At 59.4% G+C, this 57,558-nt stretch carries 37 protein-coding genes and 9 pseudogenes; 11 read left to right on the forward strand and 35 right to left on the reverse strand.

The features are described from left to right. Positions 1–172: 172 nt before the first annotated feature. From GHK62_RS34570 to GHK62_RS33750, 5 genes and pseudogenes are all read right to left on the reverse strand, one after another. Positions 173–394 (reverse strand): annotated as a pseudogene (locus GHK62_RS34570) (PGN_0703 family putative restriction endonuclease); the annotation flags it as partial. Positions 395–537: 143 nt separating this feature from the next. Continuing rightward, on the reverse strand, positions 538–1,263 hold the full coding sequence (locus tag GHK62_RS26595) for a DUF2726 domain-containing protein (RefSeq protein ID WP_153442000.1): 726 nt from the start codon (positions 1,261–1,263) through the stop codon (positions 538–540). 252 nt (positions 1,264–1,515) lie between these two features. After that, complete coding sequence (locus GHK62_RS33745; RefSeq protein ID WP_167528371.1) at positions 1,516–3,273, reverse strand: class I SAM-dependent methyltransferase; 1,758 nt, start codon at positions 3,271–3,273, stop codon at positions 1,516–1,518. 289 nt (positions 3,274–3,562) lie between these two features. Next, positions 3,563–5,017, reverse strand: coding sequence for an ATP-binding protein (locus GHK62_RS26610; RefSeq protein ID WP_153442001.1), 1,455 nt, complete (start codon positions 5,015–5,017; stop codon positions 3,563–3,565). Positions 5,018–5,356: 339 nt separating this feature from the next. Then, positions 5,357–7,709: pseudogene (locus GHK62_RS33750) on the reverse strand (hypothetical protein). Between the two features lie 171 nt (positions 7,710–7,880). On the opposite strand from GHK62_RS33750, the gene GHK62_RS26635 reads away from it, so the two are divergent. Next, positions 7,881–8,795 (forward strand): HNH endonuclease, encoded by a 915-nt coding sequence (locus GHK62_RS26635; protein WP_153442033.1) that lies wholly within the window; start codon positions 7,881–7,883, stop codon positions 8,793–8,795. Between the two features lie 355 nt (positions 8,796–9,150). Here GHK62_RS26635 and GHK62_RS26640 read toward each other — a convergent pair. The 15 genes and pseudogenes from GHK62_RS26640 to GHK62_RS26710 form a co-directional block, all read right to left on the reverse strand. Continuing rightward, positions 9,151–10,316: pseudogene (locus GHK62_RS26640) on the reverse strand (IS110 family RNA-guided transposase). 262 nt (positions 10,317–10,578) lie between these two features. After that, positions 10,579–11,232 carry a thermonuclease family protein gene (locus GHK62_RS26645; RefSeq protein ID WP_380786183.1) on the reverse strand — a complete coding sequence of 218 codons (654 nt, stop codon included), beginning with the start codon at positions 11,230–11,232 and terminating at the stop codon, positions 10,579–10,581. 132 nt (positions 11,233–11,364) lie between these two features. After that, positions 11,365–12,189 (reverse strand): PAN domain-containing protein, encoded by an 825-nt coding sequence (locus GHK62_RS34575; RefSeq protein WP_234887074.1) that lies wholly within the window; start codon positions 12,187–12,189, stop codon positions 11,365–11,367. Between the two features lie 33 nt (positions 12,190–12,222). Continuing rightward, a complete protein-coding gene (locus GHK62_RS26655; protein ID WP_153442005.1) occupies positions 12,223–13,005 on the reverse strand; it encodes a PAN domain-containing protein in 783 nt (260 codons plus the stop codon). 36 nt (positions 13,006–13,041) lie between these two features. Continuing rightward, positions 13,042–13,959 carry a PAN domain-containing protein gene (locus GHK62_RS26660; protein WP_184109001.1) on the reverse strand — a complete coding sequence of 306 codons (918 nt, stop codon included), beginning with the start codon at positions 13,957–13,959 and terminating at the stop codon, positions 13,042–13,044. Positions 13,960–13,969: 10 nt separating this feature from the next. Beyond that, a complete protein-coding gene (locus tag GHK62_RS26665) occupies positions 13,970–14,617 on the reverse strand; it encodes a PAN domain-containing protein (RefSeq protein ID WP_167528372.1) in 648 nt (215 codons plus the stop codon). A gap of 171 nt (positions 14,618–14,788) precedes the next feature. Continuing rightward, positions 14,789–15,943: a glycoside hydrolase family 3 N-terminal domain-containing protein gene (locus tag GHK62_RS26670; protein ID WP_153442008.1), complete on the reverse strand. Its 1,155-nt coding sequence runs from the start codon at positions 15,941–15,943 to the stop codon at positions 14,789–14,791. Positions 15,944–15,953: 10 nt separating this feature from the next. Then, positions 15,954–16,853, reverse strand: a complete 900-nt coding sequence (locus GHK62_RS34580; RefSeq protein WP_153442009.1) for a PAN domain-containing protein — start codon at positions 16,851–16,853, stop codon at positions 15,954–15,956. 24 nt (positions 16,854–16,877) lie between these two features. Next, on the reverse strand, positions 16,878–17,672 hold the full coding sequence (locus GHK62_RS26680; RefSeq protein ID WP_153442010.1) for a PAN domain-containing protein: 795 nt from the start codon (positions 17,670–17,672) through the stop codon (positions 16,878–16,880). Further along, a complete protein-coding gene (locus tag GHK62_RS26685; protein ID WP_153442011.1) occupies positions 17,669–18,700 on the reverse strand; it encodes a hypothetical protein in 1,032 nt (343 codons plus the stop codon). Before GHK62_RS26685 ends, GHK62_RS26680 begins: the two co-directional genes overlap by 4 nt. Next, entirely contained in the window at positions 18,697–21,420 is a 2,724-nt protein-coding gene (locus GHK62_RS26690) for a virulence factor SrfC family protein (protein WP_153442012.1), read from the reverse strand. The genes GHK62_RS26685 and GHK62_RS26690 overlap by 4 nt, the downstream gene beginning before the upstream one ends. A 15-nt stretch (positions 21,421–21,435) precedes the next feature. Then, on the reverse strand, positions 21,436–24,561 hold the full coding sequence (locus tag GHK62_RS26695) for a virulence factor SrfB (protein WP_153442013.1): 3,126 nt from the start codon (positions 24,559–24,561) through the stop codon (positions 21,436–21,438). Between the two features lie 37 nt (positions 24,562–24,598). Continuing rightward, complete coding sequence (locus GHK62_RS26700; protein WP_153442014.1) at positions 24,599–25,867, reverse strand: hypothetical protein; 1,269 nt, start codon at positions 25,865–25,867, stop codon at positions 24,599–24,601. Continuing rightward, the gene (locus GHK62_RS26705; RefSeq protein WP_153442015.1) at positions 25,864–26,664 is read right to left on the reverse strand and encodes a hypothetical protein; all 801 of its coding nucleotides are present in this window, start codon (positions 26,662–26,664) and stop codon (positions 25,864–25,866) included. The genes GHK62_RS26700 and GHK62_RS26705 overlap by 4 nt, the downstream gene beginning before the upstream one ends. A 397-nt stretch (positions 26,665–27,061) precedes the next feature. Then, positions 27,062–27,388, reverse strand: a pseudogene (locus tag GHK62_RS26710) (hypothetical protein); the annotation flags it as partial. Between the two features lie 308 nt (positions 27,389–27,696). On the opposite strand from GHK62_RS26710, the gene GHK62_RS26715 reads away from it, so the two are divergent. The 4 genes from GHK62_RS26715 to GHK62_RS34590 all read left to right on the forward strand — a co-directional run bounded on the left by GHK62_RS26715 (position 27,697) and on the right by GHK62_RS34590 (position 32,983). Beyond that, entirely contained in the window at positions 27,697–32,028 is a 4,332-nt protein-coding gene (locus GHK62_RS26715; RefSeq protein WP_153442016.1) for an NACHT domain-containing protein, read from the forward strand. Then, a complete protein-coding gene (locus tag GHK62_RS26720; protein ID WP_153442017.1) occupies positions 32,025–32,525 on the forward strand; it encodes a hypothetical protein in 501 nt (166 codons plus the stop codon). The genes GHK62_RS26715 and GHK62_RS26720 overlap by 4 nt, the downstream gene beginning before the upstream one ends. Before the next feature lie 85 nt (positions 32,526–32,610). Continuing rightward, positions 32,611–32,766: a DUF2235 domain-containing protein gene (locus tag GHK62_RS34585; protein WP_167528373.1), complete on the forward strand. Its 156-nt coding sequence runs from the start codon at positions 32,611–32,613 to the stop codon at positions 32,764–32,766. 7 nt (positions 32,767–32,773) lie between these two features. Further along, positions 32,774–32,983: a phospholipase effector Tle1 domain-containing protein gene (locus GHK62_RS34590; protein ID WP_167528374.1), complete on the forward strand. Its 210-nt coding sequence runs from the start codon at positions 32,774–32,776 to the stop codon at positions 32,981–32,983. Positions 32,984–33,147: 164 nt separating this feature from the next. Here GHK62_RS34590 and GHK62_RS35300 read toward each other — a convergent pair whose 3' ends face one another. From GHK62_RS35300 to GHK62_RS26740, 3 genes are all read right to left on the reverse strand, one after another. Continuing rightward, positions 33,148–34,881 carry a glucosaminidase domain-containing protein gene (locus tag GHK62_RS35300; protein ID WP_167528375.1) on the reverse strand — a complete coding sequence of 578 codons (1,734 nt, stop codon included), beginning with the start codon at positions 34,879–34,881 and terminating at the stop codon, positions 33,148–33,150. Positions 34,882–35,231: 350 nt separating this feature from the next. Further along, the gene (locus GHK62_RS26735; RefSeq protein WP_153442020.1) at positions 35,232–37,421 is read right to left on the reverse strand and encodes a hypothetical protein; all 2,190 of its coding nucleotides are present in this window, start codon (positions 37,419–37,421) and stop codon (positions 35,232–35,234) included. Positions 37,422–37,579: 158 nt separating this feature from the next. After that, positions 37,580–38,164: a hypothetical protein gene (locus GHK62_RS26740; protein ID WP_153442021.1), complete on the reverse strand. Its 585-nt coding sequence runs from the start codon at positions 38,162–38,164 to the stop codon at positions 37,580–37,582. Positions 38,165–38,398: 234 nt separating this feature from the next. Here GHK62_RS26740 and GHK62_RS26745 point away from each other — a divergent pair, with 234 nt between their 5' ends. The 4 genes from GHK62_RS26745 (at position 38,399) to GHK62_RS26760 (ending at position 42,389) form a co-directional block, all read left to right on the forward strand. Next, the gene (locus tag GHK62_RS26745) at positions 38,399–39,946 is read left to right on the forward strand and encodes a DUF2235 domain-containing protein (protein ID WP_153442022.1); all 1,548 of its coding nucleotides are present in this window, start codon (positions 38,399–38,401) and stop codon (positions 39,944–39,946) included. Positions 39,947–40,117: 171 nt separating this feature from the next. Continuing rightward, a complete protein-coding gene (locus GHK62_RS26750) occupies positions 40,118–40,531 on the forward strand; it encodes a hypothetical protein (protein ID WP_153442023.1) in 414 nt (137 codons plus the stop codon). Between the two features lie 2 nt (positions 40,532–40,533). Next, the gene (locus GHK62_RS26755) at positions 40,534–40,968 is read left to right on the forward strand and encodes a hypothetical protein (RefSeq protein ID WP_153442024.1); all 435 of its coding nucleotides are present in this window, start codon (positions 40,534–40,536) and stop codon (positions 40,966–40,968) included. Next, positions 40,965–42,389: a caspase family protein gene (locus GHK62_RS26760; protein WP_153442025.1), complete on the forward strand. Its 1,425-nt coding sequence runs from the start codon at positions 40,965–40,967 to the stop codon at positions 42,387–42,389. Before GHK62_RS26755 ends, GHK62_RS26760 begins: the two co-directional genes overlap by 4 nt. Positions 42,390–42,720: 331 nt before the next feature. On the opposite strand, the pseudogene istB reads toward GHK62_RS26760, so the two are convergent. The 5 genes and pseudogenes from istB to GHK62_RS26785 form a co-directional block, all read right to left on the reverse strand. Further along, a pseudogene (gene istB, locus GHK62_RS26765) lies at positions 42,721–43,348 on the reverse strand (IS21-like element helper ATPase IstB); the annotation flags it as partial. Further along, positions 43,344–43,732, reverse strand: a pseudogene (locus GHK62_RS26770) (transposase); the annotation flags it as partial. The pseudogenes GHK62_RS26770 and istB, both read right to left, overlap by 5 nt. A gap of 984 nt (positions 43,733–44,716) precedes the next feature. Continuing rightward, positions 44,717–45,599, reverse strand: a protein-coding gene (locus tag GHK62_RS26775) for an IS630 family transposase (RefSeq protein WP_153442026.1) whose coding sequence is annotated in 2 segments (ribosomal slippage) — positions 44,717–45,323 and positions 45,322–45,599 — 885 coding nt in all. Because the reading frame shifts where the segments join, the coding sequence is not laid out codon by codon here. A gap of 26 nt (positions 45,600–45,625) precedes the next feature. After that, a pseudogene (locus tag GHK62_RS26780) lies at positions 45,626–46,068 on the reverse strand (DNA-binding domain-containing protein); the annotation flags it as partial. Beyond that, positions 46,020–46,751, reverse strand: coding sequence for a hypothetical protein (locus GHK62_RS26785; RefSeq protein ID WP_153442027.1), 732 nt, complete (start codon positions 46,749–46,751; stop codon positions 46,020–46,022). The gene GHK62_RS26785 and the pseudogene GHK62_RS26780, both read right to left, overlap by 49 nt. Positions 46,752–47,477: 726 nt before the next feature. Between GHK62_RS26785 and GHK62_RS26790 the strand changes: the two genes are divergently transcribed. Then, positions 47,478–48,011 carry a hypothetical protein gene (locus GHK62_RS26790; protein ID WP_153442028.1) on the forward strand — a complete coding sequence of 178 codons (534 nt, stop codon included), beginning with the start codon at positions 47,478–47,480 and terminating at the stop codon, positions 48,009–48,011. 170 nt (positions 48,012–48,181) lie between these two features. Here GHK62_RS26790 and GHK62_RS26795 read toward each other — a convergent pair. The 6 genes and pseudogenes from GHK62_RS26795 to GHK62_RS26825 all read right to left on the reverse strand — a co-directional run bounded on the left by GHK62_RS26795 (position 48,182) and on the right by GHK62_RS26825 (position 55,407). After that, positions 48,182–48,537, reverse strand: a pseudogene (locus tag GHK62_RS26795) (type II toxin-antitoxin system HicB family antitoxin). Further along, positions 48,534–48,788: a type II toxin-antitoxin system HicA family toxin gene (locus tag GHK62_RS26800; protein WP_153442029.1), complete on the reverse strand. Its 255-nt coding sequence runs from the start codon at positions 48,786–48,788 to the stop codon at positions 48,534–48,536. The pseudogene GHK62_RS26795 and the gene GHK62_RS26800 overlap by 4 nt, the downstream one beginning before the upstream one ends. Before the next feature lie 400 nt (positions 48,789–49,188). Next, positions 49,189–49,740 carry a hypothetical protein gene (locus GHK62_RS26805; RefSeq protein WP_234887075.1) on the reverse strand — a complete coding sequence of 184 codons (552 nt, stop codon included), beginning with the start codon at positions 49,738–49,740 and terminating at the stop codon, positions 49,189–49,191. 81 nt (positions 49,741–49,821) lie between these two features. After that, entirely contained in the window at positions 49,822–51,612 is a 1,791-nt protein-coding gene (locus GHK62_RS26810) for a di-heme-cytochrome C peroxidase (protein WP_153442030.1), read from the reverse strand. Between the two features lie 51 nt (positions 51,613–51,663). After that, positions 51,664–53,727 carry a catalase family protein gene (locus GHK62_RS26820; RefSeq protein WP_234887076.1) on the reverse strand — a complete coding sequence of 688 codons (2,064 nt, stop codon included), beginning with the start codon at positions 53,725–53,727 and terminating at the stop codon, positions 51,664–51,666. 45 nt (positions 53,728–53,772) lie between these two features. Further along, positions 53,773–55,407 carry a cytochrome c gene (locus GHK62_RS26825; protein ID WP_234887077.1) on the reverse strand — a complete coding sequence of 545 codons (1,635 nt, stop codon included), beginning with the start codon at positions 55,405–55,407 and terminating at the stop codon, positions 53,773–53,775. An 893-nt stretch (positions 55,408–56,300) separates the two neighbouring features. On the opposite strand from GHK62_RS26825, the gene GHK62_RS26835 reads away from it, so the two are divergent. Then, the gene (locus GHK62_RS26835) at positions 56,301–56,690 is read left to right on the forward strand and encodes a 3-hydroxyacyl-CoA dehydrogenase NAD-binding domain-containing protein (RefSeq protein WP_153442032.1); all 390 of its coding nucleotides are present in this window, start codon (positions 56,301–56,303) and stop codon (positions 56,688–56,690) included. A 559-nt stretch (positions 56,691–57,249) separates the two neighbouring features. Here GHK62_RS26835 and GHK62_RS26840 read toward each other — a convergent pair. Next, positions 57,250–57,558, reverse strand: a pseudogene (locus GHK62_RS26840) (isocitrate/isopropylmalate family dehydrogenase); the annotation flags it as partial.

Raw genomic sequence — 57,558 nt, forward strand, 5'->3', positions numbered from 1 at the left:
CAGCAAGGTCCCTTCGCCGGGACGATGGATGGGTTAGGCCGCTATGCGACGAGCAGCACCCGGTGACTGCGCCTCTAAAAGATTGGCCAACCGGTCCTCAGCAGACCCCATAGAGCAGCGGCAAAGCTCCGACTGCGGACAGAAGCAAGCACTCGGCGAGGGATTAAGCGCACACGCCCACGCGCCGGGCAATGGCATCGAGAACTCGATCGCGATCAATGCTCACCTTGGCGTGCCAAACACATCAATGGCAATGGCCTGTGACGAATGAACCTTGTGCGCCTGAATTCTGTTAGTTCGGTCACGATGCCAGGGGAATGCAAGCCAAGTCGCCGATCGCCCCGTGACTGGCTGGAAACAGGTTCTCCCGGAGGGCCGAGAAATCCAACTTCATGTCACGGACGACGGGCGATGGAGGCATCAATCAAGCCTCCAATTCGCGCTGGGGCAAGCGGCAGGGCGTCGACCGCGCACGCGTCCGTGGTTTTTTTCGCAGACAGACCAGCGGTGCGCCGGTCTGCATCGACGGAGCAGGGGCTAGGCGACATTCGGCTTGTCCACGAGCTTCTCGACCAACCGCCTGAGTTCAGACGGAGTAGTTTGGCCAGCCACCACTTCGTAATAGCCGATCCCGGCGCGTCGCAACGCCTCTTTCTTGACCGCGTCGCGCGCAGCCGCGGCGCCTTGATGATGCGCTCCACCCTGATATTCGATGACGTGCCGAGGCTGACAGCTGCCGTCCACCAGCAGTAGATCGACTCGCTTCGCGTTGATGCAACGATAAGCGTCCGCATCCTTGCTGCGAAGGATCTCGCCTAACGAAACCTGCGCCATGACCTGCCAAGAGGGATTGCATCCAATCACGATGCGGTCGAGTTCCCTTAAAACGCGCGCTTCGCTCTTGTTCAGGAGCGGCTGAATCGTGAAGTTCGAGCCCATAACAATTCGCAACTGATCCGCAGCATCAATTGGTTTCGGCGGCTCCGGAACAGGCGTCGGAAGCCAAGGTCCAGGGACAATGCTTGCTCTTGTGCCTGTTTTCTCCCAGCGTGATCGGTTCTTTGTGCGCCACCCCTGCCTTCGCATCGTGGATAGGAGCTCCTCAACGGCCATGCCGAAGATGAAGCCAACACACAGAGCGGCGATTAGAAGCTCTGGCTTCTCGATATCGCCCAGGGTCATGCCGCCGGAAGCAGCTAGCGCGACCGCTGCGATAACTAGTCCAGGTGCCGCGAAAAGCACCGACCTCTGGCGATAGTGCATGCCCCCTCTCCGCGATTTCGCGCGAAGATAGTAAAGCGCGTGGGAACATCGGCGAAAAGCTACACAAAAGAGTTAGACAGTACGGCACGCTCGGCGCTTACGTGACGACATTTTCAGAGCGGCGGCCGAGAAATCTGAGATGGCTTGAATGTGGCACCGGCCCGGAATCTTCATCCATCGCTTTCAGGCGCAGACTGTGGCCAGTCGAAATCTCTACTCAAGAGCGCGTCCCTGGCCTGCAGTCCATCCGGGTCAGAACGAATCCTCGACAGCCACTGTTCGAACGCCTACCCACTCTGGCACTTGCTGGTCATGCCGCAGGCGCAGACGCCTCCATTCAAGGGCGGCAAAAATGTCTTCGGTGGTGGCACCGGTGCCGACTGGGAGCGCCGCCGCGATTTCTCGCTCGAACCGGGGCTGAAGCGCCTGGTCAGGGAGCCAGGCTTGCTCCCACCAGGCGATAATACTCTCCCGCGCCGCTGCCAGAGCTGACGCCGAGGGCAGCCGATCACGCTTGAGGTGCTGATTGACCCGCGGTGAGGCTGGAAGCAGATTCCAGAGATCGCCACAAGGCCAGACCGACCAAGGCAGGCAGTGATCAATGTCCAGCATTCCTGGACCGAGCTTTACTCCAGTCCACACGCAAGTGACCGGTCGTCCTTGCTCGAGCATGCGCTTAGCCGTCGATCGTGCGAGAAGAGTGTCTCGGGCCGGGTCGAGCCAAGCGAGGGCAGCTTCGACTTCGCCATGCGATACGAGACGACCCATCCGTTCGCCGTAAGCGCGCACAAGGCGCGCCCACTCGTCAACCAGCACCGGCTCGACCCATGGGCCGAGTCGCTGGAGCGTCCGCCAGATATGGCCTGGAACCGTAAGGCTCCCATAGGCTGCGAGCATCTCGCGATCCAGCGTCAGGTCGCCCCTGATGCGCGGTGCGGTGGAGGGGGCCGCCCGAAAAACCCTGACCTCTGAGTTCGGGAACCGGGTGTAGTTGGCCGGCATGTCCGCAATGGTGCGTTGGGCTTCTGCCAATGCGCGCGCCACAGCGGCGGCTCGGTCGCCGATGAAACGCGCCCCGATACGCAGATCCTGGCCTACGACCTTGTAGGCTAACAACTCACGGAAGCCCGCCTTGGCGAAGCCCAAGCCGTCCGGGCCCGAGTTGCCGGGCATCTGCGGCAACCCGGCGCTGACGAGCGGCAGGTACGTGCGGATCCAATTCAGGGCGACCATTCCGAGGGGTATATCGACTACATCCTCGTCGGCGTGCTGAATGGCGAGCGCGGGCGTCGCGTCGGCGACTCGCGCCACCGCCCGGAGAAGGCCGAGCTTATAGGTGGAAGACTTCTCGTCATTAAGGATGACACCTCGCAGCAGTGGGAGAGCGCCGGCTCCGTCATCTGGCAGGCGCAGACATATTCCAGTCCATCGCACCTCGTTGCGGCCGAGCTGGTCCTCGCTGGTAACGGCTCGCAAGACAGCAAGGCCGTGAGTGCGGGCGAGCGCCTCCACCTCGCCAAGCGGTGTCGGCCACATCGGTCGGTCTGGCTCGGACGGACCCTCGCGCAGGCTGATAAGGACGATGCCGCCGGGTTTGAGCAGGGTCGCAAGCTTTCGAAAAGCGCGCGCCCGTGCAGGGGGTGGCACATGCATCCATACGGCGCTGAGCAGGATCAGGTCGAATGCCAGGCCGAGGCGATGCACAACGGCCAGATCCGGCAGGCGGTCATCGAGCCACCGAATCCGCGGGTGAGCGTTGCGTCGCTGCGCCTCGATGCGCATGCCGGTCGCCGGCTCGGCCGCGACCACTTCGTAGCCGAGAGAGGCAAGCCATGCCGCATCTCGGCCGGACCCTCCGCCTACATCCAGGGCGATCAGATTGGAATCACGGCGAATGTATTCGAGCAATGCAGAGTGAACTGTTTCGGCCGACACGCTCTCGTATTGGGCCGCGAAGGCGCCGGCGTGAGCGTCATATGCACCGACAGTGTCGCTTATATCTTTCTGCATCGATCGACATCAGCTCCGCTTCCACCATCGACATGTTCCCCACCATCGGATCTCACAGACATTATTGAGGCTTGGCCGCCACGAAGATCAGATTGCCGCACCAAAGCCTCTCAATGTCAGCTACCCTTTTCAAACGCAATGCTAGATGCCCCCATACTACCTTAACGGGTCCGGATTTGTCTCCTTATGTACGAGAGCTCTCGGGGGGCATCGTCGAACCGGGTCAATCTCTGCAAGCATGCCAATATAAGGAGCCGACGGTTTGAATCCCTTCACTCGTTGAAAAAGCTCAAGCAGCCCAGTAGGGCACATATCTTGCGTTCCGTTTTCCCTGGTCGGGATCGGCAGGTGCAATGCGGCCGAGCTTGATTGACTCGCCGATGACGGCGGACACAGCCTGATACTCTTCCGGTGCCAATGAGAACCGCTCTCTGAGCGTGGCGTTGCTCATGTAATCATGGGTGAGCCAGCGCAGGACGCAATGAAAGAAGCATGCTCGCAACTTCTCAGCCTTCGACATCTGGCCAAAGGGTTTCGGTGCGAACAGCACGACCCGCATCGAATTCTCAGATGAAATGAAGTCAGGAGCGGGCAGGTGCTGCGCTTCAATTTCGATCAGTGTTTTGTCAAGGCCACCCCCGCGCTCCTCGCAAAGCCCGAACGAACGCATCGTCGCAGCGAGCTTCTCGTTTCTCGAGCGGCGTTCATCGAGAATGCGGTCGGTGCTGATCAGGGAATTGCCGGGATTGGTGACTTCGATGCGGTTCTCATAAATCTCGACAACGGGGCCGACGCCAGTCGCCATGAAATCCTGATGTATGAGAGCGTTGGCGATGACTTCACGGACGGCCGTTTCCGGGAAATGCGGCACCATTCGCCGTACGCCATCAATGTATTTTTCCTCTTTAGGTAGTCGCTCCATCAGAAACCGCATCATTCCGGTAAAGCCAACGGCGTATCCCTTCTTGCCTTCCTGTTCGAAGTCGGAACGTGATTTGTCACGGCCCGAGTATTTGACGATGCGAACAGTCTTGCCAGCAATGGATGGGAAAGCCGTGACATCACGGGCCAACATGATTGCGCCGAGATTGGTGATGTCGAAACGTCCTTCCAGATTATCGAGAAGGAAGCCAGCATCGACCATCTTTCGAATGATTTCCTGAGGATTTTTCGGTTTGGGTTCAGCCGTCAGATCGTAGATGGGATCCGGGTCAAGCATAACGAGCACATCGTCCGCGGTGACGTTCGATGACGCAACTGCGGTTTCGAAACGCCGGCGACCGGTCGCTATCCAGAGAGCACGCTCGTGCTCGGCAAACTCAGCGAGCTTTTTCTTGTTTTCGCCGATCCGGACAAATTCCGTCCCGGCGAATTTTACAGGCCGCTCATAAGACGGTTCAATTGCAACGACGGAATAGGCTAAGCCATCGCAGACAAAGTCCAGAACCTCAATGAACACTCGCGGCTCGACCATTCGGGCCAGCCAGTTGGTGAAATCCTCATTGCCCTGTTTCTGTTGCTGCAGACGAAGCTCGGTACCAACTCGCCTCTTTGTGCGATCCTCCACTCCGAAGACGAGAAAAGCGCGATCTCTACCGGCGAGCATGGCCGAATTCGCAAGCGCCGAAACATATTCCCCGATCTCGCGTGGATCCTTGTTGTCGACCTTGAATTCCAACCATGTGCTTTCGGTGGGTTCTTCCAGCAGGCGGTTTAGAAGTGCGCAGGGGTCGTGGATCGGCATGATATGTCCCCGTTTTATCCCCCTTATATCAGATTCGAGTGTTTCAGACCCCTTACCCCGAGCGGAAGCCACAGAAATTTTCCATAAAAAACAATGCGATGCCGCTGAACATTCCGTGCGGATTTTTATCCGCGTTTTGAATGCTTGGTTAGCGGCTGTCGTTTCGCCGGAGCGCAAGTTCAGTCGCTAGTTTTTATCCTGGTTTTGTCAGAATCCGAAGCTTCTCTCTAACAGACAATAATGAAAACAATAGGATAGAGGCTTAGGTCGACGAGGCGTTATATCATTGCCGTGGACTGACGTGGTTCCTTTACTCGGCCCCTGGCGTCGAGCTCATCATTAAGCCGCGGCCTCCCACACCTGGTTCAGGATCTTGGCTGCAAGCGCGGCTTTGTCCTGGGGCAGAAAGCGGCCATAGTGACTGGCAATCATTTCGGGCGTGTCCTGGATGGCATAGCTCGCCTGCTCGTAGGAACCCGTCTGCTTAAGGATATGGGTGGCGAGCACGTCGCGGACGTTATGTGGCCCATGCGGCAGCAGCCCCTTGATCGCCCCGCGGCCGGTATAAGGGTTGTAGATGCCATAGCGCTGGATCGTCAGGCGCCAGGCTTCGTAGAAAGTCGTCGAGTTATAAGCGGCGTCCTTGCTGTTGGCCTTCACCGTCTTGACGAAAAGAGTGCCGGGATCATCAGCGCCAGCCAGGAGCACGCCGCAATGCCGCTCGATGTAGGCGTTGAGGTATTTGTAGAGATCGAGAAGGTCCGGCAGGATCAACCGGAAGGGTTTTGAGCCGAGGAAGGAGGAATTGGCATTCTTGAAGGCGTTCGCCGGGACCAGCACCTCCCAACCGCGGTCGCGATCGCTCCAGCGAAGTTCGCCGCGCTTCATGTCCTTGAGGCGGCGCTCCGGTGTCGGGAAATGCCCGCGCGGGCAGACGAGCAATTGCCGGAGGTTCTTTTGACGAAGGCCAAGGTGCAGGCCCAGGCGCAACATCAGGAACGACCGGACAGCCTCGGCGGCGGCCCGAGGATAGCGATCCTCGTCCGGCATGCGCTTAAGGATCTCATCTGTGATCTTGCGATATTCGGCGAGCGGGCTGTCGGCCTCGAGCACGCACATGATCGGCTCGAACGGATCCCGATGGACCCGCATCACCCGCTGAATCTCCTTCGAACGATGCGAAGCGTGTTTGAAGCAGGTTTCGCAGGCAGCGTGCCAATCTCGCGCCGCTGCTGCGATTTCCGCCGCGGAGATCAATCCGGGGACTGGCCTTACATTGCGGACGAGTTCGGGATGTTGCCAAGCCAGCCCGTTTCGGCACGCACCAGGTTGAGGAGAACGCTCAACATGTCCTCTTCCCATGTGGTGTAGAAGCCGCGCCGGCGCTCACGCCACTGCAGGTACCAGTCCCAGACACCCGGAAAGACCAGCAGACCGAAAGTCAACTGACCGAGCGGCACGCCAAAGCCCTTGACCGGGCCCTTCGGAGACGCAGCCAAGGCACCGAACATCAGGCCGAGATGCTCGATCTTCTGCGCGGCCGTTTCCTCTCCCCAGACGCCGTTTCGCTGGAACCCGAGTGCCGTCAGCGTCGCCGTCTTGAAGCGGATGAGGTTGGCCATTTCCGTGGCGAGCCGGGGAGGGGCGTCGACCACACCGGAGAGAAGGTCGGGATCCTCGATTAGCGCGTGATCGCCATGCTCCCAATCCAAGTTATCTCCCGACGCTCGTGATGAAGGAGTTCCGCCGTAGGAAATCGCCGGGAAGCGTATGGCGTATCGCTGCCTGGTCGCCATTGACTGGAAACGGCGATAGTCGGTGGACCCGGAAATGACCACCCGGCGAACCCATTCCAGGATTTCCTCGCGCTTGGCAAACGGCAGGCTGTTGAAGTTGTCCGGTAGATGCCAAGCGAGCCGGCGCCGCTCCGCAGCACCGATATCGCTTCCAACCTCGTGGCCCGACGCCGATCGCGCCTGGTGCGGCAGCTTGGCTTTGAAGTAGCCGTCGGGCAGTCTGTACCGCCACTCGATACGAGAGAGGATCTCGAAGCTCACGATCGACCGCGGCACCTTGGTGCCTTTCGTCCAACTTAGGAGCGTCTTGTGATCGAAGGCATCTTCTTCGCGCACAATGGCGCGATGCAAATGCCAGTAGCTGTCGCCGTGCCGGCGCATGTGATAGCTCAGCGCCTGTTGAAACCCTTCGGGCTCCTCGGTCCAGTCGAACAGCGGCGCCGGAAATTCCTCGATCGGCCTTGGCTGAACGCCCGGTTTCGTTCTTGCCTGCTCTCGTTCGACGGTGGCCGTGGCTGCCGAGGAACTCGGCTGAGTCGCCATTACTTTGGCCGAACCGCCAGCAGGCTTCATTTTTCTTCTGGGCTGCTCGACTGCCGGGCGGTCATCTTCCTCCGGTCGCTCCTTGTCCAACCACCGGATGATGGCTTCAAGGCCAGAGCGAAGGTTCTTTTTCAGCTCCGCCGTCACCTCATCTTCGACTCCGCAGGCCTCCGTGACCGCCTGCCAATGCGCCCGGTCCGCATGGGCGGCGTCTTTCGGTTGATGATCAGGCTGATGAGATAAGGCCCGATGTTCCCTAGCGCCCGCAGTGTGACGACCGGGGCGAAGCGGATATCGCAGAATTCGGAGATCTTGCGCTGGAAATGAGGGGATGAAGTAGACTGGTTTCTCATGGCGATAAGCAGTTCACGTGATCCTTGGCGGGTTGGTGCCGGGCGTGGCCTGCTAAGGCGATGATGTTAACGAATGCTGAATCTTCATGGCAGACGATGCACTGTGGCGCCCAATGGGTGCCTGGCGTACAACTCTGTCGAGTAGGCTCGGGAACATGCTATATCGGCATCATGGGATTCGGGGTTTTCATTCATCGCTCAGATTCGATCTACGACGACAGCCCGGCGGAACGGTACCAGTTTCCGAGCCAGTATTTGGGACGTGTCGAAGCCTGCATTGGCGATTGGATCGTCTACTACGAGCCGCGGAAGGTTGCGGCGACGCGCGGCTATTTCGCCATTGCCAAGGTGGGTGAGGTCATTCCGGATCGCAAAGCGTCAGGCATGTATCTCGCACTGATTGAGCCCGGGACCTATCTCGATTTCATTAACCCGGTTCCCTTCAGCAATGCCGAAGCGGTGATTGAACGCGGGGTGCTGAACGACGACGGCCGCATCTCCGGACGGGCGCAGTCCGCCGTAAGGCCGATCTCTCCGGGTGATTTCAATCGCATTCTCTCGCTGGGATTCGATGAACGGGAGCCGGAGTTGCCGCGAGTCGGTGAGCCGGAAATCGTCGATCCGGCGCCTGGCCCTGCGGACCAGCATCAGTCCCCCTTTATTATTCTTGAGCAGGAGCGTGATCGCGTCGCCCAGCTCACGTCTCGAATTGTCCGAAATCGCCTTTTCCGCCGCCTTGTCCTCAAAGCCTACGACAAGCGATGCGCGATCACCGGACTGAAGCTGATTAATGGCGGCGGTCGTGCCGAAGTCGATGCTGCGCATATCCGCCCGGTGGAAGCCAACGGTCCTGATATCCTGAGCAATGGCATCGCGCTTTCCGGAACCGCCCACTGGATGTTCGATCGGGGCCTAATCAGCCTTTCCGACGAGCTGGACATTCTCGTTTCGCGGCAGGTGAACGACCCGGACAGCATCCAGTCGCTCATCAACAAAACGGGACGCGCGATCGTTCCGCAGCGACTTTTCGAAAGACCTCATCCACACTTCCTGCGATGGCACCGCGATAACTGCTTTAAGCAGTGAGCGCGGCGGTAATTCCAAAACGCAGCATAGGGTCCGCGGTTCGATTCCCTTCACATCAGGATTTTTGTCAATGGTTTATTCAGGTGGCATTGAGTTCTCCTTGGTAGACGGATCCACGGTCTGAGCCCACAGCAATTACCGGCCCGTCCTCGGGCCTGTACAACCTCACATCCGGTCGCCGCTTTCAGGGGCTGCACCATTCTCCCGCTTTCGACGGGCACAGGCTCAGGAGAGCGGGACCAATCTCAAGGTCGGCGGTTAAAGCCAAAAGGAATCCCGGGCCGTTCACCTGGATCCGTCAGGGCTGATCGGGCCCTGAGGATTAGAATCTGCGTTCCGTAGCAGTTATTGTGCTTCAGGCATTTTTCATGGCCGCTCCTTCGATTACGACGCCGGAGCTCACGTACTTCCAGATTGCAACCAGCAACTTGCGAGCCAGAGCGACGATCATCGGCTTTTTGAGACGACCGCGGTTGCGCGCAATGCGTTCTTTGAACCATGACGTCAGCGCGGAGTTCGGTTGATGCCGCAGCCAAAGCCAGGCGAGCTCGATCATCGTCGCTCGCAGACGCGGATTACCCGCCTTCGAGACACCCTGCTCACGGTTGACGTTACCGCTTTGCCAAGGAGAAGGAGCAAGTCCTGCATAGGCCGCGACTTGCCGCCGGTTGTCGAAGTGTCGGAACAGACCCTCCGAGTAGAGTATCGTCGCGAATTCGGGACCGATTCCCCTAATTCTTAGAAGCGCGGCCGCTCTTGTCGGTGTGTCGGCTGTTTTGCAGGACAGCAACGCATCTCGTTCGCCTTCCACAGCCTTGATTTGTGTGAGCAACAATTCGAGGCGATCGAGTTCTCGGCAGATTTCGGCTTTGAGGTGCTTCGACAGCATCCTGCCGTCTGCAGTTCGAAGCTCCTCCAGGCGCTGGCGGCGATCACGACGCAAAGGCTCGTACTCTCGAACGCCTTGAGTGAAGAGCAGCCCCCTTATGCGATTGACGTGGAAAATACGCTCAGCAATCAGGGTCTTCCGCTCTCGCCCGAGCCGACGGATGTCTTCCTCTCGGCGGTAAGAAGTTTGACCATCGAGCAGGCACGCGGCTCACCACGTTTCCAAGCCACTAGAGCGCGTATCAATGTTTCGCCGTCGATGCGATCCGTCTTCGCGCGGCGATGCCGGCGCGGCATGGCAATGGATGCTGCCTCTACAATATGGCTCTCGATCCAGGCTTCCTTGCTGAGCACTCGCCCCAACCAGAAGCCATCGAGCCCAGCCTCTTGGATCACCACCAGCGGATAAAGCCTATCCCTACGCCGCTGCGCTTTCTGGCGAAGGGCGGCAAAACATGAGAACAAGCCGGCGATGTCGCCTCCGGTGACTGTATGGCGAGACATCTTTTCGCTTCCCGGCGAGAGAGCCGTTACGAGCCATGTCGATTTGCTCAATTCCAACGAAACGAAAATTGCTCCAAGATCGACGGGGGTAGCGGTCTGTGCTTGAGTTCGATCTGCTGTCATCGGCATGATTGGCCTCCAGAGAGTTTTCTAGCGACCTCACTCTGCCATGGTGCAGGCCGCTATCCACTCCTGATGGGATCTCAAGGCGAAGGATCTGAAATGGCGCCTTACGGCCACTTTCCCGATGATCCGATGTCCAACGAGTATCGACGTATTGATGTGAATGGTCGTCCTACGATTGGCACCACTGGAGAAGATAGGCACAACGGCATCGGAAGACGGGCGGTCGGCGGGTAGCGAAGGCGCATCCGTCGATGACGCTTCTGAATTACCGCCCCCAATAAGGTGCGCGCCAGCCGGCTTTAAGCGCCTGCGCTTCGTCGCAGAACCACCGTTCTCCTTCCTTGACGTCAATCTTGGTCTTCTTGTACCAAGGCGACCAAGGCGTATGGTATATCAGCCCGTTTTCAGAAATGTTACCCTTAATCGGGCATCCGTCAGGGGCCTCCTGCAGCCCGAGTTGCCATCGTTGGGCGCGGTAGTTCCATGGAGCCGTTTCGCCGTCGGTGATCCAAACTCCGATTCTATTTTGGTGGGCCCGATTTTCGACATCGATATAGTCATTGGAATATTTGCGAAACGCCCAAGCATGACCGCTCGCAACCATCGTTGCGTTGATGTCTTCGCCGCCGACCTTGCAGACCGCGATTGTCCTGCCGTAGCCATCTTGACCACGGTCATCGCAGTCGACGGTTTGACCAAAGACAAGCTCTTCGAGAGCTGAGATGGCGGCCTTCCCGCAATCCCATGATTTTCCGTTCGGCTTGCTGCATTTTTGACCGGCCTCTGGCGCGTCGATCCCATGCAGTCGATAAACAATGCCATTCAGCTCTATCGTGTCGCCGTCAATTACTCGCGCCGGAGATGTCGCCCAAGCGTGGTCTCCAACGGCCCCTGTGAGGCAAAAAAGTACTCCCACCACGATTTCAAATCGGTGTTGAAGGAATCTAAGAATAAGCAACAAAAATTCCCTTGGCTCTACTGAATTCTCGGTACAGGCCTCATACAAGGGTGAGTACCATTTGTTTGGAAACTGCGCTCGCGCACAATTTTTTTAGCCAGCGTGCAGTCTCACCCAGTTTCGGTGAACCCAGCCAGATTTGCACGGTCCGGTATAAGGTTGTGTCGAAATCCACCCTGTTGAGACATTACACTCTTGCCGCTGCTTTGAGTAGACGATACCCAGCCACTTGCCCTTCTCGTTGCAGAGATACACTCGTTCGCCGTTATAGAGGCGATCGAGTTCAGCATAGTTGGCACCCGGACCGCTTCTGACTGCGAGAAAGCCGTCGCCTGCTGGGTCGAGTCCCTCGATCACACCGTTTGCGCCGCACGCGTCGAAGTCGGGATCGGCTTCGATCACAATAGGAATTTCGGGCTTCCGGCCGGGTCCTTGGTTCAGAGAGGCCGCCTTCTCGACGGCCCTTTCTCGAGCTGCCTCCCGTTCCACATCCAAAGCGCTGGTTTGAACCTCTTCCTGGCCTGGCGGCGGGGTTGGAACCCTATACCCCGCGATCGGATTGCGCGCTCCCGCATTCGAAGCCTGGTCTGGACGTGCGGACTCTATCGCGGCAAAGAGGCGGCATTGGTTCGTGAAGGCCCTATGATCAAAGCCGGCGCAGCCCCGCCTATCGGTACACAGCTTTCGGCAGTCATCAAGGGACTTCTTAAGTTCTGCGGACGTCAACCCGTCCAATGACGTTCCGGAATAGGGGAGAAGTTCGCCAATAGTAGCCTGTTGGGCAAGGAGCGAATGGACTGGGACAGAAAACAACAGGATGCAACAAAGAACCGCTGTGGCGACAGTTGCCGCTATGCGTACCTTGAAGTGTCCAGACAGGCGCATGCTCCCTCCAATCCCAAAACCAAACACTTTCATGGGGCCTCACCAGCGGGAGGCGCAGTGCATAGATCAGCAACCATTGAGAGCCTTGATCTGGGAAATGAGCGTCTTCCCAAACGTGTAGACGGTAGTTACGTCTGCCCTGCCACGGCAGCGCCTGCCCTGATCCGTAACGTACTCGTAGCTGACCCGAACTTCGTCGCGACTTCGGAGAGCCGTGCCGGTCAGGGTCAGCGGCTGTGACATCGCTCCGAAGAAGGACCGAATCGATACTACGTTGAACGGCCCTCTGCCGCGTTTCTCTGGAACAACATGAGCCGAAGCGCTTTCACCATCTGCCGCGGCAAGCGCGGAGTAGAAGGCGGTGACGGTTCTCATCGGATCGTAAGACGCTGCCAGCTCTTGAGCTCCGACTGCGGTCTTCTCGACCGCTCCTGCCTGATCTACCTCTCGTTCAACATCTAATGTGCTGGTTTGAGCCCCTTCTTGATTCGGTGGCATGGTTGGGGCCCGATAACCCGCGATGGTGTTGCGCGTACCCGCATTCGAGGCCGGGTCGGGACGTGCGGACCCTATAGCGGCGAAGAGGCGGCATTGGTTCGTGGAGGTCTGATGATCAAATCCGACGCAACCCTGCCTGTCGACACACAGCTTGCGGCAATCATCGAGGGACATCGGAGCTGCCGCCGTCGTCAAGCCGCCGAGCGACGTTCCGGGATAGCTGAGGAGTTCAATGTCGGTCGTGGCTTCTTGGGCAAGGAGCACTCTGACCGGGATGGAAGACAAAAGGGTGCAACAAAGGAGTGCTGTGGCGACCTTTGCCGTTGTGCGTACCTTCCCAGACTGGCGCATTCTCTCTCCTTTATTGTTCGCGCTCCGCGTCCGACATCACGGCCGTGGTTGAATCTTCGCACCGCTTTCCATCCCGCCTCTCGGGAACCGGTTGTCGGCGTGATCAAACAACCGACACTCGCGCTGCCTTCTCGAAAAGCTGAAGGCTATGCACTGTTCTCGATCCCAGCACATGCTCTCACATTGATCCCGTGAATTCACGACGCGTGAATTGCCGATTTGGCTGCCGCTGATGACGTAGTCGCGATAGTATTCCATGACGACCGATGCGTTCCTGTAGCCGGGATGGGCCGTTCCGGCCAACACGCCCGTCGTCGCCCTCGGCTCGAGCCTGAGCTCGGCGGTCCCGCTCTTCAGGAAGCACTTCTGGTTCCATTCGTTGAACGTAAAGGCCCGGCATTCCTCGTTGCCGCGGCAGTAATCCTCGCACTCGGTCAGGGACGTGGCGGCCGCCTGGTCCAGATCAAACCCGAACAGGTCATAGTTCGCGTAGTGATCGAAGGTACGGGGCGGTCGCGCGGCTGGCGTCGGCTCCCTGTATCCGGTTATTGGGTAACGCGTTCCCGCGGTTGATGCCGTATCCTCGCGGGCCGAAGCTATGCCTCCAAAGAGCCGGCATTGGTTCGTCGAAGAAGAATGGTCGAAGCCCACGCAACCTGACCTGTCGGTGCATAGCTTTCGGCATTTGTCGGGCGTCATCAGGACTTCCGCGGTCACCAGTCCGTTCAAAAAAGTTCCGGGATAATCGAGGAGTTCTCCGGCGTTCCCTGCTTCCTGGGCGGAGAGCGTTTGGGCCGATACGACCGTTATCACCGCGGCGACCACGGTGCGCACTATATTCGTCCAATCCAAGAAGACTACTTTGAACATGCTTTTACTTTCACAAGACTCGACGGTTACGTTGGCAAGAGATCGACGATGGTTGATGTCGGCTGATTTTCCGGTGCGCCTCAATCTCCGTGGCCTATTGCGGGTCGAAACGCAGGTTGGCGTTCTCTCCGGTGGTGCTCCAGCTTTCGATATTGCAGTCCCTTCCTCGTTTGGGCGCGGCCCCGCGAAGGAAGAACGGAACCAACGACAACGGGTCGAACACCCCCTGCACCTCGTATTGGATGATGCCGCAGCGACTGCTGGTCAGCCGCGCGTTGCCAAAGAGGCTGCCGTCCGCGAGGGTACCCTTGAACAGGGTCGACCCGGGTCGGATGCCGACCTTCAGGAGCTGGTTCTTGGGGACGTCGTAGACGATCTCGATCTCGCTGCTGCCGTCCTCCTTGGGTTTCTGATGCAGGACCATGACGCTACCGTTGTGGAGCCATGCAGATTGGCTCGGCTGGGGCAGGAGAGGCGGCGGCAGATTCACAGGAGCGTGGTACCCGGAGACCGCTTGCCGCGTCGACGCGAACGAACCGCGCGACAGCCGCGCCGACGTGACGCTCGTGAACATCCGGCAGGTATTGGTGGCCGAGGCATGGTCGAAGCCGGCGCAACCCGAACGTTCGTAGCAAAGCCTTCTGCATCGCTCGAGCGGGTTGGGCAGTTCCGCCGATAAATCTCCGCTCAGGACCGTCTCAGGATACTCCAACAACTGCTGGGCAGATGCGGTACCGGACATTGGGAGCGAGGCTGCCACAAAAAGCAGCCACGTCAGCACGCGAAGCATAGCGCGGAAAGCGGCCCCGCATCGCGGCCGGGTATCAGCTGACTTGCGTGAAGCGGCGCTGTCTCCTGTCATCTGCGGTCCCCCTTACGTTGGATGCGGCTGATTCATACCCCCATCGGCTTCCTACTCGGCTTTGGCTGACGAAGAACTTGGGTACAGGCTGTTCTTGAGGCGCGTAATCCTTCCGTAGGATTCCTTGATGCGGGCGAGGATGGTCGGATTGGCCCGCGCTTCCTTCAGGAGGAGGTCGGAAATACGGTCCGGAATTGTCGGATCGGGATGCTTGTCGTTGGCGAACACGAGCACGTCGTTGCCCGCGAGAACGGCCTGCCTGACCGTGTCTTCGAAGCTTCGGGTGTTGATGATCGCTCCCATTTGCAAATCGTCGCTGATGATCACGCCCTTGAACCTCAGCTTCTTGCGCAAAAGTCCGACAAGGGTCGCGGGAGACATGGAAGCCGGTGTACCCTCGGCACCCGGAATGTTCCTGTTGATGACGTGGGATGACATGATCATTTGGGCGTCGCCGCTGGCGATCAGTTCGCGATACGGGGACAGTTCCAGGTCGCTCCACGACTGGGTGACGTCGACGATGCCCTTGTGTGTGTCCCCGGCGCTCGATCCGTGTCCGGGAAAATGTTTCAGGGCAGTCAGCATTCCGTTGCGGCGGTGGCCTTCGACGAATGCTCTGGCATAGGCGGAAACCATCTGCTCGTCCGACGAATAGCTGCGTCCGAGTCGGCCGATGATGGGGTTTTCGGGATTGGTATTTAGGTCGACGACTGGACCGAGGTTGAGGTTGAAGCCCCACGATGCGAGTCCGGCCGCCATCTTCCCGTACTCCACCTCGGCTGCGTCCGGTTCCATGTTTTGGGCGACCGAAGCCGCACTGGGACTCTCCCGGAAGCCGACCGCCTTGGTCAAACGTTCGATCCTGCCACCCTCCTGGTCGACGGCCACCAGCAGGGGAGCGAGAGACGCGCTTTGGAGGCGCTCGGTCAGCTCTTTGACTGCCTTATGGGTCCTGATGTTACGGCCGAGATACAGGACGCCGGTTATCCGCCCCTGCGCGGCTTGGTCGAGGACGATCTTGTAGCCCTCATCATCGGGTTTGTTGCCGACGAAACCGACCAGCACCATCTGTCCGATCATCTGCCGAAGAATAATCTCGCCGCCGTCCTGTTTGGTTTTCGCCTCCTCGGCGTACGACCTTCCGCTTGCGAGCAGCGTGATCGCGGAGACGATCGCGATGATCAGCCGTGATATCCATTTCACCATGATCCCCACCTCAATCCCTGGCCGCGACGGGCCGGACGAATTGAGGCATCACCGTCCGGGTGATCTTGCGGGCGGACACCATGCCCTTGTTGCTGCGCACTGGATAGAGACTAAAACCCTGCTTCAGGAAACAACGGTCCGGGCGGGTGAAGGTGACCCAGGTGAAGCCGCTGCAAATGCCGGATGCTTCGCAGTTCTGCTTGCACTGGTTGTATGACTCCGCGAAAGACTCTCCGAGATCGTTCCCTGGAAGATCGCTGAGGAGGAACAGCTCCCAATTCGCGGTCAATGCCAACGTGGCCTGAGACGGCTTCGCACGGAAATACATCCCCGAGGATACTCCCGCCACCGCCTGAACGTACTCATATCCGGTCTTCAGGAAGCATCGGCTTTGTTCGCTGTTGAACGTAAAGGCACGGCACGAATTGTCTATTTCGCACCTGCTGGCGCACATGGACACGTCGTACATTTCGAGGCCTTTCGGGACGAGGTCGCCTCCGTATAGGTCGACGCCCGTGAATTGGGCGAAATGCCAGGTCTCCAACTCTTCAGGGGGTGGCAGGTTCGACGGGTCGCGGTAGCCCGCGATCCTGGCGCGTGTACCAGCCGACGAGGCGAAGTCGGACTGGCCGGACGACACGGCCGCGAAAAGCCTGCACATGTTGCTGGTGGACGAGTGGTCGAAGCCCACGCACCCCGAACGCTCTTCGCATATCCTGCGGCAATCGCCTCCGCTGCGGTTGAACTCCGCGCTGACGAACCCTTTGAGCATCGTCTGCGGATACTCGAGGATGGCCGGGTCCGCCTGCTGCGCAGCGGCAGGAACGACAGTGCCTATCAGCGAAAGAATGGCAGCGAATGCAAGCTTACAAAATCTCATACTGAAAATGTCTCCTGCCCATGCCTCCACGGGCCTGATCACCGCATGTTGTTTCTATGGGTTGAGCGATCCCTCGCAGTAGGTACTGCCCAGGAAACTGTCCAACGAGTTCGCATGCGCCGACCCCGTGTTGCTTGCCTCGCGGCAGAGGGACGTCAGCAATGTCACGGCCTTCTCGTTGCCTTCCAGGGCAAGCTCGAAATACGACCTGGCCGCCTTGTTCGCGTCGATGGATGCGACCCGGTCGGACGCGAAGGTGCGCGGGTCGTACCACTGGGCGATTTCCAGCTTTGCTTCCGCGTTGCCCCGCTGCATGGAGAGCTGGATCGCCTGATTGCCGATATCCCGGTTTCCCTGGGCGAACGCGTCGTGGCTGAGGGCCAGTAATTCGTCCCCGTCGTTGTCGGATTGCTTCAGCTTTTCGAAACGTGCCGCAAGCGGCGGGTTGGTCGGCTCGTCGTATCCCGATATCAGAGCGCGCGTCTCGGCGAGCGATCCCGCTATCTTTCTGGCCGAGCCGACACTGGCGAAGATGCGGCACATGCCCTTCTCGGAGTAATCGAAGCCTGCGCATCCCGCGCGATCAATGCATATCCTTCGGCATTCCTCGACGGATTTAGGTACCTCCGCGCTGATCATCCCGGTGATCACCGTGTCGGGATAGTTGAACAACGGGTTTCCTGCCGAGCCGTCCTGCGCATAGGCGGAGGGAGCCACGAGGGCCAAGACCATCCACCCCGCGGACGTCAACCGGCACCCGAAGTTAAGAACCGTTAGTTTGAATTTGCGCATTTGTTTGTACTCTCCGGACGGATTGCGAAACCAGGAACCCCTCGGGCCCTCGGTCATGGATCGAGGCTCCCCTGGCAATAGGTGCTGTCAAAGAAATCACGGTAGTTCTCGCCGCCGTTCCGGCTGTCCTGACAGATCGACGTCAGCAGGTTGCGTGCTTCGCCGTTGCCGCCGATGGCCAGTTCGAAATAGGCGCGCGCGGCCCGGTTCGCGTCGATCGCCTGGGCGCGGGACGCATTGAAGGTCCTCGGATCGTACCACTGGGCTTGCCTGATTTTCGCGGCCGCATTTCCTCGTTGGACGGCCAGATCGATCGCCTGCTGCCCGATGCCGCTGTCATTCGCCTGGAACGCCTCTTCGCTCAGAGCCAGCAACTCGTCTCCGTCGTTGTCGGACTGTTTGAGGCGTGCGAATTTCGCCGACAGCGACTCTGGCGGAGGAGTGGCAGGTTCCTGCTCAGTGGTAGTGGGCTGGGGTTGAGGCGGGGGCGTCGGGGTAGACTTTGGCCAGTACGAATAGCCAAGTCCTCCGCCGCCGACCAGCAGCAACAGCAGGAGAAATACCCACGAAAAGCCCCGCTTGGGAGGCTTGACGGGCGCATCCTCCTCTTTGACTGGCTCCAGTATCGGAACAGGCGGAGGCTCGAACAGAGGAGGGGGGGCAGGCAGGGGTAGCGGTTCCGGAGGGTCTGCGGGCTTCGGTGGCAATTCCGGAGGAACCTTGAACCCCTCAAGTGTCCCTGAATATCCCTTTGGATTCTGCATGATCTCGGGCCAGAACGCCTGACCATAGACTTCAGCGCCGTCTAACTGCAAACGGACATACAGGCTATACGGAATTCGGTCGCAGATATTCGGACCGGCACGTACGACGGTTTGATCTGGGGACCGCGAGACGACTTCCGCCTCCATCGCGGCGGGACCCGCTTGCCATCCGTCGGCCCCTAAATAAGGGGTGTCCGTGGATTTTCGCGAGACGACAAGCTGGACTGGGCCGTCACCAATGGAGACATTGTGGAACGTTATGAGCGCGTGACCGAAATAGCGCTCTTCATCCTCGACTACCTCGACGCGGACCTCTTTCATCGGGCAGCCTTCCCGAGTTTGACCGACGACGAAGAGGGATCGGTCAGTCCGGCGATGATCACCCTCAGCCGCTCGTTCTGCTCTACGTTGACCGTGAAACCCTCTCCCGACATCACGTTGTCGATCACCAGTTGATGGAAGGCGTACATCCATTCAGAAAGGGCGAGATAAGCGAAGTTGCGCCTTTCATGCGGTAGCTGATCGCAGTTCGCCTGCGATGCCCGATTGGCGAAAACCGCGAAGGTACCTTCGTCGGTGCCGTCCGGTGCCTTTGGACGCTTCTCTTCCGGCACCGAGTCGAATCCAAGGGTACTCGCGAAGCGGTTGATGTGGCTTGTCGCGAAGAATCCGGCCTTCTCGAGCAGGATGTCGGGACGCTCGATCGCGTTCCCCGTGAGTTTCCCCAGATCGATGGCGATGCGGCTCTCAAGGTCGCAGCGACGTGCGCCGGCGACCAGTTCGGAGACCATCTCGCCCGCCGTCTCCGCATCCAGCCCCATGGTTTGCAGAGCCTCGTCGTTCCGGGTCAGGGCAAAAAGGTTCTCCGTCCAGTGTCCGACGGCCGCCCTCGCAAGATAGGTCTCCTTTTGCATCGCCTTTGGCGTGGCGGAGACCACCGTTTCAGGGCCATTCGCCGCCGCAGCTGTCGCGGGTTTTTTCGCGCGCCCCGGCAACGGAGGCCCGCCCTTTGTCGGCAAAGGGGGCGCTGACGGCCGCTTGCCCTTCGGTTCGGCAACGGCTCCCCGGTTGTCGTCCGAAGATGACAGGCCCCTCAGACGGCTTCCGTATGCGATGTGCAGGTGTTCGGCTATTCCGTTCTGGGATATCTGCAACATCCGGATCGCGCTGCCGAACTGGTTCCGGTTCCAGGAATCCGACAGGCCCGAAAGTATTTTCCCCGAAACTTCCTCGCGCTCCTCGAGACGCTTGTTGATGTCGCTGTCCACGAAATAGGGCGATACGACGCGCCTGATCTCTTGGGCGATGACGGCGATGCGTTCCCGAATCTGATTGTACTTGATGTCGGCCCTGCAAATCGTGGCGAGGTTCTGGGCGAGATAGGTGACGCCGCCGTCGTTGAGCTTGAGCGCTTCGTCGAAGGCACGGGCGGGGTCGAGGAAATGATTTTGGACTTCCTCAACCTCGAGGTAGGCCTCTCGCAGGATCGCGACCTTATCGACTTTTTCCGGCAGTATCTCCACTTCCTGGTTGCCGTCGTACCTGATCATGAACTCGGCTTTGAAATTGGGATTGCGCAGCCAGAACGTGTTCCTGAAGGGGGTCCCCGGTGTCCACTCGAACGGCCACCTGTGCGCCTTGCCGAAATAGGTCGTCAGGGAAGCGCCCATGCGCGCCTTGAACCGGTCGGACGGATTTTGGCCTTCCTCGCCTGCCTTCTCGGTGAAGTGCTGGTCCATCATCGTCAGGATGAGGAAAAGCGCGGTCTCGGCCCGGGCGCGGTCGGCGGGAGTGGCCCCGTGCGTCGTCTGTATCCATCTGTCGATCATGTCGGGAAGTTCGACGACTTCCTGGTTCGACGGTTTGATACAGAGCAGGATGCTGGAAATCTCCTGCTCCGCGACGTAGCGATCGAACAGGAAGGCGACCTTTCCCCGACGGAACAAGTCCTGGAGCGCGTCCAGCTTGTCCTCGAAAAAGGTTTCGAAATCGACCTTTTGCCTGCTTCTCGCACCCGGGAAATCGAGGAGATCGGTGTGTTCGAAGAACGGCCACGGCCGCTCGGCGATGGTTATCCTGAGTTCGGCCGCGAGCGCCGTGACCACCGACCTTGCAAGCATGACCGGGGGACCGTTCATCGAACGGATCGAAAGGTCCTCCTTCTGCTTATGGGTTCCAAGACCGCTCAGCGTCGCCACGTCGATGATGCTTTTTTCCCGAGGGATCAGCGCGTCGATCTGGCAATAGGCGTCCGTCGGAAACCCCAACCTCTCGAGCGCCGACACAAGCTCCACGTAGACGGACGTGAATTGGGGAATGCCGCCCCAGAGGACCGAAAGGAGTTCGGCGCGGTCGCGGACGGAAAGGCGCGGAGCGAGTTCCGACGCCGTTTGCCAGTATGCGGAAAGGGTTTCGATGTAGGAAAGCCCGGAGAACTGCTTCTCGAAGTAGTCCTGCAGGTCCCACAGGTCTTCCTCGATCATCCCGCGGGCCGCTTGCGCTCCGGCGCGCGACCGCGCCGCCTCCAGCACCGACAGAACGGTTTCCGGTTTCAGCGGGGCCCTTTTCTTCGGTTCCCCGTCGAGGAAGAAGCTGTTGCCGAGGATTTTGGCGATGTCGGTCTCGCTCAGCATGCGAAGCACGACCGGCGATCCCGCGGGGCTGGGTTCCTGTCGGACCGAAAACCGCGTGACCAGGCCCGTCGACTCCCGGTCACCGCCCGGGTTGATCTCGCGGATGAAGTCCACGTCGCGGCCAAGGTCGCCGAAGCGTGCCATGAGCGGGTTGTCCTTGTCCCTCGCGAGTACGGAGACGAGGTAGGACTTCCCTGCCTGGCTGGGTCCGAACACGCCGACGCACATCGGGCGGTCGATGGCGGCGTGTACCTTTTTCGCTGCGATGATCGACTTCCTGATCTGCTGCTCGGCAATCTTGCGGCTCGCGCCCACACGTTCGGCATTCGCGACATCGGAAACCCAAGCAAGGCTCTCCTGAGCCAGTTCGAGGGCGTTGCCACAGATTTTCTTCAGCTCAGTTTGCATGATGATCGTCCGAACTCATTGTATCGACAGTATCCCCGTGTCGAGCCAGTATCCGTCGCCCGTGTCTATCGCCAAGGTGTCGAGTTTCAGCTCCATCAGCCGATTGACCGGTGCGCCCGACGCATCTTCGGCGTCCTCGATCACGAACTCCTCCCGAGTGAGTTCGCTGGACAAAAGGATCGCCTCGTTGGTTTCCTCCTCGTCCGCGTTCTGGGCGTTCCTCGCGATCGTCACCTTGATCGGCTTCGGAATGTGGCGGGTCGTCCGGGACTGGGCGACCGTGAGCTTGTAAAGCGGCGTCGCTACCCAGCGCTCCAGAGGCAACTGCCGGAAACCGATACGTACGGGATTGTGATAGTCGAACGTGGTTTCCTCGGCCTCGCCGATGCTGTCGAGATCGATATCGCGGAACAGCAGTTTCTCGTCCGTCAACGTGGTTCCGCTCTCGAGGCGGCCGATGTAGCGCGCCGTGGAACGCATCCTCAGGTACTGGGAATAGAGCGTGAAGTTGGTGATCGAGGACTCGGAGAGAGCGCAGAGCATCGCACCGACGACCGCCGTCGTCTTCGGATCGTCGATATGGGTGTTGCTGACGCCGCGGAACGGATACCAGGTTCCGACCCTGTAATCCCTGATGGGGATCACCGCATCGGTCCTCACCGCCATCTTGTTCGTGAACAGGCTGACCATCTGCGGGAGCCGCATCGGCCGTCCCGTCAGCAACACGACATCTGCGTCCAAATGGTTGATGGCTTCCCCGATGTTGTCGAACACGCTGTCGAACGTCGCCAGAACGCATTCCTCCACGGCAACCGGGTCGATCAGGATGTCACAGTCGGCGATGCGGAATTCTTCCGCTCCGAGGGCGTACGCCTTGCCCTTGAGGTATTCGAGTATTCTCTCGTCGACGGGGATTTCGGCTTCCTCGTCATCGTCGCGCATGTCGAAAAACTCGGAGGCCTTCCGTATCGTGGTATGGCGCTCGTTCGGTGACATTGCCTCGCATTCGGAGAGAATGCCGATGGCGATGGGCTGCAAGACCTCGAGCACGAACTGCCGCCTGAGATGCTTTTCCTGCTCCGACATTGTCGGGTTGTCGCCTGCGAAACGGTCCTTTAGGAAGTTGCGTGCGCTTCCGAGGCCCGCCGCAGCGAGTTGCTCCTCGAAACGGGGGATGATGAGACTCTCTATGATCGTCTTCAGCAGATCGTCGCCGGCGATGCGGAACCCCTCGCGGAAGTTCTGATCCGGATAGAGGGCCACGTTGTCCGTCTGGTAGTAAGTCGTCACCATCAGGTCGGTGGTGCCGCCGCCGACATCGACGCTGGCGATCCGCAGGCTGCGCTCTTCCTGTTTCGCTTTCGCCTTGTTCGGCGGAAGGGACGCGGGTCTCTCCCTGTCCTTCCCGAGAATGTCGAACAGCGAGCGTATCGAACCCAGCTTCTGAACGGCCTCGCCGTAGAGGTAGACGAGATGGACCGAACTCGCCTCGTCCCACGAACAGTGAACCTCGGGCCGCTTGCTGTTGATCCCGTTTTGCGTGTCGCTCCAGCCCGCCAACGACCATACGAGTTTGACCGCCGCCTCCGCCCGTGACTTGAGGATGCGCTGTTCCTGTACGGGAGTCGCCGACGGGATCGTCATGATGATCCGTCGAAGCCGCCTTGGCACGTCCTTGAGGCGGCGTTGCCGCCTGACGCCCGGATTGTTCATCATCGACATCGCCTGGGCGATTATTTCGCTGAGCATGAACGTGAAGAAGGATGACTTCGAGAAGGAGAACCGGCTGGCCGTCTGGAGTTCCTGCTCCATGACCTTCAGCTTGTACTTCTGCCGGTCGCTCTCGAGCTGCTCCAGCACATCGCCCCGGTCATTGACGAACCTATAGATTGTGCGCTCGACGAGTGGCTGCACCGTGCCGTCCTCGTCCGGCGTGGCGGAGCGGAACTTCCAGGGCTGGAGGACCGGATCGGAACTCCAGAGATACCTCTTGGGAGAAGACATGCCGGTCGCCGCTTCGGTGCCCTCTGATTCACCGCGCAACCTCGACGCTTCCGGGCCGATGCGTAAAAGGCTCGGCCAGAAGAACGCCCTCGACCTGCCGGATCGCCGTGCCTTGTCTTCGGTGCCGAATTCGGCGGCGACAAGCTCGCACTGGCTCTCGAAAGGTTCGCGATAGACCAGTTCCGGTTTAGAAAGGTCCCGCAGCTCCATCACCAGCGAATTGTTCAGATCGACGTTCATGTCATCGGGGAAGGACTGGATGAGCAGGCCGCAGGAGCGGGAGTTCCCGATATCGAGCACGAGATCGACGTCGATCGGCTGGACCGCCTTCGTCTCGCTCACCGTATCGATCAGCGTCACCCTTCCGAGCTTGATGACGCTCGCGATCAACTGCACGAAGGTGATGTAGCGGGCGAGGTGTTCGAACTTGTAGGGGAAGTCGTCCGCCCTGAGTTCCCGGCCTCTCTTCTCCGCCTTCTTGTAGCTGTAGAAGATATCCCGAAGCCAGTCGTCGACCCACTGCTGGATGTCCACGTCTCCCCTGTCGGGTACGTTGATCTTGTGGGACAGGAAGGAAATGATATCCGCCAACCGGCTCATGTACCGGAACGACTCCGTTCGCGAAGCGTCTTCCGGCGACGGGGCAAGGTAGGGCCTGTTCGGCTTTTTCGGGGCGAGCGACGTGTCGAACGCGAAGATGATACGGTGGGTCGCCTCCTCGTCCTGGTAGGCCTTGCGGGTTTCGGTCACCCGCGCGCGAACCCAGTCGGTCGGCCCCTGCGCGTATATCTCGTTGCCGTAATCGTCCCGTCCAGGCTCGAGCTTGAAGAACGGCATCGGCACCCAGCGATTCAGGAAGGTATTCAACGCCAGGGACTTGTTGACCTCGTAGTTCGCGACATCGTCGGCGTGCGACGAGTATGGGAAGGGTGCGGTGGGGTCGTCGTCCATCCAATTCGTCAGCAAACGGACGAGCGTCTTCCCGTCCGCGTCGACTTGACCGGGCGATTTCCGCTCCACGAACGAGCGCGACAGGCGCGGGGACTGGTCGAAATCGAACCCGAACTCGACAAACTGGATGCCGCTGTCGGGAACCAGCGTCAGACCTTCGCTGAAATCCGCAAGGTTGGTCAGCATGTCATCACCATGGGGCAGGTTGTGTCGTACGTGGTCGTCACGGGACAGTGAACTCCATTACTTTGGCGTCGTTTACGAACTGGACGCTCCCAGATTGGACAATCGGCTCTTTCCCCTTCTGTTGCACAACCACCTTGAACGGCGTTGCTCCGGGGGCCTGTCCGCCGTTAACTCCGTAATACTTGACCTCAATGCCGTATCGCCCTGGCATCAATGACCTTTCACCAAAGCGAACGTGTTCTATGGGCTGTTGGCTGTACGTTTGATAGTTCTTGTCGATCTCCAGTTCCCCGCCGCAGGCCTTCTTGTTGCCGTGAAAAATCCTCTCTCCGTTCGGACAAACGACGATTAGGTCGAGATCGTTTGTGTTGTTCCAGACAAGACTTACCGTTGTTTCGTTCGGATTGAGATCGACCCCTTCCACACGGGTCCGTTCTCTCACCTGGTCTACCGGATCGGGCGGCGGCGCTGGAATGCAGCTGGCGACCTTGACCCTTACCTGCTCCGTCAGAGCGCCGAGTTCGGCCGTCAGAGCGTCGCTCTGTCTTCTACCCGCCTCCATCTGCGGGTTTGGAAGCTGCCTGCAAAACGCGCCGTCTCCCCAGCCGTAGACGTAGCGATCGGTGAAAGGCACCCGTATTCCGCAAGCGGGGAGCAGGAACCATCCGATGACAAACGGGAGGACAAGCGCGAGCGTCCAGAGTGCCGACGACAGGATACCGAGCCAGTTCCTCGTGGCCGGTTTTGACGGGACAACGGGGGGAGTGACGGGTTCGCCCTGACCGATGTTGACCTGTGCCGTTTCAGGCAGCACCTTTACCGGCCTTCTAATGGCGTCGCCGCGCCCGCCTGAGAGGTCCGAAGTCTGTGCTTCGTAACCCCAGGCTGTCAGGACGATGGCGGCCTTGCCGGAAGGCACGTCTCCCAAAAGCCAGACGTCGTCATGGCCGGGGTATCGTACCGCATTGCGCAGCGCCGAGGCCGTGTTCTGGGCAGCCTGGTCGTTCCGCGACTCGTAACGTTCCGCGGCGCTCGTAATCACCGAGACGTCCGCCTGGAGGCGTTTCTTGTAGTAGTCCGCAAGCTCTTCGGGAATGGTTGACAGCCGCGTGATGGGGTCGTCGCTGTCGATGTACCAGTCAACACCTGTCTTGTCGTTCCGTTCCACGGGTTCGGCAAGCCGGAGCGCCACGCGTCCCTTGAACTCTCTCTCGAGTATCCCCTCCATTCGAGGCAGGGATCGATCGGCGGCAGAGCCAACCGGACGCATGTTCAGAAGGGAGGTCATAGTGATGAACTGGCTCATTGCGCACCACCCTGCTGACCTGCCGCCGGATTTGGCGTCGTCGACACCGCCTCTCGGGGCGGCAGCCCGACAAGCGTCGGGTCGATCGCGCATGCGTTCTTGCCGATCTCCGATTTCAGGAGGGTGATGTTCTGAGCGAGATTTTCGTTTTCCGTCGCCAATTGGGAGAGGACGCCCTGGTCCGCGGGGCTCTCCTTCTCATAGATCAGATTGCCCGGCCACGCCGTGTAGACGAGGATGGCCCCGAAGAGTGCGACAAGCGCGGCGGGGACCCACCATCGGACAGGTCGTTGCACGCCGGCGACCGTGACGGCCGGCGGCGGAGTCATCGCCGGAGCTTGTCGCCGGATTGGCTGGTTGGTCCGCTTGACGTGTGAGGGGTCCTTTGCTTCGATGCTACCCAAGCTCGCCCACTGCTTTCCAGGCAGGCGCGCCATCATGTCGGTCTTCAGGAAGCGGCTGATCGTTCCGTCGATGTGCCTCGCGTACGCGGCCTCGGAAACCGTGGCCGCAGACGGCAACGCGCCCCAGTTGGTGAGTACCGCATGCTCTCCGACGGCCATGACGAATTTGTCGTCGTAGACGTTCAGCATGGCGGCGACCGTTTCCCCGATTTCCGGGTCGCGCAGCGCCGGCTTGAGCGCCTCCAGCCGCTGGATCAGGTCTTCTTCGACACGGGACAGTTTTGCCCGGTCTATCGCACCCAGTTCCTTCGGGTCATCGTCGTAGCTTCCGAACCAGGCGACGTTCAGTAGGTCGCCTCCGTCATCCCTCTTGACATTCGGTTCCGCGAACACCCGAGACGCGCCGTCGCCACAGAGCGCGTCGATTCGGGAAAACGTGTTCGCGCAGGAGTTCCAAAGCGGACTGCCTTTCAGGGACAGGACCTCTGAGGCTTTGACTTTCGTCGAGCGTACAAAATGAAAGTTGCCCGGCTTTGCCATAAAGCCCCCATGCCCAAACCAGTGTCCCCATGGGTATTTGCAACCGATGATCGATTGGTGTCAAGCTGATGGAACGGCGGTAAAAATCGTTTGTCTGAGTGCCTACGATACGAGTGAGGGGCAGTGGCCGAGTTCGAGAAGGGCTTCGCCTCAACGCCTAATCGCGGCGGGGCTTAGCAAGCCGTTGCTCCGTATCAATATGCCGACCGGAGTTCTTCCAGTCGCCGACTGTTTTATCGGACAAAGGTCGGGGATTGGCGTTGTGGCGCACATCGGCCACACACTGTCTTCGACCAACCTCTCGGCGCGGCCGCCGGCTTGCGAGAAGCCGCTCGAGACTCGAGAAACTGCCCGTGTAGCCGCGCTGTTTGATGTAGTGGAACGGATGCGGCCCCCAGGGATTGCCATCTTTCCAGCACACGGCGAGAAACAACTTGAAATATAAGGATGATGTTGCTTCGACGCCGACCTTCGTCGGTCGGGCGGTGTCTCGAAAGTCAGCCACTTCGCGATGCTGCGCCGGCCGTAGCCCAGTGCGACGCGCGATCTCCGAATAGGACAGACCTTCCCTGCGCAAAGGGGGCACAGTGGCCTCTTCTAGCTAGAGAGTGCCCATCTCAGCTACATAGGTGCCTGGCCCCTAGCTCGATTCTGCTCGTCACAGACGTAGCTCCCAAAGAATGCGATTGACTTCACGCGTGACACGCAATCCAATGAGCCCGTAAGTTGCGGGGGTGACGTACCCGTCGTCGAACAAGGGCGATGGTGAGCGAGATGAGGCATTCCATGATTGCGCACGGAACGCAAGGCGGCGTTCTCTGAACCCCTCAGCAGTTGAGGTCCGCAATCTTGCCTTGGTATGCAGGTTCGCGGGATTTGAAGCGCATGACGTCGCGTATCGCACAGCTTCATACGGCGCTTGTTGCCGGTCTCGTCGTATGCCTGGCCGCCCCGGCCAGCTATGCAGCGACAATATTGCCGCGTAGCGCCGAACAACTGACAGCCTATCAGGCGAAGTCCCACCTTGCCGGCGACCAAGTTCAGATCCTCGTCTCGCGCTGGTTCGGACAGATCAGGGAGAGCGACGTCGATGGTTCAATTGCCGCGATCGAGTTCCTGCGCGGCGCGCCATCCACTTTCTTAAAGCTTGCCATTCAAAAACTGCGCGACAGCGACGTCCTCGACAGGGTGTTTGCGGCGGCAAACGACGGGCAGAAGGACCGACTGCGAAACTCGCCGGCAATCAACGACAATCGGCTTCGCGATCTTCTGTGGCGCGATCACCTTGCGATGTTGCGGGCTGCGCTTGCCGAAAAAAGTGATGCGGGCAACACAACCGCTCTGTTCCTCATCGCCAACGTCAACGCGATGCAGCTGTTGCCGGGCCCTATCGCAGAGGAATATCTGAACGCCTTGCAGGACGACGCGCTCAACGATCAGCTGCGTGATGAGATTGCAGCCATGCTTCGCGGGCGCTGGGCCGAGCTTCGACCTCAGAAGGAAACACTCGCAGCTTGGTTGAAAGCTGGTGCTGCCGGCTCCGCGGCTGCCGATGCACGCCGTCGCCTGGCACTGTCGGTTTTCGCCAGACTCGGCGAACCGCTTTCCGACGCTGAAATCGATGATGTCGCAGCGGACAATCCTGCCGACTTTCTTGCAGTAGTCGCCGCTAGGCGGACGGTAGCGCAGGCCCATGTGTCGCAGCTTGTAGACATCTTGCGCAATGTCAGCGACCCTGGGCTTTGGACGGCGGCAAATGCCGCTTTGCGGGCGTCCGATCCGGCAGCCCTTTCGGCCTTCTATTCTGGGCTCGATCAACAGGCTGCGGCGATGTGGAGTCCGGCCATCCTCGATCGTCTCATTCGCTCCGCAGATCCGCAAGAGGCCACGGTCTTCAACAACTGGACTGCCGCCGGGACGGCGATCGACTGTGACGGTGTTCGCTGGCGACTGTCGCTCCTGCAGCGCCAGGCGAGCGCGCGCGATCTTCGATTTGGGCAGGCCTGGGACCTCCTGACAAAGGCAGCGGTCTGCGAAAACGATCTGTCCGGCGAGATCGACGATGCCCTGACGTCAATCGGGGGCGACGAGTTGCCCAGCCTGCTTGTCGACGCCCTCGACAGCGATGGGCCAGGTCAGCTGGCAAACATGACCTCGGTCCTGCCACAGGTCTCACGGTCGATGGCGGGGCTTCTCAACGACCGCCTCGCCAACCGCGATCTTGCCGCGGCAGAATGGCTCATGGATATCGGCATCATCCCCACCGACCAAGGTCTGCGGCAACGAAACTACTGGAGTTCGCCAGCATCTGGAGAAAGGCTTGATGTCATCGACCTCAGGGCGCTGCAGGTAATGAGTGCTCCCCCTCCCGAGGCGCTTTTGACCGCCAAGACCCTGGCCGGATCGGATGGAGCAGGCGTGGCGATCCGAAGCGCCGCGCTGATGGCGCTCGCTGCCCATGCCCCGGCAAAGGAGAAAGCGGAGGCGTTTCTGTCGGCCGTTGAGAGCGGCAATGCGGCAATCGCGCGACCGGCGATTATACTGCTTGCCCAGACCTATGACGAAGCAAAGCCGGGAGCCGGGCTGTCGCTGCCCGAGGTAGACGTCATGGGCACGATGCGGACCTGGCCGGATGTCTCGGCCGATGCCACGGTCCTGCTTAAGACGCTGGTTCGCTACGATGCCAACTTTGCGCGCGATTATGCTGATTCGCTCGACGGCGGAGCCTATGCTCTGGAGCCGGGCAACAAGTGCTTGACGTTGGCAGAGTCGCCGACGATCGATGCGCGGCTTCTCGCTCCCGTGCTGAATATTGCGGTCGGCAATGCCGACGTCGCTAGTCAGAACCTCGCCCTCGCCTGTGTTGCGACACTCAGTCGGCCCGGCGCTGCGACGGCGCTTCTTTCCGAGGCATGGCGCAATATCGCCGCAACGGATCCGACGATCGCGCTCAAGGCGCTCAAATCGCTTTGGGAGGTTGAAGGCTTTCGCGAAGTCGCAAGCAGGGAGCTGGAGATCAAGATCGGCCAGATCGCTGGCCGCCTGGCACAAAGCGCGCCGCTGTCGACAGAGGCCATGAGCGCTCTGAGCTATTGGAAGCATGAGCTTGCGGCCATCGACCCGGCAGAGGCGCAGACGATCTCGACGGAGCTAAACAAACGCCGCCTGTTCGCCTTTCTGGCGCTGGTGCCGTCGGCAATCGTCGTCCATCTCCTCCTTTGGGGTTTGCTGTTGACCGCCTACCCGCGATTCGCCTGGATCCAGGCCGTCGTCTTCTGGAACCCAATCATGCGCCGGATTCTCGGACTCGGTTATATCGATCTCGTCCTGCTCCATCTTGGCTTTGCCCGTCGCCGGATTTATGCACCTTTCAAAAGCTCGCTGCTCGGCGATATCCTCTCTGAAAATCCGAACCAGCTCGACCGGATCTCCTATTTCACCGACAGCAGGGTATGGCATCGGCCCCGGGTCGATGCCCGGCACACCGGCGCCGCTAACTCCATCAGTGCCGATCAACCGATCCTGCAGGCGCTTTCGCGTCACAGGGGGCGTGTGCTCCTTCTCGGAAAATCCGGCCTCGGCAAATCGAGCTTCCTGCGCTTCTCGCTTGCGGCGCGAGCAAGGCAGGACAGGGATGTCATCGCCTACCTGCGCGCCGATCAATGTCGCAACGGCGTCGAAGCCCAACTCGAGGAGCGACTGAACGGTCTTGCGAGGGGCAACGACCTTCTGAGCGCGATGATTTATGCCGGCCGGATCTTCATCTATATCGACGGTTACAACGAAGTCGACCTTGCCACGCAGGATGCGATCACCGGCTTTCTGGCGCGCTACCCCTTTGCGAATGTCCTTGTCGCCAGCCAGATCCCATTGAGGGGCTTCAGCACGATCGAAACCTTTGAGATGATCCCGCTGACTGGCGAGACGATCCGCGACTTCCTCGTGTCGCGCGAGCCCGTCCTTGCCGAAAGCGTACCGGTCCGCGGCGAACTCTTCGACAAGGTGGCGGTGAGCTTTCTTGCCGACGTCAACGCCCGTCCCCGTGACGACGCCGAGAAGAAGGCCTTTGACGATATCTTGTCGAACCCGATGGATTTGACATCCATCGCTATCCTGCTCGGCGATGGCCGCACACCCGATCTCTTCGCGCTTGAAGCCCAACAGCTCGAAGGCGTCGTGCAAAAGCTTGCCGCAACAGATCAAAAATTCCGCACGGCGGCACTCTCCAACGCGCTTCTGGAGCAGCGGCTGCAGGATCAGGAGAACCTCCAAAAGCTGCCGTTCCAGCCGGAAGTGGCCGCCCTTGTGACGAGCAAGCTGGCGATCGTTCGAACCGATGCCGACGACGCCGGAGCGGTCGCCGCCCAGGAGATCCGATTCCGCCACGATCGCATCCGCGATTACTTCACGCATTTTGCCTTCCTGGGGTTTACAGCCGAAAAGCAGGCCGAGTTCGCGGAAGATGCCCGCTTTGCCGGCGTGTTTCCCTACCTCGCCCGCGCGCTCCCGCAAAGCGAGGCCGAGGCGCTGCGAGAAAGGTTGATCACGCGCGCCGCCGATCTCGAGGATCACAGGGTCAGCGACAGTTTCGTCCGGGAATATAGCTGGCGACAGAAAATATCGGCCCAGGATCCGGCTTGGCTCCCCGACTATGATGTGCCGGAGGTTCGCGAATCCGACAACCGGCTGTTCGAGCTGACCCGCCGCCGCCAGGAGATTGATGAAGAGGTCAACGCAAATCGCGATCTCATTTCAAGATCGCGGGCCATGACGAGGATCCTCGCTGCCGCCGATCCCAATTTCCTCAGAGACGCTGCCGTTGTGATCTTCCAGGAAATGGGCGGCGACCTAGAATTGGGGGACGAAGGCGCCTCCAAGGCACTGCTTCGAAGCCCCGACGGCATCTCATTCCGGGTCGTGGGGCTAAGCCAACCACAGGCGATCAAGAGCTTTCACGTCGAGGTGCTGGTGGCGCGGTTCACCGGGTCGAACACGATCCCATTCATCGTGACGAACGCACGGGCCCTTGAGGATCCGCTGACAAGGGGCGAGGACCTCGATCCTCGCGATCGGCAGGCGCTCTTGTCCGTCGGCGCTTATGTGATCTCGGCCCGTGCGCTTTATGACGCGTTCCTGCAGGCGCATGGACAAACGTCTCATGATCAGTTCTGGCATTTCGTTTTCCCGACACAAAAACAGACGGGGACCAGCGCATGAGATGGGGGGCTGTCGGTCTTTTCATCGCTAACTCAGCCGGCATGGCTTTGGGCGAGGACTTCAAGAACAGCTATGTCAGATTCAGCCTTCCGACAGGCTGGACGTGCCGCGCCGAGGGGACGGAATTTGTCTGCGATCCGCCGCATCTAAATGGTCAGCCGGTTCCTGCGATCATGATCATGACCGCGAAAATCTCCGGTCCCGACGACAATTTGACGGCCTATATCGAGCATTTGAAAGCAGCCGCCAGGGCCGTCGGCCCCGACGCCATGATGCAGGCGCCCACCCTGAGGACGATAAACGGCGTCGCCTGGGTGGACTGCACCATCGAGGGATCGGAGATCAAAAACTACAGGACACGGTATCTGGCTGTCTCAAAGAACGGTGTCGCGATCCTCTATACACTCTCGGCGCACAAGGATTATTTCGACAAACTCATCGGATCAGCGATTCTCGCGGTCAACACGCTGCAAGTGCTTGATGACTGGAAGAAGTAAGGCTTGTCGCGACCGCCCTATGCCGCTCAATCGAGGTCTCTTCTGTGACGGCACCTGGAGTACTCCTGACTGAGGGGACGGTGGCTTGCCGGCGCCGACCAATGTCGTGAAACTCCGCAATGCGCTTGCGCCCGCCGACAAGGATGGCTTCGAACAGCGGAGCTCTCACTATCCCGGCGTCGGTGCGGAGGGCGGATGGTGGGACCGCATCGCCGGGGCCGGCATGGGAGGGGCTCGATGAGAACATCATGAGCGCGTACAACTGGCTTGCGCGAAACTACGGGAGCGGAGCGAAGATCTGGCTCTTCGGCTTCAGCCGGGGCGTACACCGCGCGCAGTCTCGGTGGAAGACGAGCTTCACACCATCAAGTAGCGGCTATCTCTTCGCCTTCGCCAATGATGCCTGGCAGACCTACGACAACAACCGCGGAAGCGTGAAGTCGACCATCGCACGATAGAACCTCCCCGTGCGCGGTACGGCAGGCGTCGAATCCTCTTTTATAGTGTTGCCCGTCTTGCCAGACGGGCAAAGGTAGCTGTGGCGCTTTAAAGCAAAGCGCTGCCTGTTTCCTTAAATCAAATCGCCTCCGATCTGACGCGTCGAAACACGTCCCGGAATTTTTTAGCTCTCCAACGGGTTTATGTTTCCCGCGGACCTATGGTCCTCCACACGTCGAGCGGCGATACGGTTGGCAAAGTAGCGTCCGGCAAGACCGAGACCGAGAATGGCCAGTGATCCGCCGAAGCCGGGCAACGTGCTGGCGGCGACGCCGGACAGGCCCTGCATGATCGTCTGCAACACGCTGCCATCTTTAAAGAAAGATGGCAGGACGTCGAAAACCGTCCGCAGCGCATCCGGTTGGGCTGTTGCGATGTCCCGCGCTGCCTCCACGGCCCGTGCGATAGCGGGGTTATTCGAGACCGTCTCCACGGGAAGGGACTTCAGGACGGCAATGGCGTTCGCCACGTCGGGCGAAAGCGACAGTCCGTTCAGTTGTGCGATGAACGTTCGCGCGGACGCTGCGATCCGCGTAAGGTCAGCGTCGGCAGTCGTTTGGCCAAGCCGTTGAACTTCATCGAGCAACGGCAACAGCCCATCAGGGATGCGGCCACCGGCCGGTGTTGCCACGCCGCCGGATGCATTGACGACCGCACTGTTGCCGATGCCGAACGCGCCGAGACCCGCTGCAATCCAACTCAACACGCGGCTCCGGCCGGCATCGAGCACAATGCGGGAGCCGCCGGCCGCGAGCTCGCGCTCCCCGGCGGTTACCCGCTCTTCGTCGAGCACGCGGCGCCGCGCGGTCGCGAGGGCAGCGTCGGTCACCTCGTCGACGACGCCTGTGGTCGGTAAACCGTTGTCATTCTGGAATGCGAGCAACGCGCCGGCCGTAAGCGAGCCGAAGTTCCCGTCGATTTCGCCGAGCTTATAGCCAAGCTCGACGAGACGCCTCTGAAGAGCCTTCACGCGGATCGGGTCGACATCGCCTTGCTTCAAGGGACTGGGCACGCGAACCTCCTCAATTTCGATGGATGCGGTGTCGTCAAGATTGCGAAGATCGAACGCGTAAAGATCGTTCTTTCGCATGATCGATCGGAGCAGGGAGCCATAGTTTGGGTCCGTCGCATAGAGACCCGTCAGCGCATCTGCGAAGCGATCGGGATCGTGCGCCAATTTCCGGACTTTTGCATAGACGGCTGCCGAGCCGAGAAGCTCGCCGTGTTTAACAAAGGCGTCGTCGAGGCTTGCAAAAACCCGAAAGTCGGCCTGGACTCTCGTCACTCTGCCGTTGATCGATTCCCTGGTCCAAGCCTTGACCGAAGGCTGGCCTTTCAGGGCCTTGATGCCAAACGGGTTGTTCGAGCCTGGCGGCATCGAAGCACCATAGCCGCTTTCGAGCGCCCACTGCGCCAAAGTCACAGACGCGGGAATTCCCCACCGGCGCTGCGTCGTCTGCGCGGCTCGTATGACGTCGATGTTGAAACGCTCGGGCACTTCGACGGAGATCGGCGCATCTTCCTCGGCGTCGAAGGTCTCGTCTTCGTCCTCCGCTACGTCCTCGCTGAGTCCGGACCCTGTCTCCAAAGCCCATTTGGGAGGGTTGTTCCAACCTTCCTCTGCGGCTTCCACCAGCCACCGCGGTGCGTTTGCCGATTTCCCCTTGCTTCCCCATACAATCCGGCTGTGGTCGCTGGGCGTCCTTCCAAATCCCACATGCAGCGTCTCCGGCCCCATGTAATCGATTCCGGCGCCGATGCCGGTGGCGCCGTTCGCGGCGGCCGCAATGACGAAACGCTTGACGTAGACATCGGCGTTGTCGTCGCTGAATTGCCTCGTCACTCCCTTCGCGACCAAGTGAAGATCCGCCGCCCTGCCGCCGTTGTGCCGCGTCGAACCAGTTGACAGTCCCTTTGTTCCCGGCTGCCCGCCAGAGGTTACGAAGATCGTGTCGATTCCCGCTGCATTGCCTGCCTGAAGTAGAACGGCTTCAAGCTCTTTGCTGATCGGACGGTCTCGAATTTTTCCAATTAAGCCTGACTGATCGATCCTTGTCATTTTCGCGCCCCTCGACAGGAAGAAATAACTGAGAATGAACCGGCTTTATTAAGTAATAACGCCCTCGGGCGTATTCTAACATTCATTCTATATCGCGGTGAGAACTTACCTATATTATCGTGAGGGTCCCCGTTATAGCAGAACATGTCTCACCGGTTCGCAACGTTTGTTTGCCTCACGCACGTCTTTGACGTCACGCCCAATCGGTTCTGCAGGCAATCCAGGTCCTCGAGGTTTTGTGCCTCGCAGGTCATCGGCGCAACGTCTGTTGTCTCGAGCAACTTATCGACAATGTCGCGGGCATTCGCTGACAGTGACCAGTTCATTGGCACCGCGAGTGAGCAGAGATCGAGCGTATAGATGTCGGTCGGCGCCGTCTGGCCGGGAGCGGTTGGCGCCTGCCTGATCAGCAACGTCTCCAGCCGTTCGCCGTGCGCATTTCGGCTTGAATAGAGCCCCTGTATCGGCCCTAGCATGTCCGGAGCGAAGTTCGCGAACGACGTCGAGCCGGGGCATCCGTCCTTGGTTGTGGTGTCGCGGCAGGCGATCGGCTTCGAGGGGCCACTCTGCGGCCCCCGGCCCGGCCTGCCGAGAGGCGGGTTCTTGCCGCTGTTGGTGATGAGGAGGAAGATCGGCTCAAGTTTGTCGCTCGCGGGCACGATGTTGCCCGACAGGAGCGACTGCGCCAGGTCTCGTAGGATCTCCACGCCGGCCGCGTCGAAATAGCCGCCATCGACCAGATGCAGCCGTGAGACGTCGGCTGGCATGTTACCCGGCGCACTAATTGTCCCGGCCGGACTGACATAGGGAAAGCGAGCGCCGTTGAGGATCGCCGTCGACAGGCGCACATCGGCATTGGCGACTGTGTGGAAATCCCAGGCGTCGATCCTGCTTTCGAAGTTCAGGCTGCTGGTCAGGATCGGCCGTCCATCCTCCTGCAGCGCGCCGCCAATGAGCCAGATCGGCGTCCAGCTTTGGCGGTCGGACCAAAGGGACAGGAAATCACTCTCCAGGAAATCTGCAGAACTGCAGCCGGTCCTTTGGCATGTCTGCGCCCAACCGACTTCCCAGCCGCGCTCCAACGACCAGGCCCGGTCGGGGAGGAAGGAAATCGGGATGAAGCGCTGCAGCAGATCCGGGAAGGCGCCGCCCGCCAATGCCGGGCTCAGATAGTCCTGGCCGACGAAGTCGGAGACAGCGCTTGATAGGTCCTTGTTCGAGCCGCCGGCGACCAGGTCGGGACGGGTCTTGATGGTTGAAAGAAACCCGGCAACGCCAAGGCTGCCTCCCGAGATCGAACTGATGGCGAAGACGTGCTTGGAGAACCGGCCGGCTGTTTCCTCTTCGAGTTTGGAAAGAACCGTGCCTGTCCAGTATCCGGCGCGGGATGCACCACCGGCGCTGGCAACGAAGATAATCGGAATGGGGTTGCTGCCGACGTCGCCGATGCCCGCCCGCCAGGACTCATACGCCCGCGCAAGCGTCAGGCGGTCGCCGATGGCGGCCTGTTGCTGCGCCGGGTCGCTCGCAGCAAAGCGAATGCCGTGATTGTCCACCACAAGGCTGACGAGAGCAGCGATGATGATAAGCGTCTCGACAACACGAATATGATAGGCGTCTCCGAGCAGCATCAGCCAGATCAGAACTGGGATGATCAGCGCCGCCGCTATGAGTACCACGGCGACTGGGCCGATTTTGACAGGAATCGTGACGGGATCGATCGAAACGATCACCATGCCGACAAGCGCGGCGATCAGTCCGCCATAGAGGACGAGCGAGCGTAGCGACGGCCACCGTGTTGGCCTGCCAGACGGCTGCCGTGCCTGTGTTCGCTTGCTGATCAACCTGTGCGCCCGAGCGGCGAGAAAATTCACCGTCTGCAATCGGAACCAAAGGAACACCAGTAGTCCAAGACCGAGTAAAGCGAGCACCCAGGTAAGCCATGACGATGACGACTGGACGGTCTGCAAACTCATGAACAGCAGCGCGAACGGAACGATGCTCAACAGGCGGGGCGTCAAGAGCAGGTACCAATTGTTCTGCCAGTTCTGGCGCTCGTCGAATTTCTCCTGGACGATCACTCGCGCCCAGAACCAGGCCTGCAGGCCAAGAAGGAAGACCGACGCACACAGCCAGAAGATCTGCCATGTGAGGGATGGCGTGTGATCCGATTTCACGTCCGTCACGGTGAGGACGAGGTCTTGGCCCTGCGAGGTAAAGGCAAGGATCGAGCCGGTTCCGGCAACAATCGCGAAGATCAGGAAAAAGCCGCGTGTCTTGAAGAGAACGCTTGCCGAACGTTGCCAAAAGTTGGCCTTAGATTCTGTCGATCCTGCCATACGCGGTCCCCTCGCAAATGGTTTGAATGCCGCGGTCGCGCGGGCTCAAGACCAGGGGAGGAGAGGTCGGAGCCCGACGGGATGCGCCGTTCGCCCTGCAGCGCCGCGCGCCCTATCGAACGCGCAAAGCTCGCTGCAGCGCTTTAAACATCGTGAATCTATGACTGCCCGGCCGGCGCCGGAGTCGCTGCTTCTCCAAAGAATATGTAGGCTAAGCCCACAATAAGTGCCACAAAAAGAGGGATAAGATTGATCCACTTTAGTGTATAGTTATATCTGATATATTCTATTATGCCGAGAGATGCCGAATCCTCGAACTTCGTTTTTAAATCTGCAGCTACATACTTGCTTTCTACCCAGTCCAAGGGTCGCTTTCGCCAAACTCCGCGCTGAAGAATGCTGACCTTTTGCCTGTGGACGGTGAAGTATTTATCATAAAAGGTCGATAAAGCAGATGCGGCAAGAGATATGATGCATATCGTCACAGTCGATATGGCAATTGCCCACCCCGGCCTCAGCGCGTGTGCGAAGAAGGATGAATTTCCGATAAGCATCACTGAGCCGAACACAGCGAAGTTAGCCTTGGTAATGTCCAGGACTGTCCGCTCTGTGTCGAAAGATTTGTTGCTCTCATATGTGTACAACTGAACCATTATTCCGACGTCCGTCGGGTCAGCCGTCGCGTACTCGGTGTGGGCAAGTTTTTCTATGGCGCCTCGGATGTCTTCTTTTGAATTCGGCATCGAAAATAATCCCCCTCGGCCAGGCCGGCGCCGAGTGGTCGCGATAAAATAGAGTATTTAAGCACCTACTATATCATGGTTGCATTTATAAGCAAGTAGCAATATTCTCTGCGCTCTACCAGTGAGAGCGCCACGAGATCGTTTGATGAGATGGATGAGGTCGGCGGGTTCACGTCATGCACGCCATCGTCGCGTAGGTTTCCAGTTAGGGATAGGGTATCCGGGGAGGGATAAATGCATCTGATCGTCTTTTGTGACGGTACCTGGAATACACCTGACCAAATGGACGGTGGCTTGCCAGCGCCGACCAATGTGGTGAAACTCCGCAATGCGCTTATGCCCATCGACAAGGATGGGCGGGAGCAGAGGATTTACTACCACCCCGGCGTCGGCACGGACGGCAGTTGGTGGAATCGCATCGCCGGGGGCGGCATGGGCGATGGGCTCGATAAGAACATTATCAGTGCCTACAACTGGCTAACGCGCAACTATGAAAGCGGAGCGAAGATCTGGCTATTCGGGTTCAGCCGCGGTGCGTACACCGTTCGAAGTCTCGGCGGAATGATTTCACGTTGCGGCCTATTGCGTACCCCTGGCATACGGGAGGAGGTGATTTGGTCAGCTATTGACGATCTCTTTGCAATCTATCGCACTCCGGAACAGAAAGCCAAGGCGGTGGTCGCTACGGGCACGCTGCCTTTCCACGAGCGAGAGAGTGGCCAGGCCTGCAAACATTCCATTCCGATACACTTCATTGGCGTATGGGATACTGTCGGCGCGCTCGGTGTGCCGGATGACCTGGCGCTCCTCAATTTGATTGACGACCCGGCCAAGCATCAGTTTCACGATACGGACCTGAGCCCTATCGTCGCGAACGCCCGGCATGCCGTCGCAATAGACGAAATGCGGCAGAGTTTCACGCCAACAATGTGGACCAACGTGGATGAAAACCCGGCCGTGCGACAGGTCTGGTTTCCGGGGGTCCATTGCGATGTCGGCGGCGGGTACGGTCGTTGCGGCCTGTCCGACCAGGCGCTCAAATGGATGATCGACGAGGCGGCACGTCTGGGGCTGAATTTCCGGGAGAGCCTTGATAGCCACCTCGCCGCTGATCCGCTGGGCCAGTTGCATGATTCTGTGACCGGTGTGTTCAAGTCGCTGAAGACGCGGCCACGCGAAGTCCCTCTCTTCTCGGAAGAGAACGCCCTGCTTCACAAATCAGCGCTGGATCGCCACAAGAACCCACCGCTGGCGCAAGGGGATTATTGGACGACGAAATGCCCGCTTGAAGGGCAAGCCGCAACCGTCGATGTTTTCGCCCGCGATCGCTGGAACTTTACCGGCCTCTATCTCGAGGCGGGAGTCCGTTATCAGTTCTCAGCGGCCGGTGAATGGATGGACAGTGGGATTAGCTGCGGGCCGCAAGGAACTCGCGACGGCAAGTTCCACCTCGGTGAAGTCGTGCAGATGGCCTCCTCAATTTGGGGAGAAGGCGAGGCGCTTTACAGCAAGCTGAGTGGCAATCACCAAATTGATTTCTGGTATACGCGGCGGGAAGAGGGCGCCGACTGGTTTGCGCTGATTGGCTTCGTCGCGAACGGTGTCTTGCCGACAGCCGATCCACAGACGAAAGCGAACTTTGCATCTCATGAGGTCTTCGTGATCGGTGAGAAAGCGAGCTTTAGGCCATCGAAGAGCGGCTATCTTTACGCTTTTGCCAACGATGCCTGGCAAGCCTACGACAACAATCGCGGAAGCGTGAAGCTGACGGTGGCGCGGTGACGCGGTGGCAGTTGGAGAGCACTTCATGGATGGCAATCCATTTCACTCGGGCGTTAATGATGCAACACGGATGCCTGTGCCGGTGTGAAGGCCAGCCTGCGTATGTCTCACCGGTGAACTGACCAAGACGCACATCTGGTTCTGGGGTACGTGATTGGGGAGTCGATGATCATGCGAGTTTTTGTCGGGGCTAGCATCGTGGCTATCGCAAGCGCGGCGAATGCCGGGCCGATAGAGGATGCGCAATCAACGCTAACGGGCGGCGACGTGCGCGAATGGCTCTCCGCGGGAATTACCAGCTGGATGTCGTCCGATCCAGCGTGCGCCTCCGGCGAGGTATATTCCTTTAAGTCGGACGGCACTGTCACCATTCGGACCTGCATCGATTCGATGTGGCAGAAGCGGTCGGAAGAATGGTCTCTGAAGCAGCAGAACCCGCTCGATATTGAGATTACGATCGGTCCTGACAGCTACTTGCTTCTGTTCGCCATGGCAGGTCAACAGCAGCAGATGATCCTGAGGAAGCTTGCAGATTCGAAAGTGGATCCGACGGTAGACCGAGAGTTCTACCTATCGGAAGACTGACGATGGATGATCGCCAAAAATGGTATTGGGATCTTGGGTTCAAGATAGTCGGGCCGCTGCTTACGGTGGCCGGGATATTGGTCGGGGTGTGGCAGTTCAATATTGGCGAGGAGCGCAAAGCCATTTACGAGCATGCATCCGCTCTCTGGCTCAAGCGACTGGATACCTACAGTGACGTCGCAAAACTCGCCGGCTCGATTGCGGCTGCGCCCGGCGGGCAGCCGGCGCAGTCCGATATCAATGCGTTCTTAGCGGCCTATTGGGGCGACATGATCTTGGTTGAGGACACCGAAGTCGAACGAACCATGATCGCATTTCGCACTGAAATCGAGGATTTCAAGCGGGGGCGCAGCAACACCGATCGTCTTAAGCAACGCGCCGACCACCTGATGAAATCGCTGAGGCAATCGCTCGAAGCCCGCGAGCCACAGCCATGAGGCTTCGAGTCTCTCACACGCTCCGCTTTGTGTCCTTGGTAATGGCCATACTTAACCCTGCGCCAACCCAAGCCGATGAGGAGCAATTTGCGCTCTATTTCGTGGCCATCGGCTCATCCCACTACGCTGAACCAGACACGCCGTTCACCAACGGCTTTCCGCGTATATACGGTGCGAACAAGAGCGCGCGCTTTGTGGCAAAAAGGCTTCTGTCCGGTGGTGCTCGATATGGCGTCCAACTTACCTCGGCGGCTGGGAGGTTCATCTCCGTCCGTGACATTCACGGCGCCATCGACGATGTTCTCGCCAGGATGGCGCTGGACGCACCTGCTAATCCGCTTTTCGTCTTCTATTTCGCAGGCCACGGGATTTCGGAAGGCGTGGCATGGAGTCAGTTCCTGGTCCCGGGCGATTTTCTCTATGATGGCAATCTGGCGGACAAAGAAATCGAACGCCTCGCCCATTCGGCACTCACCGCCGGTAATCTAGCGGAGCGGCTGAACACGGTGGAGGGTCGCTACCTGGCGATATTGGATGCCTGCTATGAAGGGCAAGAGGCTAATTTTGACCGGCCAGTGCTGACAGGGTCGGCTATCGAGAGTCTCAAGCAAGTGGCTTCAGTCTTGCGCTTCATGAACGAGTTTCACCAGGAAAGCCCAGTGTTATTTTCGACTACTCCCGGGTCTGTCGCACGCACGGTTGCAGATCCCACCGGAAGCAGCCCGGACCACATCGCTCCACTTGCGCGCCGCATCACCCTTCTCCTTGACGCCACAGCGGAAGGCAGCAGATCACTAAGCCTTTCGCAATTTATTGCTGCCATGAGAGCAACAGATCTGGATCCGGCAACGAAGCCGGTCATCACTCTCGCCACGCCGGCTGGCGATTGGGATCGGTCCTTCCTCGTGTTTTCGTCGCCAAAGGGCTTGATTGATGAACGTGTGGGAACGGCAGAGCAAGGCGTCCTGTGCTGTCAGACGCGCCCACTCGCTCGTCCGCGCGAGCGGACGGTAGCGGGCAGCGTCGTGGTTGAAGCGGAGCGAGGGGAGTACATCACGGAGGGCAAGACGATCCGCTTCACAGGTGAACTCACGATGGCAGTGCCAGAGCCAGGCACGGTCGAGCTGACATTCCGATATCAGGGTGAGGATTGGGAGCTAATCTTCGATGCGCCAGACCAAGACCGGCTTGCTGAAGTTTTGTATGACGGGGCTGGGCGTTATCCCTTTTCGGGTCCGGGCCAACCTGGGGTGTCGATTTCCGTTGGATCTCGAGGCTGCAACGAAGTCCATGGAAGCTTTCAAATTGAGCGGCTTGAAGAGACGGATGGCCAGATCAGCGCTTTCACCGCCGCCTTTGAACAGTATTGCGACGACAATACAAGTCCGATTAAGGGAAAGGTTCGGATCCCAGGAGGCTGACCGTGACGCTACTGGACGCCGGTGAGATCGCAAATCTACAGTTGCGGAAGCGCGACAACCGGAATCGCTATCATGTGCAGCGCCTCGTTGAATGTTCTCGTTATGTGCTAAAAGGATCGCATAATGTATCGACCGGAACCGGATGCGGGGGTCCAGCAGTGGACGTGTGAAAATTCGAAAATCGGAGAGTGAAGCAACCGTGCATCCAGTTAGGCGGTGGCGACGTGCGCGCTTCGCAAAAGCCGGACATTGGTTCCGCTAAATCCCGGACAGCCGTTTCACTAAAGTCCGGACAGTTTGACGAGGTTGGTCCTCGGCGGCCTGGTTACCATCAGGGCTGATTGATTTCGCCGTTTTCTGCAGCCGTCAAGAGGGGAGCGCTTTTTTGCTTTCGCATGCTCTCGCCGCGGAGGGAGGGTGATGCGGTCAGCATTGTGCACGATACGATCGAGTATGGCGTCGGCGACCGTGCTGTCGGCAATAAGGTCGTGCCAGCTCGCCATGGGGACCTGGGCTGTGAGCAGCGTGGATTTTCTCTGATAACGCTCCTCGACGATTTCGAAGAGGTGGAAGCGCTGCTGATCGGAGAGCGCATGTGTTCCAAAGTCATCGAGGATGAGGAGCTGGACGCGGGTGAGCTTGTCGATGAGGCGAGGGAAAGAGCCATCGCGGCGGGCAAGCGCGAGATCCTGGAACATGCGCGGCACGCGCACGTAGAGCACGGAGTGACCGGGCCTGGCCGCTTGCCTGCCGAAGGCACATGCCAGCCATGACTTTCCGGTGCCAGTGTGGCCGGTGATGATCAGGCCCTCATGGGCGGTGAGCCACTGCCCCTGGGCTAGCGCCATGGTGTTGCGCCGGTCGAGACCGCGGGCGGCGGCGAAGTCGATATCTTCGATACAGGCCTGGCAAAGCGTACCTTGGCGGAGGGCGAGCCGGTTACGGATGCGCTTGTCGGCACATTGTCGATTGCGACGCCAGATCCCGACCCGAAGGGGGTGCATCCTGGGCCATCTTGAAGATCGGATCGGAGCGCAGCCGGTTGGCATCATTGCCGTCCTCATAACCGGCGGCAATCATCTTCATGCGGAAGCCGATCATATCGGCCAGGCTGTGGACGACCTGGTCCGGGCAACGCGGATCATCGATGCAGCGTGCCAGACGCTCCGCCACCCGCACCGATTCTCCACCTCGGCCAGAGCCAGAACGCCACTGTTGGACGACAGCATGCCGCCGTCGAAACGGTCGACGACGGACTTGCCTTCGACAGATGACAAACCGCTCAGCGCAGCGTAGGACCGTTCATGGCGGGTGTGGTCTCCGGAAATGATTAGGATCGGCATAAGCAAAAAACAAAATCCTACGTCTTTCAACGGCTTGCACTAAATCCGCCAAGCCCATGAATTATCCGGGCTTAGCTAGTCGAGGACCTCTGGCTCGCCAATGCACAATGCCGCAAGTATACAACTTACCCAGCCTTTAACAACCAATAAGCTTTGGTCGGAGTAGTCCTTGTCAGCGTCTAGGGTGACGGCTGGAGCTGGAGCGGTCATTACAATGGCCAACGCCGTGGCAGCAAGTATCGTTCGTGGCCAGTGAGAGCGCAATTTCAGGAGCCTTGAGCGCGCCACAGCGTCTTTTTCTGAGGTAGGCATTTTTCGTTTTCCTTTTTTTGCATCACGGATTTCAAGAGGACCTGGTGTTATGTGCCATTGGGAGAGCCGGCGAAGCAGCCGATGTTCATGTGGTCGAGTCATAAGTTCTCCTGAATGTTTGTTTTACGAGAAACCCTTATGGCAGCCCTGGCTGACAGCCTGAAAGCGGTCTGCGGGATGGCGATCCTGTCTGATCGCAGCGAGATCCAATAGAGCTGGGGCGTCCCACGGGGTTCGCAGCCTGTATTGCTCTCGGATGAGATGTCATTGAACTCCTTGCACGCGACGGGCCATTCGGAACACGTATCATGGCTATGGATATGCAATTGGCATGCCACCAAAAGGATTGTGAGCAGCGACCCCAAATCGGAGGAGTCGACCCTGGCCGGCTTGATCCTAACCCTTAGGATGTCTGGATCTGAACACAGATTGTCGTCAATCGGACGCGGACAAAATGCTGTGACCGGCTTTGGCACCGGCTGACGCCAGAGTTCTCGGTTGAGAATTGCGCGTCTGAGAGCGGGATTGAGCAACAGGCGATCGCCGGGGCCGGTCGCGTTGCGCAGCCGTGTGTTGCTGTTAGCGTGGCTGCATAGGGCCGCAGGTGTGATCCGAGCGCCAAATGCTGGCGCCGTTCGCTGCATCCGGCGACCCATCTAGAGCAGATCCTGTTTAATCTGGGTCATATCCTGCTGCCTTGAAGTAGTTGGCGCATTCTGCGGCCGTGAAGCGGGGCATCAAGGCGCCCACCGCATCCCACAAAGCGTCGATCTTTCGCTCTGCCCGAGCCCGCAACATGGCTCTCAATTTCGAGAATGCGTTCTCAATGGGATTGAAGTCAGGACTGTAGGGCGGCAGGAACATGAGTTTGGCGCCTGCGCGCTCGATGGCATCGCGCACACCGGCTGTTTTGTGTGCAGGCAGATTATCCATCACCACGACGTCCCCGGTCTGAAGGGTTGGCAGCAACACCTGCTCGACATATGCCAGGAAGACATTGCCGTTCATTGCTCCGTCGTAGACGAAAGGGGCGGTCATGCCCGTGAGGCGCAGCGCACCGGTGAACGTCGTTGTTTTCCAATGGCCGTGCGGCACGCCTGCTCGACAACGCTCGCCTCGAATTGCGCGTCCGCGTAGGCGCGCCATTTTTGTCGACAGTCCGGTCTCGTCTATAAAGATCAGCTTTTCTGCATCGAGATCGAGCTGGCCATCAAACCAGGCTCGCCGGCGCTTCAGGACATCGAGTCGAACCTGCTCCAATGCATGTGCGGACTTTTTTAAACGTCCACCCGCGGCGTCGCAGCCAAGCACCGAGCGCGCTCCGGCTCATGCCGACCCGCCGCTCAACGCACAGACGCTCGACCATTTCGTCGAGCGTCACGTGCTTTCGATCGTCGATCATATCGACAACGAACGCCTCGTGTGCATCCAAGCTCGAGGACCTTCGCCAACCTTGCGGCCCTGATGTCGGTTCACCATCGCTGGCCCTTGCGATCCAGCGTATTGCCGTCGAAATCCCAACCCCAAACCGGGCGGCAGCCTGCCGCGCGGACATGCCTGCCGCAGACGCTTTCAATACGCGTACGGACGGCCGACGAAAACACCCGCATGTCGACAACCTCCATGAAATTGATGTCGGTCGGGGTATGGTCAATTTGACAAACGTCGAGCGGGTGCGGCGCATGGATATAGCCGGGTCGCGGCTTGAGCCGCAGCAAGTGCTTCGGATTGGCGGAGCGCTTCTTCGCAATCTCTTCAGCCGAAAAGAACGCCGGTATGCGCCGGGCAACCGTGACATAGGACGGAAGGGCAAGACCGGCTTCCTCACAGCGGGCGCGGATCTCGGCAACGACGGGGGCGAGTGGGGGCGCCTCGAGCTTCAGCCAGTGCTCGCGCAGTGTCGTGCTGATGATTTCCTCGACCTTCTCCGGCAGCCGCTTGCGCCGACTGACGGTGGTGCGAGGCAGCAGGGCTGTTACCGTCCGCTCCGTGCGATAGCGGGCGAGGAGATAGTAGATTTCGCGATGACTTTCCGCGATTTGAGAAGCGCCTTAAGGACCTTGTCGTCGAAATAAGGTCTCGGCATCACCACGCCGAGAAGCTGATCCTTGATCGAGACATCTCGGTCCGACTGCAGCTCGATGGTTAGAGTACGATCGTCAGTCTCTAGCTGTTCCCCATTATACATCGAGCATAAAGCCATTATTTCCGAGTGGCGGATATTCAGGCGTTTTCGATGAACGACTTCCTGCGTGGGTTTGGTGTTTCCAAAAAAATAGTCCCGGTCGCTTCCGAAAAAAATGTCGATCAAGAGGTCGATCGGATTGTCGTTCTCCGAGAGTTCGTAGCCCGCAGGGTCAAACTCGCTAAGGTAATCGGGAAGGCGCCCTGAAAAGAACGCACCAGAATCGAAAGGGAAGACCCGCTTCATGGTAAGGAGGCAGGTGGACTTCAGTACAAGCACGAACGGCAGTTGCCACTGTTTCGGGCGCGCATGGTAGCGACGATATGCTGGTCGTCCATGGAAGAAATAAGCCAGGTTTTCGCCGCAAAACGTGTCGCACTCGGTGACGGCTACCTTCTCCTCGGTCAACATCCGGATGAGATTTTTCGATTCCGAGCTGTGAACGATCGGGAGTGCGGTGCGAAAGTTGGTGCCCTGCTCTCGGAGGAACTCCAACAGAGTGTATTCTTTCAGCCCGTCCATTCACCGTTCCCTCTGCGCCGCGGCGATACTGAAGCGATTCTGTGGAATGCACCACAGCATTACGTCAAAGGCTACTGTACTTCTAGAGGATTGGCAGCGGGCGAGGGCAATCACACGTGCCAAATTGTCGACAGCTATGGGCAGTCTCGCGGCCAATTGAGTCGTCCGCGCAATCGCATTAACTGATCTGTAGCCTCCAAATTCTATACATTTGCCGGAATGGAGAAAAGCATGTTTGATCAGACGCTTGAGTACTTTTCCGGTTATCCCATGATCTTGGCTCCTAACGGTCCAGAACGACTTCGTCGCGCGAAGCTGGATGGGCGCCCGCTCGATCTTTACTTAGATCGTCGAGGCAATCGGGTCCAGGTAAGGCACCTGACGAGAGACTTTCACCTCTATATACTAGTTTCGCGGACTTCAGCTGTGTTCGACGGCCGTGCAGTTTGGGATCCCGTTACTAGGACCGTTCAGACTCAGATTAAGTTCGAAACCCGCCCTGAATGCACTGTGGTTCCGGCCCTCCTCGTACTAGACGGGAGTTCGCCGTATGACTTGCCCCATGGGTTAGACGTCGCAAATCTCGTTAACGTGCTTCCGGCTGCTTCAGCGGCAGGAGGGGATTTAACGGGACTTCGATTTATACACGGCGATGGCAGTGAGGTCGGGCTTAGGCTATCGCCAGATCTCTTTCACTTCATCAAGTTTAGAGCTAGCGATGCCAATTTGACGGACTTCAAGGTCGAATACATCGGAATTGCGTGCGGGCCGAACGGTGATGTCAGTGTGTTCGATCGGGCAAGGGCCCACGAACGGGTGAATGAGATCCAAGGCGATTTGCAACAGCACTATCGCAATCGGGATCTCTTCATCCTTGCCTACGACCCGGGATATGTCTTGAGGGGGCTCACCACCATGTCATCGTCAGCGGTTGTGGAGAGCATAGTCAAAGGCGGGATCGTGAGCGCGTATGAGGCTATGGAGGCCTCACTCATTAGCTATTTCCAACCGACCTACAACATAGAGTTCAAGAACTTCCCCAAGTCACGCCCAGGTTGGCTGCAGGGGGATCTTTATTCACTGAACGGCGTGTCGCTGCGCGTAAGTCGGATAGCCGCGACACTTGTTTCCGACAGTTCATTTAACATCCCAGGTGCGAGATGGACTTTTGGCCGGCTTTGGTCTGAGGCAAAGGCAGCGCAAGCGGTTCACTTTGTCGACCTGCCCAATCTGATGTCAACAGAAGGTAATTGGCTCTGAAGAGCAGTGGTTTGATCGCTGCGTCTGTAGTAAAGACCTCGTACGATTTGTGCTGTGTTTGTTTCCGATTTGGGGAATTTAGGATCGCATAATGTATCGAATGGAACGCCAATTCATCGGACACGCCGATGGGCGGTACGGTGAAGGGAACGACGATGGCCGCAACGGCACTACGCCGACAGGCGCGCCTCGGCAAAATGGTCGGCGGCTTCTTCCAGCACCTCTTCTGCCCACTGGTTGAGGCTCTTTCCCGAAAGCTCAGCAGCAAGAGCTGCTCGGCGATGGACTTCGGGAGCGACACGAAACATCATCTTCCCAGAATAGGGTCGCTGAGGCTCTTTGCCGATTTTCCTGCAGGTCTCGAGGTAGTTATCGACTGCCTCATGGAAGGCTTTCTTGAGTTCAGCGACCTGTCACCGTGAAAGCCGATTACATCGGAGATACCTGCAATCTTGCCGAAAAACACTTCGTCCTCAGCGTCGAATTCTATGCGAGCGTGATACCCGTTGTAGGTCATGGTGTTCATGGCGTTACTCCAATCTGCATCAGGAACTCGCGAGCATCGCGCACCTGATAACGCTTTGCTTCCTTGTCCGGATGAGGTCGATGGAAGCTCGCAATGATGCCGTCTTTCTCAAACTTAACGCGGGAAGCGTTCCCCTCAATGACGTCCGCTCCGGCAGCCACAAGCAGGCTCTCTATAGCGGCCGATTCAATGGTTCCCGAGACCGGGTCCTTGAATACGGCCGCGAGGGTCTTTCTCTGCTTGCTGTTCATGCTAGCAAATATAGAGACGCTTGCTGATTATGCAAGCACAAACTCAACAGCATCTTGAATTCATCCCAAAGATCGAATGAGTGGCCGTGGTGGGGCAATAATCACGGGTCGGCAGTTCGTATCCCTTCAACTGCGCCAATTGTGAAACGGATCGCGCAAGCAGCGCGACCGCCGCACTTTTTAGGCGGCGGATTTCACGACTGCCCTTGTCATCCACCCGCGCCCGCTGGAGCCCTCTATCTTTGTCGCCCTTGTGATGAAGGGCGATGACCTGCCAGTTGCGAGAATTGAAAACCGCGCTGCCGGAACTGCCAGGCTCAGTGGGCGCGGTTTATTGCACATGACGAACAGCACTATCGACCGGCGTGCCGTTTCGGACACAGCAAGTGTCCCCCCAACTTCAATGCCAACCCACTGATGAAGGATGCTTCGTCAATAGAGCTTGGAAGAGGAGCGAACTGGCGACATAGGGGCGTGGGCTGAGGGTACCCGTCGCCTCCAACGCCTCAGCCCCAATCGCCGTCAAAACGTTGGCGTTGAGAACCGAGATGACCGGCCGCCCGCCCGCCAGGTCTTCGAGCGACAGGAGGTCGGGTGAGCCGTCGGGGGAAACCAGCGTCGGGCGGGTCACCCAGGAGCGGTAAAGACGGCCGAGAGTGAAGCGGATGTCCTGGCTGCCGGGGGCGGGACTTGGGAATGTCGCGGGAGCCTCGCGGCCGCCGGCGGCGATCACGCCAATGGCGGCGGTGATCGCGCCAGCAGAGGCCCCGGAGAGCGCCTTAAGGCGAACGTCGTAATCGGGCAAGTCGGGGGCACCTTCCGCCTTCGCCTTTTCCCATGCGTCGAGTGCCTGGATCAGAAAGTCGAAGACGCCGGCCGAATAGGCTCCCGCCGAAATCGCGCCCGACATCGCAATGCCGATTTCGAAGGTCGGTTTAGAGCCGTCGGCCATCACTGTTCCCTCAGTTGAGCGCCGCCGCATTCATCCCTGCGGGCGGCCCTGACGTGTTCGCGCGCGGCTCCCGCCGGCTGTCTACAATGTCTTCAGGTATGCGATGAGCGCCGCCTTCTCATCCGGCTTCAGCGCCGGGCCTATGACGCCTGGGCCGGGAGTATCGCTGAATTCGTGACCGGCATTGCTGTTGCCCGGCTTCGAGGTGTCGAACTTGAAGCCACCCTTCAATTCTTCCGTTCGGTAGCCAAGCTTTTCCGGGTCGTATTCGCGATTGCCGAGCCAGAACGTCTTCGGCCGTTCGCTTACCGGGGAAAGCAGGGCATCGATGGTCGGCACCGAGCCGTTGTGCAGGAAGGGCGGCGTCGCCCAGATGCCGTCGAGCGGCCGGGCCTTGTAGGCGAGCGGCGCCTGGATGTCGTTCTGGCGATTGCCGTTCATGATCTCCCGTCGCTCGGCCGGCACCGGCGGCGTCTGGCTGTCGTACCAGCGAGCGGACGTCTTGGCGACGACCTCGCCGAGCGCGCCGCCGAAGGAGTCGGTGTCGATGCCGAGCTCGGGGGGAAGCTTGACTTTGCGCTCCGCCATGCCTTTGGCCTGGGCCGGATCAGTGCCGATTTTCTCGACCTTGATGATGGGCACGCGAAGATAGCGCTCGCCGGCCGAATTCTCATCCGTCCAGTGCTTCTGGTCCCAAAAGCCCGCACTGCCGACCGGTGGCAAATGGCAGCTCTGGCACCGGTCTGCGTAGAGCGCGGCGCCCTTGGTTGTGAGCTCCGTATTGATCGGACCGAACAGGTCGGAAGGCCAGCGCGGGGGACGCAGGCCGGTAAAGCCGGTCTCCGCAGTCGGTTGCTTGCCGGCCAACTGCTGCTCGATCTCGAAAATGGTATCGACCTTCACCGTCGAGGCAAAGAGCGGCTGCTCCGACTTGGTGAGGTTGATGAAGGCACGGACCCCCAACGCTTCGCCGGCATTGCGCACCATCGGCTGCATGATCGAGGCATTATACTGGACCCAGTCGAACCAGGACGTGTCCCAGATATGCGGGAAGGCGACCGGCGCGGACTGGGCGGCGTAGTTCTCCGGCCGCTCGAGATCGAGCGAGAAGACCTGGTTGCCGATCCGGTTGAGTGCATCCAACCGGCCGAACCCCTCTTCGATGCTCTTTTCAGCTACCTTCTTGTCGAGATCGACTTCGATCCTGCCACCCGCCAGCACCTTGTCGAGCTGCTTCTTGAGCGCGGCCTTGGCAGCTTCGTCCGCCTGCGGCCCGAGCACTGCCGTGGCGAAGCGGTCGAAGCGGAAAGGCGCGTAGCGAGTGAAGAACAAGGCCAGTCCCGACGCCTTGCGGAATTTCCCGAGATCGGTTAGTGCCGGCCCGCCATCGATGATCACGGCGGTGCCCTTGTAGGTGAAGCGGCCGGTGTGGCATGCGGCACAGGTCAGCCCGACGGTGGTGAGCGGCTTGCCGGTTGCCGGGTTGAGCCACGGCTGGGCGGTTTTGGGATCGACCAGGTCGCCGCCATGCGCGAAGCCGATTGGAAGGCCGGAAGAATCCGTCGTGATGAAACCGAAGCGGTCGAGATAATCGCTGGACAGGAAGGGCGGCCCGGCCGTCAGCGTGAAGGTGGGCTGCTCCAACGCCGCCAGCCATTCGTAAGGCATCGAGAAGGTCACCGTGCCCTGATCGGCATGGTGCATCCACTCGCGTTGTGCCGGTGACCAGTTCTGTTCGAGCCAGGTGACCTTGTCCACCTTCGGATAGTTGGGAAGATCGACGCTGAACATCCGGACCACATAATAGAGACCGGCTGCGACCAGCACGGCGAGCCCAAGCAGGACAGGCCAAAATCGCGACTTGCGTTTCATGCGTCTTTACCCCCAAACCTTGAAAAACGTCCGTTCCAGCGCGACGGTGCTCTAATTATTTTGAGGCGATGGCACGGCGGCCCGCGCCGCTCGCGCGCCCGGATAGACGATCGCGCGGGCGTGACCGAGCGATGCGTAATCATCGGGACTGGTCGCCAGAGGAATGCGAATACATCCCGGGCTCCGGTTCGGATTCATCTCCAGCCGACTAACGGCCGCCTGGTCGTCGATGACCTCGTTCAAGCGGATTTCGAACATGTCCACCCAGGGGAACCAGTATTCGTTCCACGGCTGGGACGGGTCGAACAGCTCGTGATTGCCGATCGGCGGGGGCGGTGCGTCACGCAGCTGCGCCTGCAGGATGTAGCGGACGTCACTGTGCTTGACCCGATGAATGAAATCCTTGCGCAGGAAGTCGGGAGCCCGGTCGTCGTCAGACACAGCGTCCATGGACGGATGGCCGTTAGCCTTGAATTCGGGGCGCGGCAGACCGCGATCGGGGCCGCGGTCGGCGTTGATCAGGCGGAAGCGGACGTAGCGGCTGACACCAGTTTTGTCGATGAATTCGAAACAGACCCAGGTGTGATATCGCGAATCCGTGAACGAGCCGCGGATCCGATATGCCTCTCGCAATTGATCATCGAGCATCAGGCCGGACTCGACGAGCTTTGCCCTTTCTGCGTCCGGCGTGTGGACGAAGGTCGAGAAGTCGCGGATGCTGCGCACGAAAAGCTGTCGGCCGGCATTCATCAGAATGTCATAGAAGCCGTCGCCATCGGTGCTGGCGCCCGGCTCGAAAAACTTGATCGAGGCGGCGACCCCATCGCGGGCGCGGTCGTCGGCACGACCGCCAGGGGAGGAATGGCGCAGGATGATCGGGAAGAGGCGGCCAGGCACGAAGACGTCGGTTTCAGGAAAGCCGGCCGGCGTGATGCAGCGCGCCTCGCCTTTTGCCACGACGCCGTAGGTGTGCGTCGCACGCCCGTGCTGGAGACTGGCGGCCATGAAATTGAACGTCGCCTGCAGCTTGGCAAGCACTGCCTTGAAGTCGTCATTTATGCCGGCGGTCAGTTCCTCGGGTGAAAGGCGCATGTTGAAGCTCCAGTGTTCGTTGTCGGTCGGCTCGCGGCGAATGACCTGGTTGGTCTCGTGCCGGAGGCCGGAGCTGCTGAGATAGACCCGCCGGCGGACCTCGTTGATCTCGCCAAGCGGCCGGTGTTCAGGCAACGCGTGCCACGGTGTGAAGGAGAGGTTTTCCCCGAAGGCGAGTTGCGCCGCCGAGGTGAAGGTCTGCGGTGGTATGGTGATGCGGGCGACCGCCTCGACCGGTGTCGTCCATTCGACGGTCGGGTTGTCGATGGTGGTTGCACTTGTGTCGTTGTTGAGCTGGACGCAGAAGTCGAAGACCGCCGGTCGCGTCGCCCGGGTGAGGTGGTCGGTCATCGCTTCGCGCAGATAGCCGGAACCGCGGGCCTCGGGGGGAATGGGCGAAACGAGGTTGTCCTTGGAGGGAACCACGGAATAGCGACAGGCCCGTTCGTTGCCCAGTCCGTAAGCATAGGGCACCTGGCTCCAGTAGCGTGCAGCAAGCGGGCTGTCCTGCACCTGCTGGCGAAAGCCGAGAAGCACGGGCAGGTCTTCGGGCCGGTTTTCCTTCAGCCATGCGATGAAGGCGAGCGGCGGTTCACCGCGAGGCGCCGACTGCGCGAAATCAGCCATGAACCGGACATAGTCGCTGGTGTTTCTGATGAAGAACACCGGTTTGTCCGCCAGCACGAAGTCGTGGGTTGCTTCGTCTTCCTCGCCTTCCAGAATCTTTCGGCCGGCGACCCCGGTCAGCTTGATCGCCATGCCGTGAATATCAGGCTTGGTGTCGTCGAGCTGCGCGCCGTTGGAAAAGCGGATATAGGCCGTGTAGGTTTTCGGCTCGGCGAACAGTCCGACCTTAAGGCGCTCAGGAAGGTTCGCTAGCACCTCAAAGGTCGCAACGACGCAGCCATGCTGCTTGTAATGCTGGCCACGCAAACCGGGGCCGGTGCTGCGCATCAGCAGCCGCTGCAACTCGTCGATTTCGGTGATCCCGGCATCGGCGTCGGGCGAGGCTGGTTCGGTCATTGCGCCAGTGCTCCAAGCTATGAGTGGGGTGAATGCGGGCCCCCGCTAGCGGGTTTTCAGATATTCGATGAGGTCCTTGAGGGCATCGGCATATTGCTGGCCACTCCAGTCGAGGCGACGGAGCTTGCCATCGACCACGAGGTTGCGGTCGTGGCCCGTGGCGGCATGACCGTCCTTTTGCGTGTCGTAGACGGTCAGCGTCGGCGAGGTGTCGGCAACGAGCCCGGCAACGGCCGGATCCCAGACATATCCGACCTTCGCAGTGTCGTATTGGATCGCGCCGCGCAAGAATTGCGCCGGGCGGCTCGTCGGCACCAGGAGGTGGTATAACGTCGGAACGGAACCATTGTGCAGGTAAGGCGCGCGTGCCCACACCCCGTCGAGCACCTCGGCGACATAGCCCTGGACCGCCGGCGTCGTGCGGGCGGTGATCACGTCCTCGCCCGCCATCCGGCAGGGACGGACTTCCTCGCCCGTCGGGGTGCGATAGAGGAAATCCTGGTTGTGGCAGCTTGCCTGGAAGCCGGCGGCGAAAAGCTGGAACGCCGCGTCATTGAGGACGGCCGCGCGGTTCATGTCCGTGCCTATATCGCGGAACTGGTAGATTGTGTCGTTGTGCGGCTTGTGGCACACGGCGCAATTGTCTTTAAACAGCGCTTCGCCGCGCAAGGCGCTCGGCATGTCGACATCGAACGGGTAGGGGGCCGGCGGCAGGCCGTCGAGGAAATTGGCGACAACGCCGGTATTGACGAGGTCGATCTTGGAAGGGTCGCCGACGATCGGGAGCTGCGCAGCGATGTTGCGCCAGAACGCCATCTTCACGCTGCCGTCCCACTGGGCTAGCGAGCGTTCCTGTTGGTTCCACACGCTCGGAATGTCGGTAATGGTGGCAAATGGTGGGATTTCTGGATGCGAACTACTCTTGAATGCCGTGGCATCGAAGTTCCGGTTGAGGCCCCCCGCTGCGTTCGGCTGGCATTCGCCGGGGGGCATTGCCTTGGCGACCAACAACTGGAAAATGAGATCGCCGCTGCCATCCTGCTGTCCGGTGCTGAAGCCGGAAAAGCCAGGTCCATTCCAGTTGCCGTAGCTGGTCTGTTTTTGAAGCTCGATCCCGGCTTCGCGCTGAACGGTACCACAGGCGAACGTCGCCAAAATGCCGGGAAGGTTCTTTTTTAAAGCGGCTCGTTGAGCGACTTCGACATTCGGCGTGAAATTCAGGAATCCGGATTTGCCGAAATAAGCCGGAGGATAGAAATACCCGTTCGGTTTGGCATCGATGATAGCTGCGATGCGCTCGGCCGACGCTTTGATCTTTTCAGGCGTGGAGAAGTAGGCTGCCACCGTTCGCGAGTAGGCATCCCGCCACTTGCGCACGTCCATCTTCGTGTTCGGCGCACCGTCGACGAGCGCCGGTCCATCCGGCGTCTGTACCTGTCCAATGTGGCAGGCGCCGCAGGCAAGCGTCACGACATCGAGCCCGGGCTTGGCGAAATCGATCTCTCCCAACGGATTGCCGCTAGCATCGAGGGGGCGGCCCGCGGTAGAAGCGATGCCGAGGCCGAGCGGCAGCGGCCGCGATTTGTCATCCGGATCAACAAAGAAGCCGAAACGCCCGAAATTCTCATCATTTCGGCCCCAAATTTCTGGCGCGAGATCGGGTAACACGCGCTGGAGCAAATAAGGTACGCCGGTAAAGCCATTGCCCGCATTCGCGAACCACGACGAGCCGACCGGATTCTGGTTTCGGAAGGCGGTCCGTTCGCCATCGCACCCAGCGCGAATCTCTGTCCAACTGATTGTCGTATCCGCACTCAGGTCATCTCGCGCCGAACAGGCGGGGTTTGCTGCAGCTAGCCCGTGGCTCGCGAAAATCCAGAGTGACGCACCGTAGCCCAGCGCCAAAAAGTGCAGAGCAAAAGGGAGACGTTCACGACGGTGAGACGGCATTCTAACCTCGGTCATTGCTTGCAAGGAGCTGATGGACGGGTAGGGCAGATTTTAGGAGAAGCTGGCATGGAATGGCGCGCCCAGATGGAAATCCCCGCGCGCCGTTATACACGCATAAGTATTGGCATGGGCTGGGAGGATTGCAATCCTCAAACGACAGATTTTGTCCATCCTTTACTTTGTTGCCATGGCTTGGTTAGTCTAAATGATATTATTATACTACTAATTCGACTTTCGATTTGGATCTAGTCTGGGTTCATTGCCGCCGAGTTGAAGTGTCATGGGGATTGACATTGCGGCCGCAAGACCTCCTTTCTGTCCCCCGAGGTATCGCGCACCGTTCCGATGACTGTCATGCGGTTGCGCCTCACTTTACATTCATCCCTTGGAAGCCCATTCACACGCTCAACGGTATAGACGGGTTTCGGCCGATGAGACGTTCCCGAGGAGCTGCTACCAAGATGGCGTTATGATCAGCCAATGGAATGGCTAGCAGGTGATCTTCCGAGCCTTGAAGGCGCGGCAGTGATCAGGGTGTTCGACATGAGAGTCGCCTCAAAGCCGCAATGTAATGCGGCACCAGGCGTTGAGGCAGGTGGCAGTTACAGTTCGACGAGGGGAAGATGACAGACTTTGGAGTGGTGGGAGCAGGGCATATGGGCAGCGGCATAGCGTGCGCGTTTGCCTTAGCTGGGTTCGATGTCACCTTGATGGATATCGACGTGGATGCGCTTGCGCATGCCGTTGATCGCGTTGCAGTGCAGATCGATGAAATGATCGCGCGCGGAGATGCCGAACCTGCCGATAAGACGGCCGCCATTGCTAGGGTCGCCACCACCGCGAACCTGACAGATCTCGGTGCTAACGATCTGATAGTGGAGACTGCAACCGAGATTGAAGCCGTCAAACATCGGATTTTCGCCGAGCTGACGCCTCACCTGAAACCGCAGACAATTCTCACCTCAAAAACGTCTTCGTTTTCGGTCACCCGCATGGTGTCGCTTGGCAGATAAACGTGAGAATGCGGCTGTTTCAGTTGGGCTTGGCATTTAAAGCTGAGAATCCGAGCGGCAGGATTCTCAAATTAACTGCAATTGCGAAGACGTCATCGATCGGCATGTATGGACCATGATCTCGTCGATGGCTACTCCGGCCAGCAGAGCTGGTCGCAGATGCAGTGGCAGGATCGGACTTGCCGGTGTCGGCAGGCTCCCCCGTTCGACGACATCATCGAGATCTGGAATGATTGCGCCGAGCACCCTCAATCGCCGCGGTTCGTACCCTCGGAGAAGGGGCCTCGGCACGCGTCGCATCAGGAGCAGGCGCGATCTCGGCCGGCGATGTCCAGGCTCGGGCGCCGCGCTCGGCTTCATTGTCGAGGAGCCGTTCTCCTAGACCGCGTCGAGCCTGAGCTGCCCAAGCAAGCCGACGGTGCCTCCTCAGCCGCCGTCGTGACCATGACTTGGGATTTTCAACGGTTTGCCGATGTCCGGACAGGCTCCGGACGTGTTTTCGTCGAACCTCATCGGCAGATGCCGAGAGAAGAAGGTCAGGCGTCGATGTGCCGGCTCGGGCCGAAAGCGCGTTGAACTCGGCGAGGATCGCGTTGCCCATCTCGGTGGTGCCGACCTGGCTGCAGCCTTCCGCCATGATGTCGCCGGTGCGGATGCCCTTGTCGAGCACGTTGGCGATCGCCTTTTCGAGGTTGTCGGCTTCCTTCACGAGGTTGAAGGAATAGCGCAGGCACATGGCGAAGGAGGCGATCATGGCGATCGGGTTGGCAATGCCCTTGCCGGCAATGTCCGGTGCCGAGCCGTGCACGGGCTCGTAGAGCGCCTTGCGCTTGCCGGTCTTCGGATCCGGCGCGCCGAGCGAGGCGGA

The sequence above is a fragment of the Sinorhizobium terangae genome (assembly GCF_009601505.1).
Lineage (GTDB): Bacteria > Pseudomonadota > Alphaproteobacteria > Rhizobiales > Rhizobiaceae > Sinorhizobium > Sinorhizobium terangae.

Coding starts and splice junctions, on each gene's coding strand:
- GHK62_RS26740 (WP_153442021.1), bottom strand. CDS start 38,164: ATGCCGAATTCAAAAGAAGACATCCGAGGCGCCATAGAAAAACTTGCC.
- GHK62_RS26610 (WP_153442001.1), bottom strand. CDS start 5,017: ATGCCGATCCACGACCCCTGCGCACTTCTAAACCGCCTGCTGGAAGAA.
- GHK62_RS26810 (WP_153442030.1), bottom strand. CDS start 51,612: ATGAAACGCAAGTCGCGATTTTGGCCTGTCCTGCTTGGGCTCGCCGTG.
- GHK62_RS26635 (WP_153442033.1), top strand. CDS start 7,881: ATGGGATTCGGGGTTTTCATTCATCGCTCAGATTCGATCTACGACGAC.
- GHK62_RS26665 (WP_167528372.1), bottom strand. CDS start 14,617: ATGTCCGGTACCGCATCTGCCCAGCAGTTGTTGGAGTATCCTGAGACG.
- GHK62_RS26700 (WP_153442014.1), bottom strand. CDS start 25,867: ATGAGCCAGTTCATCACTATGACCTCCCTTCTGAACATGCGTCCGGTT.
- GHK62_RS26735 (WP_153442020.1), bottom strand. CDS start 37,421: ATGGCAGGATCGACAGAATCTAAGGCCAACTTTTGGCAACGTTCGGCA.
- GHK62_RS26680 (WP_153442010.1), bottom strand. CDS start 17,672: ATGACCGAGGGCCCGAGGGGTTCCTGGTTTCGCAATCCGTCCGGAGAG.
- GHK62_RS26835 (WP_153442032.1), top strand. CDS start 56,301: ATGACAGACTTTGGAGTGGTGGGAGCAGGGCATATGGGCAGCGGCATA.
- GHK62_RS34575 (WP_234887074.1), bottom strand. CDS start 12,189: ATGAAAGTGTTTGGTTTTGGGATTGGAGGGAGCATGCGCCTGTCTGGA.
- GHK62_RS26760 (WP_153442025.1), top strand. CDS start 40,965: ATGAGGCTTCGAGTCTCTCACACGCTCCGCTTTGTGTCCTTGGTAATG.
- GHK62_RS34590 (WP_167528374.1), top strand. CDS start 32,774: ATGAGCGCGTACAACTGGCTTGCGCGAAACTACGGGAGCGGAGCGAAG.
- GHK62_RS26750 (WP_153442023.1), top strand. CDS start 40,118: ATGCGAGTTTTTGTCGGGGCTAGCATCGTGGCTATCGCAAGCGCGGCG.
- GHK62_RS26715 (WP_153442016.1), top strand. CDS start 27,697: ATGACGTCGCGTATCGCACAGCTTCATACGGCGCTTGTTGCCGGTCTC.
- GHK62_RS26670 (WP_153442008.1), bottom strand. CDS start 15,943: ATGGTGAAATGGATATCACGGCTGATCATCGCGATCGTCTCCGCGATC.
- GHK62_RS26800 (WP_153442029.1), bottom strand. CDS start 48,788: ATGAACAGCAAGCAGAGAAAGACCCTCGCGGCCGTATTCAAGGACCCG.
- GHK62_RS33745 (WP_167528371.1), bottom strand. CDS start 3,273: ATGCAGAAAGATATAAGCGACACTGTCGGTGCATATGACGCTCACGCC.
- GHK62_RS26820 (WP_234887076.1), bottom strand. CDS start 53,727: ATGACCGAACCAGCCTCGCCCGACGCCGATGCCGGGATCACCGAAATC.
- GHK62_RS26805 (WP_234887075.1), bottom strand. CDS start 49,740: ATGGCCGACGGCTCTAAACCGACCTTCGAAATCGGCATTGCGATGTCG.
- GHK62_RS26785 (WP_153442027.1), bottom strand. CDS start 46,751: ATGGACGGGCTGAAAGAATACACTCTGTTGGAGTTCCTCCGAGAGCAG.
- GHK62_RS26595 (WP_153442000.1), bottom strand. CDS start 1,263: ATGCACTATCGCCAGAGGTCGGTGCTTTTCGCGGCACCTGGACTAGTT.
- GHK62_RS26720 (WP_153442017.1), top strand. CDS start 32,025: ATGAGATGGGGGGCTGTCGGTCTTTTCATCGCTAACTCAGCCGGCATG.
- GHK62_RS26745 (WP_153442022.1), top strand. CDS start 38,399: ATGCATCTGATCGTCTTTTGTGACGGTACCTGGAATACACCTGACCAA.
- GHK62_RS26690 (WP_153442012.1), bottom strand. CDS start 21,420: ATGCAAACTGAGCTGAAGAAAATCTGTGGCAACGCCCTCGAACTGGCT.
- GHK62_RS26695 (WP_153442013.1), bottom strand. CDS start 24,561: ATGCTGACCAACCTTGCGGATTTCAGCGAAGGTCTGACGCTGGTTCCC.
- GHK62_RS26655 (WP_153442005.1), bottom strand. CDS start 13,005: ATGCGCCAGTCTGGGAAGGTACGCACAACGGCAAAGGTCGCCACAGCA.
- GHK62_RS26685 (WP_153442011.1), bottom strand. CDS start 18,700: ATGAAAGAGGTCCGCGTCGAGGTAGTCGAGGATGAAGAGCGCTATTTC.
- GHK62_RS26755 (WP_153442024.1), top strand. CDS start 40,534: ATGGATGATCGCCAAAAATGGTATTGGGATCTTGGGTTCAAGATAGTC.